The 41668-nt window shown below is 74.4% G+C and carries 33 protein-coding genes and 3 pseudogenes; 18 read left to right on the top strand and 18 right to left on the bottom strand.

The features are described 5' to 3' along the window. Positions 1–163: 163 nt before the first annotated feature. Positions 164–565, bottom strand: a complete 402-nt coding sequence (locus tag B1205_RS29040) for a hypothetical protein (RefSeq protein ID WP_140158018.1) — start codon at positions 563–565, stop codon at positions 164–166. Between the two features lie 1151 nt (positions 566–1716). Between B1205_RS29040 and B1205_RS11400 the strand changes: the two genes are divergently transcribed. Beyond that, the gene (locus tag B1205_RS11400; protein WP_089155584.1) at positions 1717–2694 is read left to right on the top strand and encodes a glycoside hydrolase family 88 protein; all 978 of its coding nucleotides are present in this window, start codon (positions 1717–1719) and stop codon (positions 2692–2694) included. Here the strand turns inward: B1205_RS11400 and B1205_RS11395 are convergent. Next, positions 2681–3187, bottom strand: coding sequence for a mycothiol transferase (locus B1205_RS11395; RefSeq protein ID WP_089155583.1), 507 nt, complete (start codon positions 3185–3187; stop codon positions 2681–2683). The genes B1205_RS11400 and B1205_RS11395 overlap by 14 nt on opposite strands. 86 nt (positions 3188–3273) lie before the next feature. Between B1205_RS11395 and B1205_RS11390 the strand changes: the two genes are divergently transcribed. The 11 genes and pseudogenes from B1205_RS11390 to B1205_RS11340 all read left to right on the top strand — a co-directional run bounded on the left by B1205_RS11390 (position 3274) and on the right by B1205_RS11340 (position 15855). Beyond that, positions 3274–3789, top strand: a complete 516-nt coding sequence (locus B1205_RS11390; RefSeq protein WP_089155582.1) for a 2'-5' RNA ligase family protein — start codon at positions 3274–3276, stop codon at positions 3787–3789. 88 nt (positions 3790–3877) lie between these two features. Beyond that, positions 3878–4705: an MEDS domain-containing protein gene (locus B1205_RS11385; RefSeq protein ID WP_089155581.1), complete on the top strand. Its 828-nt coding sequence runs from the start codon at positions 3878–3880 to the stop codon at positions 4703–4705. Next, positions 4702–5664 (top strand): sensor histidine kinase, encoded by a 963-nt coding sequence (locus tag B1205_RS11380; protein WP_089155580.1) that lies wholly within the window; start codon positions 4702–4704, stop codon positions 5662–5664. Before B1205_RS11385 ends, B1205_RS11380 begins: the two co-directional genes overlap by 4 nt. A gap of 137 nt (positions 5665–5801) precedes the next feature. Then, positions 5802–7304: a hypothetical protein gene (locus B1205_RS11375; protein ID WP_089155579.1), complete on the top strand. Its 1503-nt coding sequence runs from the start codon at positions 5802–5804 to the stop codon at positions 7302–7304. 79 nt (positions 7305–7383) lie between these two features. Continuing rightward, positions 7384–7758: a hypothetical protein gene (locus B1205_RS11370; RefSeq protein WP_089155578.1), complete on the top strand. Its 375-nt coding sequence runs from the start codon at positions 7384–7386 to the stop codon at positions 7756–7758. Between the two features lie 42 nt (positions 7759–7800). Then, on the top strand, positions 7801–8757 hold the full coding sequence (pip, locus tag B1205_RS11365) for a prolyl aminopeptidase (RefSeq protein ID WP_089155577.1): 957 nt from the start codon (positions 7801–7803) through the stop codon (positions 8755–8757). A gap of 67 nt (positions 8758–8824) precedes the next feature. Beyond that, positions 8825–9603: pseudogene (locus B1205_RS11360) on the top strand (metallophosphoesterase family protein). Continuing rightward, positions 9600–10253 (top strand): 4'-phosphopantetheinyl transferase family protein, encoded by a 654-nt coding sequence (locus B1205_RS11355; protein ID WP_089155841.1) that lies wholly within the window; start codon positions 9600–9602, stop codon positions 10251–10253. The pseudogene B1205_RS11360 and the gene B1205_RS11355 overlap by 4 nt, the downstream one beginning before the upstream one ends. An 80-nt stretch (positions 10254–10333) precedes the next feature. Beyond that, positions 10334–12592 carry a catalase gene (locus B1205_RS11350; RefSeq protein ID WP_089155576.1) on the top strand — a complete coding sequence of 753 codons (2259 nt, stop codon included), beginning with the start codon at positions 10334–10336 and terminating at the stop codon, positions 12590–12592. A 159-nt stretch (positions 12593–12751) separates the two neighbouring features. Then, positions 12752–14431, top strand: a complete 1680-nt coding sequence (locus B1205_RS11345; RefSeq protein WP_089155575.1) for a discoidin domain-containing protein — start codon at positions 12752–12754, stop codon at positions 14429–14431. Between the two features lie 102 nt (positions 14432–14533). After that, positions 14534–15855 (top strand): annotated as a pseudogene (locus B1205_RS11340) (glycosyl hydrolase family 18 protein). A 39-nt stretch (positions 15856–15894) separates the two neighbouring features. Here B1205_RS11340 and B1205_RS11335 read toward each other — a convergent pair. From B1205_RS11335 to B1205_RS11330, 3 genes and pseudogenes are all read right to left on the bottom strand, one after another. After that, positions 15895–17139, bottom strand: a complete 1245-nt coding sequence (locus tag B1205_RS11335; RefSeq protein WP_441338482.1) for a P-loop ATPase, Sll1717 family — start codon at positions 17137–17139, stop codon at positions 15895–15897. A 77-nt stretch (positions 17140–17216) separates the two neighbouring features. After that, a pseudogene (locus B1205_RS33345) lies at positions 17217–17735 on the bottom strand (P-loop ATPase, Sll1717 family); the annotation flags it as partial. A gap of 139 nt (positions 17736–17874) precedes the next feature. Continuing rightward, the gene (locus tag B1205_RS11330) at positions 17875–18633 is read right to left on the bottom strand and encodes a peptidylprolyl isomerase (RefSeq protein ID WP_089155574.1); all 759 of its coding nucleotides are present in this window, start codon (positions 18631–18633) and stop codon (positions 17875–17877) included. Positions 18634–18810: 177 nt separating this feature from the next. Between B1205_RS11330 and B1205_RS11325 the strand changes: the two genes are divergently transcribed. The 4 genes from B1205_RS11325 (at position 18811) to B1205_RS11310 (ending at position 22451) form a co-directional block, all read left to right on the top strand. After that, positions 18811–19929: an RNA ligase RtcB family protein gene (locus tag B1205_RS11325; RefSeq protein ID WP_089155573.1), complete on the top strand. Its 1119-nt coding sequence runs from the start codon at positions 18811–18813 to the stop codon at positions 19927–19929. After that, positions 19926–20531: a peptide chain release factor H gene (gene prfH / locus B1205_RS11320; protein WP_089155572.1), complete on the top strand. Its 606-nt coding sequence runs from the start codon at positions 19926–19928 to the stop codon at positions 20529–20531. Before B1205_RS11325 ends, prfH begins: the two co-directional genes overlap by 4 nt. Beyond that, positions 20528–21502 (top strand): phosphotransferase family protein, encoded by a 975-nt coding sequence (locus B1205_RS11315; RefSeq protein WP_089155571.1) that lies wholly within the window; start codon positions 20528–20530, stop codon positions 21500–21502. The genes prfH and B1205_RS11315 overlap by 4 nt, the downstream gene beginning before the upstream one ends. A gap of 133 nt (positions 21503–21635) precedes the next feature. Continuing rightward, positions 21636–22451, top strand: coding sequence for a DUF72 domain-containing protein (locus tag B1205_RS11310; protein ID WP_217809783.1), 816 nt, complete (start codon positions 21636–21638; stop codon positions 22449–22451). Positions 22452–22532: 81 nt separating this feature from the next. Here the strand turns inward: B1205_RS11310 and B1205_RS32735 are convergent, their stop codons facing one another. Further along, complete coding sequence (locus B1205_RS32735) at positions 22533–23951, bottom strand: ATP-binding protein (RefSeq protein ID WP_089155569.1); 1419 nt, start codon at positions 23949–23951, stop codon at positions 22533–22535. A 114-nt stretch (positions 23952–24065) separates the two neighbouring features. Beyond that, on the bottom strand, positions 24066–25724 hold the full coding sequence (locus tag B1205_RS11300) for an FAD-dependent oxidoreductase (protein ID WP_089155568.1): 1659 nt from the start codon (positions 25722–25724) through the stop codon (positions 24066–24068). A gap of 120 nt (positions 25725–25844) precedes the next feature. Here B1205_RS11300 and B1205_RS11295 point away from each other — a divergent pair, with 120 nt between their 5' ends. After that, entirely contained in the window at positions 25845–26297 is a 453-nt protein-coding gene (locus B1205_RS11295; protein WP_089155567.1) for a DUF5709 domain-containing protein, read from the top strand. Here the strand turns inward: B1205_RS11295 and B1205_RS11290 are convergent, their stop codons facing one another. The 10 genes from B1205_RS11290 to B1205_RS11245 form a co-directional block, all read right to left on the bottom strand. Continuing rightward, a complete protein-coding gene (locus B1205_RS11290) occupies positions 26298–27101 on the bottom strand; it encodes a methyltransferase domain-containing protein (protein WP_089155566.1) in 804 nt (267 codons plus the stop codon). It abuts the gene before it with no gap. Positions 27102–27107: 6 nt separating this feature from the next. Further along, positions 27108–27905, bottom strand: a complete 798-nt coding sequence (locus tag B1205_RS11285; RefSeq protein ID WP_089155565.1) for an ABC transporter ATP-binding protein — start codon at positions 27903–27905, stop codon at positions 27108–27110. Further along, complete coding sequence (locus tag B1205_RS11280; protein WP_089155564.1) at positions 27905–28648, bottom strand: ABC transporter ATP-binding protein; 744 nt, start codon at positions 28646–28648, stop codon at positions 27905–27907. Before B1205_RS11280 ends, B1205_RS11285 begins: the two co-directional genes overlap by 1 nt. Next, complete coding sequence (locus B1205_RS11275) at positions 28645–29664, bottom strand: branched-chain amino acid ABC transporter permease (protein WP_089155563.1); 1020 nt, start codon at positions 29662–29664, stop codon at positions 28645–28647. Before B1205_RS11275 ends, B1205_RS11280 begins: the two co-directional genes overlap by 4 nt. Continuing rightward, positions 29661–30542 (bottom strand): branched-chain amino acid ABC transporter permease, encoded by an 882-nt coding sequence (locus tag B1205_RS11270; RefSeq protein WP_089155562.1) that lies wholly within the window; start codon positions 30540–30542, stop codon positions 29661–29663. The genes B1205_RS11275 and B1205_RS11270 overlap by 4 nt, the downstream gene beginning before the upstream one ends. After that, entirely contained in the window at positions 30539–31732 is a 1194-nt protein-coding gene (locus B1205_RS11265; RefSeq protein WP_089155561.1) for an ABC transporter substrate-binding protein, read from the bottom strand. Before B1205_RS11265 ends, B1205_RS11270 begins: the two co-directional genes overlap by 4 nt. A 52-nt stretch (positions 31733–31784) precedes the next feature. Next, the gene (locus B1205_RS11260; protein ID WP_089155560.1) at positions 31785–32189 is read right to left on the bottom strand and encodes a roadblock/LC7 domain-containing protein; all 405 of its coding nucleotides are present in this window, start codon (positions 32187–32189) and stop codon (positions 31785–31787) included. Positions 32190–32207: 18 nt separating this feature from the next. Further along, entirely contained in the window at positions 32208–34547 is a 2340-nt protein-coding gene (locus B1205_RS11255) for a sensor histidine kinase (RefSeq protein ID WP_176308548.1), read from the bottom strand. A 270-nt stretch (positions 34548–34817) separates the two neighbouring features. Further along, positions 34818–35273: a helix-turn-helix transcriptional regulator gene (locus B1205_RS30255; RefSeq protein WP_089155558.1), complete on the bottom strand. Its 456-nt coding sequence runs from the start codon at positions 35271–35273 to the stop codon at positions 34818–34820. 167 nt (positions 35274–35440) lie between these two features. Further along, positions 35441–36709 carry a cytochrome P450 gene (locus B1205_RS11245; protein ID WP_089155557.1) on the bottom strand — a complete coding sequence of 423 codons (1269 nt, stop codon included), beginning with the start codon at positions 36707–36709 and terminating at the stop codon, positions 35441–35443. A 183-nt stretch (positions 36710–36892) separates the two neighbouring features. On the opposite strand from B1205_RS11245, the gene B1205_RS11240 reads away from it, so the two are divergent. Beyond that, entirely contained in the window at positions 36893–38002 is a 1110-nt protein-coding gene (locus B1205_RS11240) for a zinc-dependent alcohol dehydrogenase family protein (RefSeq protein WP_089155556.1), read from the top strand. Here the strand turns inward: B1205_RS11240 and B1205_RS11235 are convergent. Continuing rightward, on the bottom strand, positions 37992–41141 hold the full coding sequence (locus B1205_RS11235) for an Ig-like domain-containing protein (protein ID WP_089155555.1): 3150 nt from the start codon (positions 41139–41141) through the stop codon (positions 37992–37994). The genes B1205_RS11240 and B1205_RS11235 overlap by 11 nt on opposite strands. Positions 41142–41668: the final 527 nt, after the last annotated feature.

Here is a 41668-nt window from a genome sequence, read left to right as displayed (position 1 = left end):
GTTCACCCCGCGCGGATACCAACCGGAGCGGATCAGCATCTGGTCGGCCCACGAGGACGTACCCACCTTGATGACACCCATGTAATTCAGTCCACCCCGAACCGGACGGATCGGCAACCGGAGGCTCCGGTGTGGAGCCCCGGCACCCGCGCCGTGACCGAGCTCACCCGCGCGAGCGGGCCCGGCGTGTGACGTTGTCGCAGGTGCCCGCGCTGAGGGTCACGAGATGGACGCACCCGGCCTGGACCAGGAAACCGTCGAGCGACTGCTCGCCGGCGCTTCCGGCGGCGCCCCGCGTACCCTCGTGCGGTTCCTCGACGCCGTCCGGGTCACACCCGGCACGGGCGAACTCGACGGCGAAACCGCGGCGGTCGCCGCCTTCCGGGCGGCACGGGCGACGCCCCGACGCGACCCCGGCCGCCGGCCCGTACGGCGACTCGCCGCCGGACTGCTCGGCGCCAAGCTGGCCGTCGCCGCCCTGGTCGCGTCGTTGACCGGTGGCGTCGCGCTCGCCGCCGTCACCGGGAACCTGCCCGACGTCACCGGCGGTGGCCCGCCACCGCACCGGCCCGCCACCACCGGGCCCACCACCCGCCCCACACCGACCCCGCACCCGGGCGGCACGGCCACCGGCCCCGCCGAGGGTGTGTCGGTCCCGGCCGCGCCGGTCGGGCTCTGCGCCGCCTACCGGAACCTCCCCGAGGCCGGGCGGGGCCCCGCGCTGGCCACCCCGGCCTTCGCCGGCCTGGTCACCGCCGCCGGCGGCCGGGACCGGGTACCCGCCTACTGCGCCGCCCTGCTCGACGGCTCCACCTCACCCGGCCCGACCGCATCGGCCCCACCCGCATCCCATCTGTCCGCCTCCGGCGGTCCGTCCGCATCCGGCGGTCCGTCCGCATCCGGCGATCCGGTCGGCTCCGGCGGTCCGCCCTCCTCTGGCGGTCCGGTCGGCTCCGGCGATCCGGTCGGCTCCGGTCCGGCCGGCGCGGGTCCGTTCGGCTCGGGTCCGTTTGGCGCGGGTCCGGCCGGCTCGGGTCCGGCCGGCGCGGGTCCGGCCGGCTCGGGTCCGGCCGGCTCGGNTCGGGTCCGGCCGGCTCGGGTCCGGCCGGCTCGGGTCCGGCCGGCTCCGGCCTACCCGGGCCAGCCACCTCCGGCCTACCCGGCCCGTCCGCCGCCGGGCCGCCCGGGTCACCCGGCTCCGGCCATCCGGTCCGTCCACCGGCCGGTCCCGTACCGTCGGACCTGCAAACGGGCGGCTAGCTTGACCTGGCCTGGATTCGATTTGGGCTGGCCTGGATCGCCCGCCCTGGACTGGCCTGGCCGTGACCGGACTGGCCTGGCCGTGACCGGACTGGCCGTGACCGGACTGGCCGTGACCACCGGACTGGCCCCGCACCGGACTGGCCCCGCACCGGACTGGCCCCGGACCGTCGGGACCGGGGCCGGGACCAGACCGGGGACCGGGGACCGGGGACCGGGGATCGGGGATCGGGGATCGGGGATCGGGCTGATGATCCATACCAGTGCGCCGAAGTGGTGGCATCAGATGGGTCGGATACCGCCACTTCACCGAACTGGTGTCGCGTCCCTCCGGGCGTCCCGGGAAGCGGAAGATCGATCCCATTTGGCGAGAGTCGGCTCTGCGGGGGCGGTGGGACGCGGCGAACTCGCCCGATCGGGGGTGAACCGGGCCGGCGCGCTGGGTACCGGACGAGCATGTCGACGACCGGGGACACCACCACCGAGCGGGTGCTGCTCGCGCTGCTGACCATGCAGCGGGAGTCCTGGGAGCAGGGGATCACCGGGCAGGCGCTGCTCGACCTGGGCCGGCCCGAGGCGGCGTTGCTGATCGCCGACGCCGCGGTGACCCGGCAGCAACCGGACGGCCGGCTCGGCGAGCTGGGCGGGTCGGTCGGTGCGGTGAACGGCGCGGCCTGCGGCGAGGTGGTCCGGCACGCGGCGACGACCACCGGGGATCCGAGGTACGCCGCCGCGCTGGCGGCACAGCTCGACTGGCTGGTGCGCCGGGCGCCCCGGGCCGCCGACGGCACCCTCTTCCACCTGCTCGGCAGTCGTCAGGTGTGGGCGGACACGGTCTACATGGTGGTGCCGCTGCTGGCGCTGACCGGCCGGACGGATCTGGCCGCCGCGCAGGTCGCGGGGCATCGACGACGGTTGCATGACCCCCGCACCGGCCTGTACGCGGCCCGCTGGGACGAGGGCCGACGCGAGCTGGACCGGCCGCAGCCGTGGGGCACCGGCAACGGCTGGGTGGTCGCCGGGATCGCCCGGGCGTTGCGCCTGGCGCCGCGGTGGCCGGCGGATCTCCGCGGCGAGCTGGCCGGGCACGCCGAGGAGGTGCTGACCGCCTGCCTGGCGTACCGCACGGACGACGGGCTCTTCCCCGACGTGCTCGACGACCCCGGCACGTTCCGCGAGGCCAACACCGCCCAACTGCTCGGGTACGCGGCGCTGACCGGGGTCGCCGACGGCTGGCTGCCGGCGTCGTGGCTGGCCACCGGGGCGGAGCTGCTGGCCGCCGCCGCCCGCCGGGTGGACCGGTACGGGCGGGTGACCGAGGTCAGCGGGGCACCGGACTTCGCCGGCCCGGGCACGTCCCCGGAGGCGCAGGCGGCTCACCTGCTCGGGCAGGCGGCGCTGCGCCGGGCCCGGGCGGCGGTCAGCCCAGGATGAGCCCGCGCACGTACGCGGCCTGCCCGACGTGCTGGAGGTCGTCGTCGAGCACGCTGACCAGCCGCACGCCGAGCGTGACCGGCGGGTCCCAGCTCTCGTCGACGATCCGGTCCAGGTCGGCCGGGCGCAACCCGCGCAGGTACGCCAGGCTCCGCTCCACCACCGCCCGGTGGTAGCCGAGCAGCACGTCGCCGTCCTCCGGCCGCACCGCGGCGATCTGCTCGGGTCCGTGGCCGTAGCCGGTGTCGTCGGGGTCGGGGCGCAGGCCGCACCGCGTGGCCCAGTCGCCGGTGACCCAGAGCTGCTCCTCCCCCAGCAGGTCGGCGACGTGGTGGTCCTGGATCCGGGTCAGGTGCCAGACCAGCCAGCCCACCGGGTTCGCCCCGTCGGCCGGGGCCTGCCGCAGCCGCTGCGGGTCGAGCCCGTCCAGCGCCCCGGCGACCAGGTCCGGCAGCCGCCCGTACGCCTCGGTCAGCAGATCGTTCACGTCCACGCGCTCACTCCCCCACCTCTCGTGTCGTCGTCTCCAGGCAGTACCGCCCATCGTGCGCGGCAAACCTCGCCGCCTAGGGTGATCGCGTGGTCGCGGCGCTGGAGCTGTATCTCGACACCGACGCCACCCGGCGCATCCGGGTGCTGTGGGACCTGCTGGAGTCCGAGGGGGTGCAGAGCATGCGATCACTGCTGGCACAGCGGCACCGCCCGCACGTCTCGCTGGCGGTCGCGCCCCGCCTCGACCCGCATCGGGTGGCCGAGGCGCTCGCCGCGACGGTCGTGGCCGCGCCGCTGCGCCTGGAGTTCCAGCACGCCGGCCAGTTCGTCGGGCGGGTGCTCTGGCTCGGCGTGGCGCCCACGGCGGAGTTGCTGGCGCACCACGCCGGGGTGCACGAGCGGCTGGCCCGGGCCGGCGTGGACGTGGTGGAGCACTACCGGCCGGGTCGTTGGGTGCCGCACTGCACGCTCTCCATGCGGGTGCCGAACCCGCTGGTGGGCACCGCGGTACGCCGCTGCCTGGAGGTGCTGCCGTTGACCGCCACCGTGATCGGCGCCGCCGTCACCGACCACGCGCGCGACATCTCCCACCCGCTCCCCTGACTGTCCGTCGTTCCCGCGCGACGCGGGGGCACCGCTTGGCGCGGGCGCCGCTCGGCTGCGCATAGACTGAGCCGGTGAGGCGGAGCCGGTGACCTGCGGGGGCGCGACGGACCCGGGCTACGGCCATGCCTGCTTCGCCTACGACGACCCGGCCGCGCTGCACGCCCGGGCGGTCGAGCAGGTGACGCTCGGGCTCGCGGCCGGCGAGCAGGTCTGGCTGGTCGGCCCGGAGGAGCCCGACGTCGTGGCCACACGCCTCGGGTCGGTCCCCGGGTTCGACACCGCGCTGCGCCGGGGTGACGTGCGGCTGCTCGCCGTCGGCCAGGCCTACCGGCACGATGCGGTCGTCGACCCGGCGCGGCAGGTCCAGGCGTACGTGCGGGCCACCGCCGAGTCGTTGGCCGCCGGGCACACCGGCCTGCGGGTGCTGGCCGAGGCGACCGACATGGTCCGCACCGCCGGGCAACGGGACGCCTTCGCCCGCTACGAGCATCGTATGGACCACTGGATGCGGCACCACCCGATGGCGGCGACCTGCGCCTACGACCGCCGGGTCCTCGGTGACGCGGCGATCAGCGAGCTGGCCTGCCTGCACCCGGAGGGCAACGGCGACGTGCCCTTCCGGCTGCACGCCGGCAGCGGCGACGCGGTGGTGGCGATCCGGGGCGAGCTGGACGCGTCCGACGATCGGCTCTTCGCCGCCGCGCTGGAGCGGGCGGACCCGCAGCCGGCGGCCGGGCGGCTCGTGGTCGACGCCTGTCACCTGCGTTTCATCGACCATCGCGGCCTGTTCCACCTGCGCGACCTCGCCCGTCGCCACGGCGCGGTGGTGGTGCTGCGCACCCGACGCCCGGCCCTGGCCCGGCTGGTCGCGCTGCTGGACCTGGCCGAGCTCCGGGTGGTGGTGGTCCGATGAGGACCGGTGCGGCTGCCGGTCACGTCGGCTATCTCCACGAGGCGATCCTCTACGACTCCGACGACCACCTGCTGGCCGTCGTGCTGCCGTTCCTGCGTGACGGCGTCGAGGCGGGCGAGCCCACCATGGTCGGCCTCGACACCCGCACCGCCGACCTGGTGCGCCGGGCGCTGCCGGCCGGCCACGGGGTCACGTTCCTGCCCGGTGGCGACCTCTACGCCCGCCCGACGGCCGCGATCCGCGCGTACCGCGAGTTGCTCGCGTCGCATGTGGCCGCGGGGGCCACGCAGATCCGGATCGTCGGCGAGTTGCCGGCGGTCGTGTTCGGCGCCACCTGGGACTGGTGGGCCCGGTACGAGTCGGCGATAAACCACGCGTACGACGACTTTCCGCTCTGGAGCATGTGCGCCTACGACCGCCGGACCGCGCCGCCGCACGTGCTGGCCGACGTGGCGCGCACCCATCCTCGGGTCGCCGGACCGGGCGGCAGCCACGAGCCGACCGGTGTCTACACCGAGCCGGCGAGCTACCTGGCGGAGTGCCGGCCGGCGCCGCTGGATCCGGTGCAGCGCACCGCGCCGCTGGTCGAGCTGACCGACCCGACGCCGGCGCGGGCCCGGGAGGCGGTACGCGCGGCGGACGGCGGGCTGCTGCCCCCCGACGGCGTCGACGACCTGGTGATGGCCGTCAGCGAGGTGGTGTGCAACGCGCTGCGGCACGGCACGCCACCGGTGCGCCTACGTCTGTGGTGCGCTCCGGACCGGCTCGTGGTGACCGTCCACGACCGGGGCGCCGGCCCGAAGGACCCGTATTCCGGGTTGCTGCCGGCGGGCGACGGGTCCGACGGCGGGCTGGGGTTGTGGATCAGCCACCAGAGCTGCGACCACGTGACCTACCAGCGCGACACCGACGGTTTCACCATCCGACTGACGGCGGGGAATCCACACTTCCCGGTCTGACCGCCGGGCCTGACCGGTGGGCCCGGGGGCGGGGCGGGGCGAGACCCGCGCGCGGACGCGGTACCGTAGCGCCTCATCGTGCCCTGCGGGGCGGTCACTCGCCGGCCTGACCCCGGCGAACCGACGGAGGATGGCGCATGTCCAACGGTGAGCAACCGTTCGCACCCCACGACGACGTGTCCGCGCGGCCGCGGTTCGACCCGGCGCTGCGTGGCTACGACAAACGTCAGGTGGACCGGTACGTCGAGCAGATGGACGGCGAGGTGGGCGCGTTGACCGCAGCCCGGGACCGGGCGTACGCGCAGGTGCGGGAGCTGACCGCGCAGATGCAGCGAGTCCAGGCCGAGGCGGTCGAGCTGCGCGACCGGCCGACGGCGGTGGACCGGGCCTCCTTCCGTGACCTCGGCCCGATGGTCGACCAGATCCTCGACTTGGCCGAGAAGCAGGCCGGGCAGATCACCGAGGTGGCCACCAAGCGGGCGGACGAGTTCCAGGCCCAGGCGGAGAAGATGCTCACCGCGGCCCAGGAGCAGGCCGCCCGGGAGCGACGCGAGCTGGAGGAGGAGCTGTCCGCCCGGCGGGCCGAGCAGGACCGGGCGGACGAGGAGCGGCGTGCCGTCGCGCAGGCGGAGCTGACCGCCGTGCGGGAGCTGGCGGAGAAGCTGCGCGCCGAGGGTCAGGCCGTGCACGAGCGGGCCCAGCAGGAGGCGAAGCGGATCACCGAGCAGAGCACCCAGCAGGTCGAGCAGGCCCGGTCCGCGTCCGAGGCACTGGTGAAGGCCGCGCGCACCCAGATCCAGCAGGAGGTGCAGGCCAACCGCAGCAAGGCCCAGCAGGAGCTGGCCCAGTGGCAGGCCACCATGGCGCGTGAGCTGGACGAGCGGCGGGCCGCGGCCGAGCAGGAGCTGGCCGACCGGGCCAGCGCCGCCGAGCGGGACATCGCCGCGCTGGTCGCCGAGGCCCAGCAGTACGCCACCGAGGTCCGCCAGCGGGCCGACGAGGAGACCACGGCGCACCAGGAGCAGTTGGCCGCCGTGCAGCGCGAGGTCCAGCAGCGGCAGGAGGCGCTGACCCAGCTCAAGGCGGAGCTGGAGACCGTGGGCCAGCGGTTGGAGGAGACCCGCCGGGAGATCACCACGATCGAGCGGTCCGGCGCCGAGTTGGAGGAGCGGCTGGTCGGCGTACGCCGGGAACTGGCCGCCGAGACCAAGCGGCTGGACGAGGCGCGGCGTGCGGCGGACCTGGCCGAGCAGCAGGCCAAGGAGACCCGGGCCCGGGTGCAGCGCGAGGCCAAGCGGGTGGCCGACCTGGCTGCGGCGGCGGTGATGGCGGCCGCCGCGGGCGGCGGGGAGACCGCCGAGTACCCGCAGGTGGCCGCGCGGCTGGCGGCGTCCGTCGCGACGGTGGCCGAGCAGTCCGGCATCGAGCGGACCGGCATCGAGCGGACCGAGGCCGACCGGGACGAGAGCGAACGGGCCGCAGGCGAGCGGGGCGAGGGCGACCGGCCGACCGCCGAGCCCTTCATCGAACGGCTCGACGGGCCGAGCTTCGACGCGTTCGCGGTGCGCGCCGCGGCGCCCCGTGGCGTGCCCGAGGAGGAGACCACCGGACCGGGCACGGGCGTCCGCGCGCCAGCCTGAGAGCCGGCGGGCCTTGCCACCCGCATTTGCGCCATGCAAATATGTGCATCTATTTGGCGAGCTCCGGGGGTTGATGGGCATGCGCAAGGCTTCCTCGATCGGCGCGGCGGTCGCCCTGACCGTCGCCGCGGCGGGTGTCGCGGTGATGGGCCCGGCCGCACCGGCCAGCGCGGGTTGCAGCCACTCGCACTCCAACATCGACACGAAGTTCGGCCAGCTCTTCAACGCCACCAACGTCAACATCCGCAGCGGCCCGCACACCACCTGCGGGTCGCTGGGCTACGGCCAGCTCAGCCACAACGTCGACTTCCACTGCTTCGCCAGCGGCGACCGGGTCAGCGCCAACGGGCACACCACCTACACCTGGACCTACCTGCGGGACACCACCACCGGGGTCTCCGGCTGGGTCGCCGACGCCCTGCTCGACAACCTCGGCGGCAACGTCGCCTGTTGACGGGTCGGCGCGGCGCGGGCCGACCCGGCAGAATGGCCGGGCATGACCGGCATCGCCCTGCACCCGCCCGTGGAGCCGTACGCCACCCACCGGGTTCCGGTCGGTGACGGCCACGTCCTGCACGTGGAGGAGGTGGGTCGGCCGGACGGCGTACCGTTGGTCTTCCTGCACGGCGGGCCGGGCGGCGGCCTGGTGCCGGCGGCGCGGCGGTTCTTCGACCCCGGGCGCTACCGGGCGGTCCTGTTCGACCAGCGGGGCTCGGGCCGCAGCACCCCGTTCGGCGGGCTGCGCGCCAACACCACCTGGCACCTGGTGGCCGACCTGGAGATCATCCGCCATCGGCTGGGCATCGGCTCCTGGCTGGTGTTCGGCGGCTCCTGGGGCGCGACGCTCGGCCTGGCGTACGCGCAGACCCACCCGGCGCGGGTGACCGGCCTGGTCCTGCGCGGCGTCCTGCTGCTGCGGCGCAGCGAGCGGGACTGGTTCTATCAGGGCGGCCTGCGCCAGCTCCAGCCCGAGGAGTGGGAGCGGTTCGTCGCCCCGATCCCGCCCGCCGAGCGCGACGACGTGCTCGCCGCCTATCACCGGCGGCTGCACGGCCCGGACGCCGACGTGGCCCGCGCGTGCGCCCGCGCCTGGGGGCGGTGGGAGGCGGTGAACGCGTCGCTGCGGCCCGACCCGGCGATGCTCGCCCACTTCACCGCCGACGGGCAGGCGCTGCCGATGGCACGAATCCTGTCCCACTACGCGGTGCACGGCGGCTTCCTCACCGACGGCCAACTGCTCGACGGGGTGGACCGCATCCGACACCTGCCCGCGGTGATCGTCAACGGCCGCTACGACCTGTGCTGCCCGCCGGTGTCCGCGTACGACCTGGCCCGACGCTGGCCGGAGGCGGAGTTGCGGATCGTGCCGGACGCGGGCCACTCGGCGGCCGAGCCGGGCATCGCGCGGGAGTTGCTGGCCGCCACCGACCGGGTCGCCGACCTGATCGGCTGACCCGCCTCCGGCGCCGCCCGACCCCGCGCTCTGGTCATCCGGCGGCACCGCTGGCAAGATCGGCGGAGTGACGGGTGCACTGTACGCGGTCAGTGACCTCCATGTGTCGTACGCGGAGAACCGCGCGGTGGTGGACGGCCTGCGGCCGGAGACGGCGGACGACTGGCTGATCGTGGCCGGTGACGTGGGCGAACTGTTCGCCGACATCGAACGCACGCTGCGCCAGCTGCGCGACCGGTTCGCCCGGGTGGTGTGGGCGCCCGGCAACCACGAGTTGTGGACCCATCCCACCGATCCGGTGACGCTGCGCGGGGTGGCCCGCTACGAGGCGCTGGTCGCGATGTGCCGTGACCTGGGCGTGCTCACCCCGGAGGACGACTATCCGGTGTGGCGGGGCGAGGGCGGGCCGGTCACCGTGGCACCGCTGTTCCTGCTCTACGACTACTCGTTCCGCGCCCCCGGCACCACCACGAAGGAGGAGTCGCTGCGGGTGGCGTACGAGTCCGGGGTGGTGTGCACCGACGAGATGCTGTTGCATCCCGACCCGTACCCGGATCGGGAGTCCTGGTGCCGGGCGCGGCTGGCCGCGACCGAGCGGCGGCTCGCCGCCACCGACCCGGCGTTGCCGACCGTGCTGATCAACCACTGGCCGCTGGTCCGCCAGCCCACCGAGGTGCTCTGGTACCCGGAGTTCGCCCAGTGGTGCGGCANCACCTGCACATCCCGCGCACCACGCACTACGACGGGGTGCGGTTCGAGGAGGTGTCGCTGGGCTACCCGCGCGAGTGGGGTCGCCGCGGCGGCCGGCCCCGGCCGATGCGACGGATCCTCGGCGGCGCCGGGTGATCGAGGCGCTGCTGCCGGCGCACGCCGTGGCCGTCGAGGCGTTCGCCGACGTGGCCGGCGAGACGCCGTACCCCGGGGAGGAGGACCTGGTCGCCCGCGCGGTGGAGGGTCGCCGCCGGGAGTTCGTCACGGCGCGGCGCTGCGCGCGGGAGGCGCTGGCCCGCCTCGGGTACGCTCCGGCGCCGATCCGCTCCGGGCCCCGGCGGGAGCCGCTCTGGCCGGCGGGCGTGGTGGGCAGCATCACCCACTGCGCCGGTTACCGGGCCGCCGCGGTGGCGCCGGCCGACGCGGTGGCCGGCCTGGGCATCGACGCCGAGCCGCACGCGCCGCTGCCGGACGGGGTGGCCGACGCGGTCACCACCGCCGCGGAGCCGGCCCGGCTGGCCGGGCTGCGTGCCGCCGACCCGACCGTGCACTGGGACCGCCTGCTGTTCAGCGCCAAGGAGTCCGTCTACAAGGCGTGGTTCCCGCTGACCGGACGGTGGCTCGGGTTCGAGGACGCGGAGCTGACGATCGAGCCGGCCGGGCGGTTCGCCGCGCGGGTGCTGGTCGACGGCGCGCGGACCGACGGCGGCCCGCCGCTGCGCGTGCTGGACGGCCGCTGGCTGGTCGCGGACGGGCTGGTGGTGACCGCGGTGACGGTGCTTTAGCGATTCGTCCTTGTTTGCCCGGCGCGACCCAGGGTAGGGGCTGAGGACCTGGTCATATCGCGCAGGGAGGACAGGTCCTGATGGATTCCAGCAAGCCCGCCCAGGTCGTCAAGGGCGTCGTCGAAGCCGCCGTCGAGAAGGTCGGCGACGCGCTGACCCCGGACGTGCCGGGCGCGCCGGGCAGCGCGCCGCCCTCGCTCGAGGAGCCGACCGCGCCGCACGGCCCGCTGCCGCCCAAGGACGAACAGGGCGCACCGGACACGCGTAGCCCGACCGGTGCCGAGACCGGCGTGCCGAAGATCGCCAAGGGGCAGCAGGGGGCGTACCTCACCACCTCCACCGGCACCCGACTGCGCGACACCGACCACTCGCTGAAGGCCGGCCCGCGGGGTCCGGTGCTGTTGCAGGACCACCACCTGCGCGAGAAGATCACCCACTTCGACCACGAGCGCATCCCGGAGCGGGTGGTGCACGCGCGGGGCGCGGGCGCGCACGGCGTGTTCGTCGCCAACGGCAGCGCGGAGGAGGTCACCCGGGCCGGTTTCCTGAAGAAGGGCCGCGAGACCCCGGTCTTCGTCCGCTTCTCCACCGTGCTGGGCTCGCGCGGGTCGGCGGACACCGTCCGCGACACCCGGGGCTTCGCCACCAAGTTCTACACCGACGAGGGCACCTTCGACCTGGTCGGCAACAACATGCCGGTGTTCTTCATCCAGGACGCGATCAAGTTCCCGGACATCATCCACGCCGGCAAGCCGCACCCGGACCGGGAGATCCCGCAGGCGCAGAGCGCCCACGACACGTTCTGGGACTTCGTCTCCCTGCACACCGAGGCCCAGCACCACACCATCTGGAACATGTCCGACCGGGGCATCCCGCGGTCCTACCGGACCATGGAGGGCTTCGGCGTGCACACCTTCCGCCTGGTGAACGAGGCGGGGGCCACGGTGCTGGTCAAGTTCCACTGGAAGCCGAAGCTCGGGGTGCACTCGCTGGAGTGGGAGGAGGCCCAGCTGATCAACGGCATCGACCCGGACTTCCACCGCCGCGACCTCTACGACGCCATCGAGTCCGGCGCGTTCCCGGAGTGGGAGCTGGGCATCCAGGTCTTCCCGGACACCCCGGAGGAGACGTTCGCCGGCATCGATCTGCTCGACCCGACGAAGATCGTGCCGGAGGAGCTGGCGCCGGTGCAGCCGATCGGCCGGCTCACCCTGAACCAGACGCCGCGCAACTTCTTCGCCGAGACCGAGCAGGTGGCGTTCCACGTCGGGCACCTGCCGCCGGGCATCGACGTCACCAACGACCCGCTGATGCAGGGGCGGCTCTTCTCGTACGTGGACACGCAGCTCACCCGGCTGGGCGGGCCGAACTTCAACCAGATCCCGATCAACCGGCCGCACGCCGACGTCAACGACATGCTGCGCGACGGCTTCCATCAGCACGCGGTGCACGCCGGGGTGGCGCCGTACCGGCCGAACTCCCTCGACGGCGGCAACCCCTTCCCGGCCGGCGACCGGGAGCACGCGTTCGTCGACACGCCGGTCGTGGTGGCGGAGGCACCGAAGGTCCGGGCGGCGCCCGCCTCCTTCGACGACCACTACAGCCAGGTCCGGCTCTTCTGGGCGAGCATGTCGCCGGTGGAGAAGGAGCACATCATCCGGGCGTACACGTTCGAGCTGGGCAAGTGCTACCACCAGGCGATCAAGGAGCGACAGCTCCAGTGCCTGGCCAACATCGACCCGGTGCTCTGCGCGCAGGTGGCGACCGGTCTGGGCCTGCCCGCGCCGCAGCCCATCGTGGCGCTGGCCGAGGTGCAGCCCAGCCCGGCGCTGTCGCAGGTCGGGCGGGAGTGGCCGGCCGACGGCCGGATGGTCGGCATCGTGGTCGACGCGGACGGCGACCTGGACGACGTCGGTGAGGTCCGGCGCGCGGTGTTCGCCGCCGGCATGGTGCCGCTGCTGATCGCCCCGCACGGCGGCCTGGTCGGCGATCTGCCGGTGCAGCGCACGTTCGCCACCGGCCGCTCGGTCGAGTTCGACGCGGTGCTGCTGGCCGGCGCCCCGGCGCCGGCGCCGGACGCGCTGCCGGCCCGCGACGCCAAGGCCGGCGCGGCGGGCTCCGCCACCGTCGACCCCCGGGTGCTGCTGCTGGTCGAGGAGGCGTGGCGGCACGCCAAGGCGATCGGCGCGTGGGGCGCCGGCGCGGAGCTGCGGCAGGCCGGGGTGGCCGGCTCGCCGGGCGTGGTCACCGGTGACTCCGGCGTCGAGGTGCTCACCGCCGTGCAGGGCCTGATGGCCGCGCACCGGGTCTGGGAGCGGTTCCCCGCCTCGGTCGGCTGAGTCTCCTCCGCGTTACGCGGGGCGGTCCCGGACGGGGCCGCCCCGCGTCGTCGTCTGCCGTGGCGCAATGTTTCATCGACTTGTCTAAGTATTGCGATGTGATGTCGTGCACTGCCATGATGACCGTCAATTTCTTCCTCGTTCGAAGGAGCGGTCCTCATGGCGCCCACCCGCCGTACCCTGATCCGGTCCCTGGTGGCCGGGTCCGCGCTCGCCGCGCTGCCCGGCCTGCCACCCCTCGCCGCCCGGGCCGCCGCCGCGGCCAGTCCCCCCGGCGACGTGGTCGGCAAGATCACGGTCGGCTACCAGGGCTGGTTCAGCTGCCCGGGTGACGGCGCCCCGATCGGCGGCTGGTGGCACTGGAGCCGCGACCGCTTCCAGTCCCCCTCCCCGGCCAACACCACGATCGTGTCCTGGCCGGACATGCGGGAGTACGCCCGCGGCTACCCCACCGCGTACCCGAACCTCGGCGACGGCCGGCCGGCCACGCTCTTCTCCTCCTACGACCAGCAGACCGTGGACACCCACTTCCGCTGGATGCAGGAGTACGGCTGCGACACCGCGGCGTTGCAGCGGTTCAACCCGTTCGGCGACGAGGGACCGACCCGCGACGCGATGGCGGTGAAGGTCCGCTCGGCGGCGGAGCGCTACGGCCGCAAGTTCTACGTCATGTACGACGTCACCGGCTGGACGGCGATGCAGTCGCAACTCAAGGAGGACTGGACGACCAGGATGTCGGCGCACACCGCCTCACCGGCGTACGCCCGGCAGAACGGCCGGCCGGTGGTCTGCGTCTGGGGGTTCGGCTTCGCCGACGACGGCCGCCCCTTCGCGCCCGCCGCCTGCCTGGACGTGGTGCGGTGGCTCAAGGCGCAGGGCTGCTACGTCATCGGCGGGGTGCCGACCTACTGGCGGCAGGGCATCAACGACTCCCGGCCCGGCTTCGCCGAGGTCTACCACGCGTTCGACATGCTGTCGCCGTGGATGGTCGGCCGCACCGGCACGCTCGACGGACTGGACTGGTTCCACACCAACGTCAACGTCCCCGACCTGGCCGACTGCGCCGCCCACGGCATCGACTACCAACCCTGCGTGATGCCCGGCGACCTCTCCGCCGGGCACCGCCGGCACGGCGACTTCTACTGGCGGCACCTCTACAACATGGTCCGGCTCGGGTCCCAGGGCCTCTACGTGTCGATGTTCGACGAGTTCAACGAGGGCAACCAGATCGCCAAGACCAGCGAGACCGCGGCGGCCACCCCGGCCGGCGCCGGCATCCGGGCGCTCGACGAGGACGGCACGTTCTGTTCGGCCGACTACTACCTGCGGATCACCGCCGACGGCGGCCGGATGCTCAAGGGACAACTGGCGCTCACCCCGGTGCGCCCCACCCCGCCGGTGACCGGCGGCGGGCAGCCGCCCGGCGGCGACCTGGCGGCCGGCCGGCCCGCGTCGTCGAGCAGCCAGCAGAACGGGCCGTTCGGCGCCGGCAACGCTGTCGACGCCGACCCGGGCAGCTACTGGGAGTCGGCCAACGGAGCGTTCCCGCAGTGGTGGCAGGTCGACCTGGGCACCGCCCGGTCGGTGGCCCGCGTGGTGCTCGCGCTGCCGCCGGGCTGGGAGGCGCGCACCCAGACGCTGTCCGTGCAGGGCAGCACCGACGGGACGAACTTCGGCACGCTGGCCGCGTCGGCCGGGGTGCGGTTCGACCCGGCCGGCGGCAACCAGGCGACGCTGACCTTCGCCGGCACCTCGGTCCGGTACCTCCGCGTGCGCGTCACGGCGAACACCGGCTGGCCCGCGGGTCAGCTCGCGCGACTGTCCGCGTACGCGGCGTGACCCATCGAAGTCTCTCATTGACGGCTTAGTTAATAGTCTTTAATATCTGGTCCACCTCGAGGAACACCCCCTGTCCGCCCCCGTCCCCCGGGAAGGCCCTCGATGCCCACACCTCGCCTCCGGCGTCGCCTCGCCGCCGGAGCGCTCGCGCTGGCCACCGCCGCCGCGACGCTCACCCTCACCCCGTCCGCCGCCGAAGCGGTCGTGCTGCCCAACAACTTCAAGAGCGTCGGCTACATGCCGTCCTGGAGCGGCAGCGTCAACAGCATCCAGTACGGCAAGCTCACCCACATCAACTACGCCTTCGTGCTGCCCAACGGCGACGGCAGCCTGCGCGCGGTGGAGAACCCGAGCAAGCTCTCCTCGCTGGTGTCGCTCGGGCACGCCAACAACGTCAAGGTCTCCATCGCCATCGGCGGCTGGAACGACGGCGACGACTCCGCGTTCGAGGCGCTGGCCGCCAACTCCGGCGCCCGCGGCGCGTTCGTCAACAACGTGGTCAACTTCGTCAACCAGTACAACCTCGACGGCGTCGACATCGACTGGGAGTACCCCGACCCGGGCGCGTCGGCCAACAACTACACGCTGCTGATGCAGCAGCTCGCCAGCGCCCTGCACAGCCGGGGCAAGCTGCTCACCGCCGCCGTGGTCGCCGAGGGCTACTACGTCAGCGGGGTGCCCACCGCGGTCTTCGGCTCGGTCGACTGGCTCAACATCATGGCGTACGACGGCGGCAGCCCGCACGCCAACTACGACTGGTCGATCGCCGCCGTCAACGGGTGGAAGGCGCGCGGCCTGCCCGCCGCCAAGGCGGTGCTCGGCGTGCCCTTCTACAGCCGGCCCGGCTACTACACCTACGCCGCGCTGGTCGGCCTGGACCCGGCCAACGCCAACCGGGACTGCACCACCGCCGGCGGCGCCCAGCAGTGCTACAACGGCGTGCCGACGGTCAAGCGCAAGACGCAGTGGGCCAAGGCTAACGCCGGCGGGATGATGAACTGGGAGCTGTCCCAGGACACCACNCCCCGCCGCCGTCCGGGCGCACCGGGCCGATCACCGGCATCGGCGGCAAGTGCGTCGACATCGCGGCCGCCAGCAGCGCCAACGGCACCGCGGTCCAGCTCTACGCCTGCAACGGCACCGCCGCGCAGAGCTGGACCGTCGGCGGCGACGGCACGCTGCGGGCGCTGGGCAAGTGCCTGGACGTGACCAGCGCCGGCACCGCCAACGGCACCAAGATCCAGATTTGGGACTGCAACGGCACCAGCGCCCAGGTGTGGCAGGCCCAGAGCAACGGCACCCTGCGCAACCCGGTGTCGAACCGGTGCCTGGACGCCACCGACAACAGCTCCGCCGACGGCACCCGGTTGCAGATCTGGGACTGCTTCGCCGGCGCCAACCAGGTCTGGCGGCTGCCGGCCTGACCGATTGTTCCCGCCGCGCCGGTCGGCGCGGCGGGAACGTCAGCCGGAGTATCCGCCGGAGCCCCCCGACACCGCCCGGCGCACCCGGCTCGCCTCGTCCCGCAGCGTGTGCACGAGCGCCGCGCCGCTGCGGGTGTCGGCCAGACCGTTGCGGGCAAGGGTACGGGCGATCTGCTCGAAGAAGTCGGCGACCTCGTTGGCGGTGCCGAGCGCCGGCCCCACCTCGGTCGACACATCCGCGCCCTCGACGACGGCAAGCCGCTCGGCGATCTCCCGGCGGACACTGTCGGGCAGCTCGGTCGCGCCCAGGGCCGCGCGAACCCGATCGTAGGCGTGGCGGACCTCGCCGTGCAGGACGATCGCGCGACCGGGGCGGGCACGCACCAGGTTGCCGATGACGCCGACGTTGTAGGCGAGGTCACCGCCGACCGACCGGGAGGTCTGCGTGACCGCCAGGTGGCCGACCTCCACCGCCGACATCGCGTTCAGCCCGGCCCGGAAGCAGGGGTGGATGTGGAACTCGTTCTCATTCGGCTCCAACACCTCCCGCCGGACGCCGCCGTAGACGGTGTCGACGCCCCGTCGCACCCCGAGGAAGCCGAGGCCGAACAGGATGTCGATCACGGTGTCGGCGTCCAGCACATGCGCGTACTCGGGGAACTGCTCCACCAGGCCGTCACGCACCTCGGCGAACCGGGACCGCAGCGCCTTGCGGGTCACCAGATAGCCGGCGTTCTGGAACAACGCGTAGAGCCGGGTGAGGAACGGATAGCTCACCAGGTACTCGTTGCCGAGATCCTGGAGCTTCCAGCGGGAGAAGTCGCGGGCCGCCATCCGCACGTCCGACTCCCACACGGTCCGGTGCCAGTGCCGCAGGGCGGTGTCGCGGCACAGGGTGACGAACTGGATGACGTCGCGTGGGCGCAGCAGCGTACGGGAGGTGAGGTAGTCCAGGATCGGCTCGCCGTCGACCTCCGCCGGCAGAGCGCGCCCCCACAGTTCCGCCGCCGGGACCGGCCGGCCCAACGCCGCCGAGGCCCGGCGCAGCAACACCTCACCGAGCAGTTCCGGGCTCCAGTCGATGCGCTCCTCCTCGACCCGGAACTTGTCGCTCTCGGCGAACTGGAGCGAGTCGTAGATGTCACTGCGCAGGAACAGCACGCACCGCACCGCGCCACCGAACCGGCTGCGGACATGCTTGCTCGCCAGCAGCAGCCCGACCACCATGGCGTCCGAGGCGGGGTCGTTGGACCAGATCTGCTCGACCTGGTCCACCGCGAGCAGGAGCGCCGGGTGGCCCGGCGGGCAGTCNCCCGGGCACCCTCCGACGCCTTGATCTCGACCTGGCCGTTGAGGCCCAGTGCGCCGACACCGAGCGACGAGGCCCGCAGCCGGCCCACCCCGGAGAGCACCCGGTCGTACAACCGCTGGTCGCCGCTCTCGTGATGCCGGCGCAGGAACCGGCGTAGCCGGCGGATGTCGGCCGGGGCCCGGCGCAGCCGCCGCCGGTGCGCCCGCCGGGCGTGCGCGACGACGTGACGGCTCACCTGCACGGCGAAGACGTACCGCCAGACGAGCGACTTGGCCGTCTCCGGGTTGAGCCCCTGCAACTCGAACCGCCGCAGTTCCTCCCCCGTCGCGTCGTCCGGCGTGATCAGGCTGGTCTCCACCGCGCCGTCGGCACCGTCGTCGAGCAACCGGCAGATCGCGCTCTTGCCGGCGCCCTTGCGACCGATGATCAGACTCTTCCGTCCCCGCACCGCGGCCTCGTACGCGGTGGTCGGCAGGAAGCCCTGCCGCAGCAGGCCGCTCGTGAGATCGGTCTCGGCGTCGTCGTGCCCGAACGTCAACCGGGTCAGGTCGATCGACGGCTCGTCCATTGCGGTCCTCCACCCACCGGTCACGCCTAGTGTGGCACCGAACACGGTAGGCATCGAGGCGGTGCGGCACCAGCGGACGACGTACCGGTGTTCCTNCCGGCGCGGCGGCCTCGACAGCCGTCGCGCCGGGCCGCCGGCGTCACCGGCCCCGCGTGGCCCGGCGGATCTGCACCGGCTGGGCCGGCGCGCCGTCGACCGGTGCCGGGTCCTCCGGGGTGGCGGCGATGCCGCCGGCCGCGATCCGGTCCAGCGTGGCCAGCCCGGCCGCGTCGACGTGGCCGAAGACGGTGTAGTTGGGGCGCAGCGCCGAGTCGGCCTGGACCAGGAAGAACTGGCTGCCGTTGGTGTCCGGGCCGGCGTTCGCCATGGCCAGCGTGCCGCGGGCGTAGAGGCGACGCACGCCGGTCGGGTCGGTCGGCGCGGGCGGCAGGTCCGTGGGCAGCTCGTCGCGGTAGCGGTAGCCCGGGCCGCCCTCGCCGGTGCCGGACGGGTCGCCGCACTGGAGCACCGTCAGCGTCGGGTACGCGGTGAGCCGGTGGCAGGGCGTCCGGTCGTAGAACCGGTGCCGGGCCAGGTGCAGGAAGCTCTGCACGGTGCACGGCGCCTGCTCGCGGTCGAGGGTCAGCCCGATCGGCCCCTGGTTGGTGCGCAGCGTGACCCGTACCGTGCCCCGGTCCGGCGTGCGACGCGGGTCCGGCGGCAGCGGCACCGGCCGGGCCGCCGGCTCGTCCGGCGTCGGCGTGTACGCGCACGGCCCCCTGGTGGGCGCGGGCTCGGCGGCCGGCGCGGCGCTCGCGGCGACGCCCGCGGCGGCGACCAGCGCGGCGGCGGCCACCGCCACCCCGGCGAGACGGGCCAGCAGCGGCGCGGCGGCGTACGGTCGGGTTTCGCTCGACACGGGGGTCCTCCCTGGACTCGTGGCACCGGAAAGACCGGAGTCTATGGATCCGGTGGCCGGATGTCGACGGAAAGTCGGTTGCCGGGCGCAGTCCCGGTCCGGGAGGGTGTCGGTCATGACGTTCTGACGGACCGCACCCCGCCCTCCTCCCGCCCGCGCTGAAAGAAACGAGCGTCCGTGCCTGCCTCCGTCTCCGTCTTCTCCTCCCCCGGCAGTTGGATCGAGTCCGCCGCGCTCGACCAGTGCCGCCAGGTCGCCGCCCTCGACGGGATGGCGCACGTCGCCGCCATGCCCGACCTGCATCCCGGCAAGGGCGCCCCGATCGGCGCGGCCATGGCGTCGACCGTGCTCTACCCGTTCCTGGTCGGCTCCGACATCGGATGCGGCATCGCGGTGTTCCCGATCACGCTGCGGCGGGCCGTACCCGAACGACTCGCGACCCGTTTCCCCGACCTGGACCGCGCGCTGCACCCGGAGCGCGACGCCGACGACCCGGCCTGGTCGGTGCTCACCGGCGACGTGCCCGCCGGCCACCTCGACGGCCTCGGCACGGTCGGGCGCGGCAACCACTTCGTCGAGCTGGCCCGCGTCGGTCCGATCGAAGCGCCGGAGCACGCCACCCGGCTCGGGCTGACCACCGGCGACCTGGTCCTGGTGGTGCACTCCGGGTCGCGCGGGCTGGGCGAACGGATCCTGCGCGACCACACCGAGACGCACGGCGCCGGCCCCGCCCCCGACCCGGACGCCTACCTCGCCCGGCACGACGCCGCCGTGCGGTGGGGCGCGCTCAACCGGCGGCTGCTGGCCGCGCGGGTCGCGTACGCGCTGGGCGCCGAGCCCACCGAGCCGGTCGTCGACCAGTGTCACAACCTGGTGGAGATCCGCGACGGGCACTACCTGCACCGCAAGGGCGCGGCCCCGGGCGACGGCCGGGACGTGCTCGTCGCCGGCACCCGGGGCACGCCGTCCTACCTGGTGGCCGCGCACGCCGGTGCGGCGGCCAACCATTCGGTGGCGCACGGCGCCGGCCGGAAGATGTCCCGCGCCGACGCGCTGCGCCGGGGCAAGGCGAAGCACACCGTCGAGGAACTGCGCCGTACCCCGGTGGGGTCGCTCGTGGTGTGCGGCGACCGGCAGTTGCTGTTCGAGGAGGCGCCCACCGCGTACAAGCGGATCGAGCAGGTGATCGGCGACCTGGTGGCGCACGACCTCGCCACCCCGGTCACCACCACGGTCCCCCTGGTCACCTACAAGACGCCGGACGTCGCACCCGCGCGCCGCCGGGGGCGGCGGTGACCGACCTGTTCCTGTCCGCCGGGCGGGGCCCGCAGGAGTGCGCGTGGGCGCTGGCCCGGCTGCTGTCCCGGTTGGAGGCCGACGCCGGCCGGCACCGCCTCGCCACCACCCGGGTCGAGACCGTGCCGGGCGACCGGCCGGGCACCTGGCGGTCGGTGCTGCTGCGGATCACCGGCGTCGGGGCGGAGGCGTTCGCCGCCGGCTGGACCGGCACGCTCTGCTGGCAGGCGGCCAGCCCCTACCGGCCGGGCCACGGGCGCAAGAACTGGTACGTCACCGCCCGGCCGCACCGGGTCGACGTGGCGGCCACGCCGTTCCGCGAGGCCGACGTCGAGTTCGTGCCCTGCCGCACCGGCGGGCCCGGGGGCCAGCACCGGAACAAGGCCAGCACCGCCGTCCGGGCGACCCACCGCCCGTCCGGTCACGTCGTGGTGGTGGACACCGAACGGCACCTGCACCTCAACCGCCGGATCGCGGCGGAGCTGCTGCGGCGGCGGGTGGTTGAGGACGGCGAGGCGGCCCGACGTGCCGGCGCGACGGCCCGGTGGCGGATCCACGACGAGCTGGTCCGCGGCGACCCGACCCGGGTGGAACGGCCGTGACACGCGTGTTCCTGCGCCCCGACGACGTCCGCGACCTGGTACGCGACCGCCTCGGCACCGACCGGCGGGTCACCGCGCTGGACCGGCTGACCGGCGGCACCAGGAAGGGTGTCTACCGGATCGAGCTGGACGACGGGACGACAGTCGTCCTCTACGTCTGGTCGCCACGGGAGAACTACTGGCCCGAGGCGGAGACCGTCCCGGACGACCCGTTCATCGAGGCGTCCGGACCCGAACTGTTCGCCACCAACCACGCCGCGCTCACCGCCGCCGGGGTGCGCGTGCCGCACCTGATCGCCCGCGACCCCGCCGGGCACCATCTGGACGCCGACGTCGCGCTGGTGGAGGACGCCGGCGGATTGACGCTGGAGGCGTTGCTGACACGCGACCCCGGCCGGGCGGCCGAGCCGCTGACCCGGCTCGGGGACGCGCTGCGGCGGATGCACACCACGGTCGGCCCGCGTTACGGCCGGCTCATCGACACCAGCCGGGGCACGTCACCGGCCCGGCCCGCCGAGGACGTGGTCCTGGACCGCGCGCTCGCGCACCTCGCCGGCGCGGCGGCCCGTGACCCCCGACCGGCCGCCGCGCGGGACCGCATCGTCGCCCACCTGCGCCTGCTGCGCGACCGGGTGCCGCCCCGGCGGGAGTACGCGCTGGTGCACGGCGAACTCGGCCCGAACCATGTCCTGGTCACGCCGGCCGGTGAGCCGGTGATGATCGACTTCGAGGGACTGACCCGGTTCGACGTCGAGTGGGAGCACGCCTGGCTGCGGATGCGCTTCGGCGCGGCATATCCGGCGCTGCGGCCGGTCGCGCTCGACGCCGAGCGGCTGGAGTTCTACCGGTACGCGCAGGTGCTGTCGTTGATCGAGGGTCCGCTGCGGATCGCCGAGGGCGACTTCCCGGACCGGCGGTGGATGCTCGACCTGGCCGAGCGGAACATCACCGAGGCGCTCGCCGCGCTCTGAGCCCGCGCGCGCCTGGGCCAGCGGTCCGTGCGCGGCGGCGGGGAGGCGGGTCGGATACGGTGGGCGCGCGGCTGGGGGTCCTCGCCCGGCGCGGCGGGGAGGGAGTCGGATGCGGCTGCACGTCGGGTGTGCCATGTGGACACACCGGTCCTGGCCGGGGCGGCTCCTGCCGGCCCACGAGCGGCTGCGCGCGTACGCCGGCTGGTGCACCGCCGTCGAGGGCAACACCACGTTCTATGCGACGCCGGCCCGGGAGGCCGTGGCGTCCTGGGCCGAGCAGACCGACCCCGACTTCCGGTTCCTGCCGAAGCTGCCGAAGGTGGTCACGCACGAGCGTCGGCTCACCGGCGGCGAGGCCGAGCTGAAGGCGTTCCTGGACGCGATGGAACCGCTCGGGCCACGGGCACACATGCTCTGGGTGCAGTTGCCCGGCTCGTTCGGCCCGGGTGACGTGCCCGACCTCGACCGGTTCCTGCGCGCCGGGCCCGCCACCCACCGGTACGCGGTCGAGGTCCGCCACCCCGCCTTCTTCACCGACGCCGGCGCGGCCCGCGCGCTGGAGGAGACGCTCGACCGGGCCGGCGCGGAGTGGATCCCGTTCGACACCACCGCGTTCTTCCGCACGCCGCCGACCAGCGACGCGGAGCGCGAGGCGTGGACGCGCAAGCCTCGGCTGCCGTCGCGCACCGAGGCGTTGACCGACCGGCCGGTGGTGCGCTACCTGGGCCGGGACGACCCGACCGCGACCGTCGAGGGCTGGCAGCCGTGGCTGGACGTGGTGGTCGACTGGCTGCGCGAGGGCCGCTCGCCGACCGTGTTCGTGCACACGCCGGACAACGCGGACGCCCCCGAGCTGGCCCGACGCTTCCACGACGAGGTGCGCGCCCGGCTGCCCGAGCTGACCCCGCTGCCGGAGCCGGAGCCGGTCGGCCCGGCCACGCTGTTCTGACGCCGGCCGCGCTGCGTCGGCTCACCTTTGGGTGCGGTTGTCGTCGCCCCAGCGACCACAAGCGCACCCAAAGCCCGTCGGTCAGACGGGGGCGAGCGGCAGCAGCACCGTGAAGCGGGTGTCGCCCGGTTCGGACTGCACCCGGATGTCGCCGTGGTGCTTGTTGACCACGATCCGGTACGAGATGTCCAGGCCGAGCCCGGTCCCCTCACCGACCGGCTTGGTGGTGAAGAACGGCTCGAAGATGCGCGGCCGGACCTCCGGCGGGATGCCCGGCCCGGTGTCGCGGACCTCGACGGTCAGCCGGTCGTCGGTGCGCCCGGTCCGGACCGTCAGCGTGCCCTCGCCGGCCATCGCCGCCAGCGCGTTGTCGATCAGGTTCGTCCACACCTGGTTGAGTTCGGCCGCGTACGCCGCGATGGTGGGCAGCGTCCGGTCGTACTCCTTCACCACCCGCACGCCGGCCGGGACCTTCGCCTGGAGCATGACCAGCGTGGCGTCGAGCAGGTCGTGCACGTCCACCGTCTGGAAGGGCGTCCGGTCGAGCTGCGAATACTGCTTCGCGGCGCCGACCAGCCCGGAGACCCGGGTGACCGCGTCGTCGATCTCGCCCATCAGCAACTCGGTCTCGATGGTGTAGGTGATCCAGTGCACCGCCGACTCCAGATCGTCAGCGCCGACCGCGGCGTCGACCTGGGCCAGCCAGCCGCTGTCGATGCCGCCGGCCACCAGCGTCGACGTCAACTGCCACGACTCGCGTACACCGTGCTCGTCGAGCCAGTCGGCCAGCTCGTCCTCGGCGTCGCTGGCCGCCAGCGGGGTCAGCGCGGGCGCGGCGGCGGCCCGCTTCACCGCCTCCTCCTGCAACGCGACCAGGGCGTGCAGCCGCCGCCCGTCGAGCCGGCCGTCGGCGATCATGGCGAGCTTGTGCCGCATCTTCGCCACCCGCCCGCGCAGCGCCGAGGTGGCCCGCACGGCGGCCGCCGCCGGATTGTTGAGTTCGTGGGTGAGCCCGGCCGAGAGCGCGCCGAGGGCCAGCAGCCGCTCCCGCTCGCCGACGATGGTCTGCGAGTTGCGCATCCCGATGAACAGCCCCTCCAGCAGGTGGGTGGCCATCGGGAACCAGCCGCGCATCGCGTCCGCGATGATCGCCGCGGGCAGCGCGAACACCTCGCAGTCGGTGACCGCGCGCAGGCTGTTGCGGTAGCGCTGCTCGGCCGGATCACCGACGTACGCCTGCATGGCGCCGCCGTAGACACCGCGCTGACCGGTGCGGCTCACCTCCACCTCGTCGCCCTGGACCCGCTGGTGCATCGCCACGGTGCCGTCGAGCAGCACGTAGAAGCAGCTCGCCGGCTCTCCCTCGACGTAGACCGCCTCGCCGGCACGACGCCGCTCCACCCGGCCGTGCTCGGCCAGGTGGGCGAGCTGCTCCGGGGTGAGCGACTCGAAGAGGAAAAGCCCCCGCAGCTCGTCGGTGGTGAGCCGATCAGCGCTCACTGGGCCTCCTTCCCTCGCGACTGCGGGGCTCGCAAAACCGGCTCACTCCTCGCGCTCACAGAGCCTCCCTCCTTCGCGACTGCGGGGCTCGCAAAACCGGCTCACTCCTCGCGCTCACTGGGCCTCCAGGTATCGGTGCACCAACGAGACCGCCATCGCGCCCTCGCCCACGGCGGAGGCCACCCGCTTCACCGAGTCGGCCCGCACGTCACCGGCGGCGAACACGCCCGGCATGCTGGACTCCAGGTGGTAGGGATCGCGGGGCAGGGACCAGCCGGCCGGCCGGCGGCCACCCCGGGTCAGGTCCGGCCCGGTCAGCACGAAGCCCTTGCGGTCCCGGACGACCGCGCCGTCGAGCCAGTCGGTGTGCGGCTCCGCGCCGATGAACACGAACAGCCAGGACGTGTCGACCCGCCGGGTCTCGCCGGTGCGGGTGTCGGCCAGGGTCACCTCCTCCAGGTGTTCCTGGCCGGCGCCGCCGACCACCTCGGTGTGCGGGTGAACCTCGATGGTGTCGATCCGGGCGATCTGGTCGATCAGGTAGCTGGACATCGACCGGGTCAGGTCGTCGCCGCGGATCAGCAGGTGCACCCGGTGGGCGTACCGGGAGAAGTGCACCGCGGCCTGCCCGGCCGAGTTCGCCCCGCCGACGATGTAGACCTCCGCCCCGGAGCAGCTCGGCGCCTCGCTCGCCACCGAACCGTAGAAGCAGCCCCGGCCGGTCAGCTCGGCCAGCCCGGCCGCCGGCAACATCCGGTACGAGACGCCGGTGGCGAGCACCACCGTGTGCGCGGCGACGCTGCTGCCGTCGCTGAACCGCAGCACCCGCGCCCCGCCGGCGTCCGCCAGCGACACCACCTCGCGGGCGCTGAGCAGTTCCGCGCCGAAGCGCAGCGCCTGCCGACGGGCCCGGTCGGTGAGCTGGGCGCCGGAGACGCCGTCCGGGAACCCGAGGTAGTTCTCGATCCGGCTGCTCTGCCCGGCCTGCCCGCCGGTGGCCCGCCGCTCGATCAGCACCGTGCGCAGCCCCTCCGAGGCGCCGTAGACGGCCGCGCCGAGCCCGGCCGGACCGGCGCCGACCACCACCAGGTCGTAGAACTCGGCGGCCGGCGTCGTGGCCAGCCCGACCTGCGCGGCCAGGTCGGCCGTCGTCGGCTGCACCAGCGACTTGCCGTCCGCGGTCACCACCAGGGGTACGTCGTCGGCGGTCACGCCCGCCGCGGTCAGCAGCCCGGCGCCCTCCGGCTCGTCGGCGAGCACCCAGCGGAACGGCACCAGGTTGCGGGCCAGGAAGTCCCGGGCCGTGAACGACGGGGCGGACCAGCGGTGCCCGACCACGCGCAGCTCGGGCGTGGTGGTGGACCCGTCGGCCGTCCACGCCTCCAGCAGCTGGTCCAGCACCGGGTAGAGCTTCTCCTCCGGCGGGTGCCACGGCTTGAGCAGGTAGTGGTCGAGGTCGACCACGTTGATCGCGTTGATCGCGGCGTCGGTGTCGGCGTACGCGGTGAGCAGGACCCGGCGCGCGGCGGGGAACAGGTCCATCGCCGCTTCCAGGAACTCGATGCCGTTCATCTGCGGCATCCGGTAGTCGGCGATCAGCACCGCCACCTGCTCGCCGCGCAGCTTCAGCTCGCGCAGCGCGTCCAGCGCCGCCTCGGCGGAGTCGGCCCGCACCACCCGGTAGCGGTCGCCGTAGCGGCGCCGGATGTCGCGGGCGACCGCCCGGGAGACGGCCGGGTCGTCGTCGACGGTGAGGATCGCGGGGTTGGGCATGGCGTCCAGTGAAGCACCCTCGGCTGCCCGTCCGCACCAGTGGCCGGCCCGGGCCTTCCCCCGACCGGACTTCTGCGCTGAGATGACCGGGCAGGGACAGGGACCAGGAGAGGGATCACCATGAGCGAGACCGAGCGCGCCGACGTCGACTGGAACGTGGCCGAGGACGACGGTGTGCTGGACGCCAGCGACACCCTCGACGACTCCGGCGGCGATCCCCTCGACACCGGCATCGCCGCCGCCGACCACTGGACGGCGGCGAACCGGTTCGGCACCACGGCCGCCGAGGAGCGGGCCGGTGACTCGCTGGCGCACCTGCTCGCCCAGGAGGAGCCGGACGTCGACCCGTACGCCGAACCGGTCGACGACGAGGACGAGCTGAGCCGCCGGGGCTACGAGCGGGAGGCGCGGACGGGTCGCCTGGTCGCCGACGACGAGGGGTTCGGCGAGGACGAGCAGGCCGACTCGGTCGCCTGGGACGCCGGCATCGACGGCGGCGGCGCCAGCGCCGAGGAGGCCGCCGTGCATCTCGTCGACGACCCGTTCGGCGCCGGCGACGGCCCGTTGCGCTGACTACCCGGCCCGCCGCCCCCGGGTGGACACGAACTGGTACGACATCACCGCGAAGCCCGGGTCGCGCAGCAGCCGGCGGAACGCCTCCAACTGGCCCGACGACAGGCCGGCGTCGAGCAGTTCCGGTTCGAGTTGACGGGAGTTCGTGGCGTACAGGGACGCGCCGAGCGAGCCACCGGGCCAGCTCTGCGCGTGGGTGACGGTATCGACCTCCGTCAGCCCGGCGGCGGTCAGCGCGGCGTGCACGTCCTGCGCCCAGGCCAGGTCCGCGCCGTGGCTCTGCAGGATGCCGAGCATCGCGTCGGTCACCTGGGCGAAGAGCTTCGCCGCGTCGTCGTTCGGCGCGGTCAGCACCCGCAGCGGCGCGGTGCAGTCGAACTCCTCGACCACCAGCCACCCACCCGGGGCGAGCACGCCGGCCAGGGTGCGCAGGACCCGCCGCCGCTCCGGCAGGTGCAGCAGCACCAGCCGGGCGTGGACCAGGTCGAAGGCGTCCCCCGGCGGCGGCTCCCGGCGCACGTCGTGCCGGCGCACGTCGAGGTTGCCCGCCGGTCGCAGGTGCGTGAGGTCCAGGTCGGTGGCGACCACCCGACCGGCCGGGCCGACCGAGGCGGCCATGGCGCGGGCGATCGAGCCGCCGCCGGCGCCGACCTCCCAGCACCGGGCGCCCGCGGTGAGGATCGGCGCGGCGATCCGGCCGGTGGTGATCGGGTCAAGGAAGGACTCCAGCGCGTGCATCTGGGGCACCGCGTCGGCGGCCCCGGTGTCGAAGGCGTAGCCGGTGTCGGGGGCATCGGTGGGCATCGTTCCTCATTCCTGTCGCGGTCGGTCGGTTCGCGGGCCCGAGGCTGCCGGCAGCCCGGGCCGGGGCCGGGGAGCCGGTGGCTCCGCGACCGTGGCGACGCTGAGCAGCGCCGCCAACGCGCCCGGGTCGGCCCGGGCCTCCTCGGCCGGCCGGTCGTAGACCACCCGGCCGTACTCCAGCACCGCGACCCGGTCGGCGACCTGGACCGCGTGCCGGATCTGCTGCTCGACGAGGAGCACGGTCAGCCCGCCCCGGGCCAGGGACCCGACCAGGTCGCGCACCCGGACCGCCAGCTCCGGCGCGAGCCCCTCGCACGGCTCGTCGAGCAGCAGCACGCGGGGCTGGCCGAGCAGGGCCCGGGCGATCGCCAGCATCTGCTGTTCGCCGCCGGAGAGCTGGTCGCCGCGGTGCCGCAGCCGGGCCCCGAGCCGGGGCAGCAGGTCCAGCACCCGGGACACGGTCCAGCCCTCGCCGCCCGGGGTGGCGGCCCGCCACGGCGCCGCCGCCAGGGTCAGGTGCTCGGCCACGGTCAGCCGGGAGAAGATCCGCCGGCCCTGCGGCACCAGTCCGACCCCGGCGCGGGCGATCCGGTGCGGCTGCCGACCGGCGACCGGCTCGCCGCCGACCTCGATCCGCCCGCCCTGCGGCCGGACCAGGCCGGCGACGCAGCTCACCAGCGTGCTCTTGCCCGCGCCGTTGCGCCCCACCACCGCCTGCACGGCACCGGGCGGCACGTCGAGGCTCACCTCGTGCAGCACCGTGCCACCGGCGTAGCCGGCGCACAGCCGGTCGATGCGCAGCATCACGTCACCCCCTCCGCGTACGCCTGGCGGACCGGGCCGGACGCGCGGATCTCGGCGGGCGACCCGGTGGCGAGCGTCCGGCCGTCGCGCAGCACGGTCACCGTGTCGCAGAGCGCGTAGACCAGGTCCAACCGGTGCTCGACCAGCAGCACCGCGACCGCGCGGGGCAGCCCGCGCAGGAACTCCACCAGCCAGCCGACCTCCACCGCGGACAGCCCGGCCGCCGGTTCGTCGAGCAGCAGCAGCCGGGGCCGGCCGGCCAGCGCCACGGCGATCTCCACCTGCCGGCGCTGCCCGTGGGCGAGTTGCCCGGCGGGGGTCGCGGCGAGGTCACCGAGGCCCGTCCGGTCCAGCAGCGCGTCCGCGGTCCGGCCGGCGGATCGACGCCGCGCCGCCGGATGCCACCGACCCGCGCGCTCGGCCCGGGGCAGCGCGGCGACCAGCACGTTCTCCCGCACGGTCAGCGAGCCCCAGACCGCAGGTCGTTGGTGGATCCGCCCGACGCCGCGCCGGGCCCGGGCGGCCGGGCCGAGCCGGGTGACGTCCCGCCCGGCCAGCCGGACCCGGCCACCGGCGGCCCGGGTGACGCCGGCCACCACGTCGAGCAGCGTGGACTTGCCCGCGCCGTTCGGCCCGATCAGAGCGTGCCGCTGGCCGAGCGGGATCCGCAGGTCCACCGCGTCCAGCGCGGTCAGCGAGCCGTAGCGCACGGTGACCGCCTCGGCGGTGAGCAGCGGCGTCATGCGCGTACCCCGGTCGCGCTGGTCGGTCGGCGCGCGTCGGCGGGCCGGGGGCCGAGCGGCGCGGACGCCGGGCGAGGTCGGGCCGGTGGGCGGGCGCGGCGGGCCGTGGGCAGCAGGTGCGCGACGACGACGAAGGCCAGCCCGAGCACCAGCGGCGCCTGGCCCGGCAGCGCGCCGAACAGCCAGTCCCGGGCCGCGACGACGAGCACCGCGCCGACCAGCGCGCCGCCGACCGAGGCGGTGCCGCCGACCACCACGCCGAGCAGCAGCAGCGCCGAGGTGTCGAAGCCGAAGTCGGCCGGTGAGACGTACTGCTGGGCGGTGGCCAGCAGCGAACCGGCGGCGCCGGCGATCGCCCCGGCGGCGACGTGGACGCCCGCCACGTGCGCGGCGACCCGGTGGCCGCTGGCCCGCAGCCGCGCCTCGTCGTCCCGGCCGGCCCGCAGCAGCAGCCCGACCCGGGTCCGCAGCACCAGCAGCACCAGGCCGACCAGCACCGCGACCACCACGAGCGTGTAGAGGTAGCGGGCCCGGTCGGTGGTCAGCACCGGCAGCCCCCACAGCGGGCGGGTCGGTGCGATGCCGGCGAGCCCGTCGGTGCCGCCGGTCACCGACGTCCACCGTCCGGCGAGGACCACCGCGAGTTCGCCGACCGCCAGCGTGATCATCAGGAGCACGACACCTCGGGCGGGAAGCACCAGCGGCAGCGTCGCCGTCGCCAACGCCGCCCCCGCCGCGCCCGCGACCAGCACCTGCACCGCGCCGACGTCGCAGAGGTGGCCGCCGACCAGCGCACCGGCGTACGCGCCGGCCGCGTAGGGCGCGGTCTGGCCGAGCGTGGGCAGGCCGGCGACGCCGGTCAGCAACGCCACGCCGACCGCGACCAGGCCGAGGGCCAGCGTGCGGGCCAGCAGCGCCGAGGTGTAGTCGTCGACCACCCACGGCGCGGCCACCAGTCCGGCCAGCACCGCCACCGCGACGGTCGGGCGCAGCAGGCGCACCACGGGCTGCCTCACGTCGCCCGCCGGGCGGTGGCCAGGCCGCGCGCCCGGACCGCGAGCACGACCGCCATGGCGGCGAAGAGCAGGAACGGGGCGGCCGACGGGGCGAGCGCGACGCCGAGCGTCTGGATCTGACCGACGGCCAACGCGGCGAGCAGCGTGCCGGTCATCGAGCCGAGTCCGCCGAGAACCACCACGACCAGGGAGAGCAGCAGCACCGCGTCGGCGGTGTCCGGCCCCGGCCCGATGATCGGCGCGCCGAGCACACCCGCGGCCCCGGCCAGCGCGCCGGCCGCGGCCAGCACGCCGACCCGGACCACGGCCGGGCTCACCCCGAGCGTGGCGACCATCTCCGCGTCGTCGACCGCGGCCCGCACCAGCATGCCGGCCCGGGTCCGTCGCACCGCCAGGTGCAGCAGGCCGGCGAGCACCGCCGCCAACACGATGAAGACCAACCGGTACGCGGCATAGCGGTGCCCCGCCACCACCACGGACCCGTCCAGCGCGGCCGGCACGCGTACCGGCGGATCGTCCGGGCCGAACGCGGCGACGAGCAGGCTGCCGCCGGCCAACGCGACGCCGAAGGTGAGCAGCGCCTGGTTGAGGTGCCCGGCCGCGCCGACCCGGGTGAGCAGCAGCGCGACCAGCGCGCCCGCGGCGGTGGCGGCGCCCACGCCGACCACCAGCGCCAGCGCCAGGCTGCCCCATCCGCCGTCGAGCAGCGCGGCGGCGGTGTACCCGCCGATCGCGAAGAGCGTGCCGTGGGCGAGGTTGAGGATGCCGGCCACGCCGAAGCAGAGCACCAGACCGGCCGCGGCGACGAACACCAGCAGGCCGTAGGCGACCCCGTCCAGCGCCGGCACGACGTACGGGTCGACCGGCACGCCGCTCATCCGCCCACGGTGGCGAGGTCGCCGACCACGGTGTTGGACAGCGCCCGCCCGTCCTGGCGGACCTGACGCAGGTACCACTTCTGCACCGGCGCGTGCGTGGTCGGTGAGAACTGCCAGGTGCCGCGCGGGCTGGCGATCTGCCCGAGTTGGCCGATGGCGGCGTTGATCTTCTCAGCGGTGGCGTCGTCGCCGGCCGCCGCGATCGCCCGGTCCAGCACCGCCGCCGCGTCGTAGGAGGCCATCGCGTAGGTGGTCGGGGAGCCGTCGTGCCCGGCCTTCCAGGCGGCCACGAACGCGCGGTTCTCCGCGTTGTCGAGGTCCGGTGAGTAGTTCAACACCGAGTAGATGTCCCGGGCGGCGTCACCCTGCGCGTCGAGCACCCCGCCCTCGGTGAGGAACCCGGCGGCGTAGAGCGGCACGTCCTTGATCTCCGACTGGGCGTACTGCTTGACGAAGTCGACCGCCGCGCCGCCGGCGTAGAACGTGTAGACCGCGTCCGCGCCGGAGGCCTTGATCCGGGCGAAGTACGGGGTGAAGTTGGTGGTCGCCGGGAACGGCGTGAACGTCGTCTTGCCGTCGGGGTTGGCCAGCTTCCCGCCGGCGGCGGCGTACGCCTCGGTGAAGCCGCGCAGCTCGTCCCAGCCGCCCTGGTAGTCCGGGCCGATCGCGTAGACGCTGCCCTTGACGTCCGCACGCACGTGCGCGGCGATCGCCTCGCCGGGTTCGTCGGAGAGGTAGGAGGTGTGCCAGACCCGGGACACGTCCTTGAGTTCCGGCCGCCCGTTCGAGCCGACGAAAGGCACCTTCGTCTCGGTCAGCAGCGGTTGGACCGCGGCCACCGAACCGCCACCGACGATGCCGGTGAGCGCCACCACGCGGTCCTGTTTGAGCAGCTTGGTGGCGGCGGGCACGGCGGTCGCCGCGCCGTTGCCCTCGTCCGCGACGACCAACTCCACCGTCCGGCCGCCGAGCTTGCCGTCGTGCGCGGACAGGTAGAGCTGGAAGCCGTCACGGATGTCCTTGCCGACCGACTGGTAGGTGCCGGACAGCGACGCGAGCAGGCCGATCTTGACGGTGCCGCCGGAGCCGGCGGTCGACGTGTCGTCGGCGCAGGCGGACGCCGCGAGCAGGACGAGGGCGAGCAGCGCCGCGGTGCGGGCACGGCTGCGCCGGGGCAGGGTCACGAACATGGTGTCTCTCCCGGGTGTCGTCAGGGATGTGGATCCGGCGGAACGCCGGTTCTCAACGGCCGCGGCTCAGGGCCGCCCGGGCCGCGGGGGTGAGCGCGTCACCGATGCGGTTCGCCAGCTCGGTCATCTCGTAGGAGACCTTGCCGACGTCGCACCGAGGGTCGGCGAGCACGAGCAGTGAGGCGCCGTCGTTGAAGGCCATGGAGAACATGAAGCCGCCCTCCAACTGGGTGACGTTGGAGATCACCGCGCCGGCGTCGAAGAACGCCGCCGCCCCGCGCAGCAGGCTGACCAGACCGCTGCCGGTGGCCGCCAACTGGTCGGCCCGGTCCGGCGGGAGGCCGCGGGTCGCGGCCACCATCAGGCCGTCGCTGGAGATGGCGATCGCGTGGGTGACCTCGCTGGCGCGCTCGGCGAAGGCGTCCAGCAGCCAGCCGAGATCCTGGTGGTCCGTCACGGGCACTCCCTTGTCGGGTCAGTTGGTGATCAGGTTCGCCCGGCGGCCGGCCACGCCGCGGGCATAGGCGGCCATGGCGGTGGCGACCCGGGCCGGGTCACGGTGTTCGGTGGCCGGCCGGGCAGCCGGCAGGCCGCCGGGCACCAGGTGTTGCTGCGGCTGCCGGCGGGGCAGCCCGGTGGTGGTGGTGCCGGCGACCCGGGGCTCGTCGGCGCGTGCCGCGCTACGCCAGGCGTCGTCGGCGGGACCGGCCCAGGACGTGCCGTCGCCGTCCGGCCGGTCCGCCTGGAACCAGTGGTTGACCTGGTGGAAGATGACCAGCTCCTCGGTCGGCGCGTCCCCTCGGTCGGTGGCCGCCCGGAACACCGGGGAGACCGGGAGCGCCCGGTCGGCGGAGGGCCCGCCGGCCCACGGCTCCGGAGCCGGCCGCGCCTCGGNCCGTCCGACCGGCGGGGCGATCGTGGTGCGTGCCGCCCGCCGGGACGGCCGCTCGGGGGTGAGCAGGAACTCCTCGGGCGGCAACGACCGGATCAGCGCGGCCGGGAGCGCCACCTCGGCGATGGTGCCGCGACGCGGCCCGGAACGGAGCTGGACGGCGGCGCCCAGCCGGGTGGCGAGCTGCCCCACCACGACCAGACCCATCGCCCGGACCGTGGCGACGTCGATGGCCGGTGGCTGGGCGAGCAGGTCGTTGAGCTGCTGCCGCCGGTGCGGGGGCAGCCCGACGCCCTCGTCGCTGATCTGGACGATCACCCGGTCGCCCAGGCTCCGGCCGGTCACCCAGGACTCGGTGGTCGGCGGCGAGTAACCGGTGGCGTTCTCCATCAGCTCGGCGAGCAGGTGCACCACCTCGTCGACCGACTCGGCGGCCACCGCGACGTCACCGTCGACCAGGCCCAGGCGGATGCGGGCGTAGTGCTCGATCTGGCTCTGCGCGGCCTGGAGCACCTGCGGCAGCGGCACGTCGTGGTGGCGGACCCGCCCGACACCCACCCCGCCCAGCACGAGCAGGCTGGCGTTGATCCGCCCCATCCGGGTGGCGAGATTGTCCAGCGCGTAGAGCTGGTGCAGCCGGTCGGGATCGGTCTCGTCCCGCTCGACCCTGTCCACCTGGGCCAGGACGGCGTCGACCAGGCGCTGCTCCCGCCGGCTGAGGTGGATGAAGATCTGCGCGGTGTTGGCCCGCATCACGGCCTGTTCCGCCGCGGTCCGCACGGCGGCCCGGTGCACCGCGTCGAACGCCTGCCCGACCTCGCCGATCTCGTCGTCGCCGGAGACCGCCAGCGCGTCGGCGGCCTGCCGACGGGCCAGCTCGTCCGGGTCCACGGAGGCGCTGTCCGGGTGCTGCAACCGGGCCACCACCTGGGGCAGCCGCTCGAACGCGACCGCGTTCGCCGCGTCCCGCAACCGGCGCAGCCGGCGGGTGATCTGGCGGGCCACCGCCCAGGTGACCAGCGCGGTCAGCAACAGCGCCAGCACGGTCGCCGCCGCCTCGACGACGGTGCGCCGGCGTTGCTCGGCGTGGGCGGCGCGGATGTCGTCGAGCACCGCGCCGTCGATGCGCAGGCGCAGCTCGGCCAGGCGGACCGCCCACTGCCCGGTGGCGGTGAGCCAGGTGCCCACGTCCAGGTCGAGGCGGTCACCCGCCGCCGTGCGGGCCACCTGGTCGAGCAGGCGTTGCAGGCGCAGGGCGCTCTCGCCGCTGCCGGCCTGCTCCCACCAGCCCTGCCAGGCCGGCCGGGCCAGCGCCAGGAACGCGAGGCTCGCCTCGGTGACGCCGGTGCGGGCGGCGGTGACGTCCTGCTGCAACGCGGGCGTCACCTGGCCCGCCGTGACCGCGCGCAACACGGCCACCTGCTGCTGGCCGACCGACTCGGCCACCTTGGACAGCGCGGCGGTGGCCCGGAGCCCGTCCGCGATACGCGGGTCGACCACGCCCAGGGTGACGCTCTCCCGCAGGTCGAGCAGGTCGGCGATGACGATGCGGTAGCTGAAGGTCATCGCCGACACCGACGCCCGCTCGGCGGTGCGCACCTGTGCCCGCAACGGGGCGAGGCTGGCCAGCGCGGCGTCGATCCGCGGCAGGACGGCCCGCTCGGCGGCGCCGCCGGCCGGCACCCGGGCGCGTTGCCGGCGGTATCCGGCGACGGCGGTGTCGGTGGCCGTGGTGGCGTCGGCGAACGCGTCCTGCTGTTCGGGGGTGCCCCGGGTCAGCAGGTCGGCGGCGACGATCCGCTCGTGCTGGAGGCGGTGCGCCAGGCCGCCCGCCTCGGCGCCGAGCTGGGCGAGTTGGCCGAGGTCGCTGGCGCGGGCGGTCTGCCGGGTGCTCTCGGTCAACGCCAGACCGGCGAAACCCATCACGGCGACGAGCNCCCCCCCCCCGCCGATGCGCCACCGGCGGCGGCGGGTCGGGTAGGGTCGGGCCGCGTGCGACCTCGTGCTCGACGCCACTGCTGACTCCCCGCGCTGATCGGCAACCTTCGTTCTGCACTTGCGGATTGCACGTCTCATTGCGCCGGAAGCGGTGCGTCGAGGCCAGACCCGCCCGTGGTACAAACAGGCCGTACCAGCATCTGTACCCAGAGTCGGCGACGCCGACGGCACCCCGCACCCGGGCGCCGCGCCCGGTCAGTGCCGGCCGGCCGCCGACGGGGGCGGACCCTCCGGCTCGGGTTGCGCGAGCACCTGACCGATCAGCTCACGCAGCTCGTCGATCGCCGCCACCATCGCCCGAGGATCGCGCGGGTCGTGCCGTGCGTCCGGCGGGCCGGCCGGCCCCGGCCGCGCCGCCTCGGCGAACCGGGGCCCCCGCCGACCGTCCGCGGCCAACTGCTCCGCCGCGACCTGGGGCCACATCTCCGCGAGCCGGCCGTCGGTGGCGAGCACCTCGTCGCAGCGTACGGCGAACTCGTGGCTGCCGAACCGTCGGCCGGACTCGACCGCCGCGACCGTCTCCCGGCTGAACCGCACCCGTTCCGCCAGTGCCCGCTGGGTCAGGCCACGCCGGGTCCGCCAGCGGCGTAGTTCCACACGGAACCGGTGGCTGGCGGCGGGAGCAGCGCTCGACGCGGGCGTGCGATCCATGTGCTCACCTCGGCGACGCCGGACCGGCATCGGCAGCAGATCGAGGGCGGGTGATGGCTGAGCCTTCGCAGGGGGTCATTCTTAACCCACCGGCACGCGGGTGTGAAGACGTGAGTGCGTTGCGTGTCCGCCGGTGGGGGCCGGTCGACGCCCGCATCGGTCGGTGGTCACGCCGCCGGACGCGCGGCCGGACGGTGCCCGGCCGGCACCGCCGGGTCGACGATCACCGGCAGGTCGCGGTGCGCGCGGAAGGCCAGGTTGGGCCGGAAGACCCGATGCTGACCGGGGGCCGGCCGCAGGCCCGGCAGGGCCGCGGCGAGGCGGGTGAGCGCGGTGACCGCCTCCAGCCGGGCCAGCGCCGCCCCGATGCAGAAGTGCGGGCCGTGCCCGAAGGAGAGATGGTCGTGCGCGTCCGGCCGGTCCGGATCGAACCGGTCCGGGTGGCCGAACACCGCCGGGTCCCGGTTGGCGGCGCCGATCAGCAGCAGGCAGCGCGCTCCGGCGGGGATCGTGACGCCGCCCAGCGTGACCGGCGCGGTGGTCACCCGCAGCCAGCCGTCGATCGCGGGCGCGAAACGCAGCGTCTCGGTGACGAACGCCGGCACCCGCTCCGGCCGCTGCGCGAACCCCCGCCACCGGTCCGGCTCGGACAGCGCCCGGTCGAGCGCGTGGGCCAGCAGCCCGGCGGTGGTCTCGTGGCCGGCGACCAGCAGGTTGAACACGATGCTGGCCACCTCGGCCACGGTGAGCACCTCGTCGTCGCCACCCCGGTACGCCAGCAGCTCGGTGACGTAGTCGTCGCCACCGCCGTGGCGGCGGCGTCGCACCAGGTCCTGGCAGTAGTGCCAGAACTCCAGCAGCCCGGCGGCCAGCCGGACCTGCTCGGCCGGCTCCGGGCACCCCCAGATCAGGGCGATCTGCCCGTCCGCCCAGGACCGGATCCGGGGCACGTCACGCGCCGGCACACCGAGGATGTCGAGCACGACCAGCAGCGGCAGCTCGGCGGTGAACCCGGCGATCAGGTCGACCCGGTCACCGGCGCGGGCGGCCAGCCGCGAAACCAGCTCGTCCACCCGGCGTCGGACGATCCCGCCGTACCGCTGCTCGACCCGTTCCGGGGTGTTGGCGAACGTCGCCCGCAGCGCCCGGCGGGTCCGTGGATGCGTCGGCGGGTCGGCGGCGGCGGTGGTGGGCGGCGCGTCGATGCGGGCGACGAGCGCCAGCGCCTCCGGACAGATCTCGTACACCGGGGCGAGGGTGAGGGCGTTGCCGAACGTCCGCGCGTCGGCCAGCGCCCGCCGGACGTCGGCGTGCCGGGTGATCAGCCACAGCCCCAGCTCGTCGTCGTGGTGCACCCCGCCGTCGCGCTCCAGCAGTCGGGCCCACACGCCGGCCGGGTCGGTGAGATACGCCCCCGCGAACGGATTCAACCGCATGACCGCCTCCCGTACACCACGTGACCCTCACCGTGCGCCACCGGGCGAACACGCGTCAAGATATGCCGGCATGAATCTGTTTCTGCCGCTTTTCCGCAACGTGCGCCCTGCTCCTTGCCACCCGCAACGCCGGTCACCCGCCCGGCCCGGACCGGGTTCGGCCGGGCGTGTGAGGATGCCGGGATGCGTGCGGTGGTGTTCGACGAGTTCGGTGCGCGGCCCGAGGTCCGGGAGGTGGCCGACCCGACGCCGACACCGGACGGGGTGGTCGTCCGCGTCGCCGCGACCGGGCTGTGCCGCAGCGACTGGCACGGCTGGCAGGGCCACGACCCGGACATCCGGCTGCCGCACGTCCCCGGGCACGAGTACGCCGGCACGGTCGCCTCGGTCGGCGCCGACGTACGCGGCTGGCGGCCCGGCGACCGGGTGACCGCACCCTTCGTCTGCTCCTGCGGGCGCTGCCCCGCCTGCCTCGCCGGTGACCAGCAGGTGTGCGAGCGGCAGACCCAACCGGGCTTCACCGGCTGGGGCTCGTTCGCCGAGTACGTCGCGGTGCGCCACGCCGACGTGAACCTGGTCCGGTTGCCCGACGAGGTGGACGACGCGACCGCCGCCGCGCTCGGCTGCCGGTTCGCCACCGCGTTCCGGGCGGTCGTCGGCCAGGGCCGGGTGGCGGCCGGCGAGTGGGTGGCCGTACACGGCTGCGGCGGGGTGGGCCTGTCCGCCGTGATGATCGCGGCGGCGAGCGGCGCCCGGGTGGTGGCGGTGGACGTCGCACCGGGCGCGCTGGAACTGGCCCGGCGCTTCGGGGCCGCGGTCGGCCTGGACGGCGGCGCGTTCCGCGACCCGGGCGAGGTGGCCGCCGCGGTGCGGGACGCGACCGGCGGTGGCGCCCACCTCTCCCTCGACGCGCTCGGCAGTCACGCCACCTGCGTCGCCTCGATCGAGAGCCTGCGTCGACGCGGCCGGCACGTGCAGGTCGGGCTGCTGCCCGCCGCGCTGGGCCGACCGGCCCTGCCGATGGACCTGGTGATCGCCCACGAGCTGGAGCTGAGGGGCAGCCACGGGATGCCGGCCCACGCCTACCCCGAGCTGCTGCGGCTGGTCACCGCCGGGGTGCTGCGCCCCGGCGAGCTGGTCACCCGCACCGTCGGGCTGGCCGACGCGCCCGCCGCGCTGGCCACGATGGACCGGCCGGCCGCCGCCGGGATGTGCCTCGTGCGCCCCNGGCCGGCCCGGCGCCGGGGGAACCCCGACGTGGACCGGCCCGCGGCCGACCGGCTCAGTCCGTGACGGTCACCGAGACGGTGAGGGGCGGCTGCTGGTACTGCCCGTAGTTGTCCATCCCCCGGATCGTCACCCGGTACGTGCCGGCCGGGACGACCGGCGACGTGTACGCGAAGTTCGACCCCGGCGAACCCGGACTGGTGAGGAACGTCGCGATCCACGTGCCGGCCCGGCCGAACACGCCGGTGGCGTTCATCCCCTGTCCGGCGCTGTTGACGATCTGCAGGTCCACCCGCTGCATGCCGACGTCGTCGACCGCCCGGCCGCTCACCACGATCCGGCCGCCGGTGTAGACCTGCCCCTCGGCCGGCGTGACGTTCGGTTCCAACGTCGGGTCGAGGTCACCCGGGTAGACGAGGTAACGGGCGGTGGCCCCGGCGGTCGAGCCGTCCTGCTGGCCGGCCGTGTCCACGGCCCACGCCTCCACGGCGTAGGTGCCCTTCGTCGGCAGGTCGATCGAGAGCGTGAACGCCGTGCTGGTCGCGCCGGGCGCGGCGAGCGTCGCGTTGACGGTGGCGAACGCGGCGGCCATCGTGCCGTTGGGCTGCACGTACCGGCCGGTGTCCAGGTCGCGCAGCGCCACCCGGACCGCCTGCACGCCCTTGTCGTCGGTCGCCGTGCCGGCCAGGTCCAGGTGCAGCCGGTCGACGTTCTGGTCCACCCCGGTGAAGCTGAGCAGCCCGTTCGGGAACGCGTCACCGGGCGTCTGGGCGGTGACGGTGAGCCGGCCCAGCTCGCTGGTCAGGCCGAGCCGGTCGAGCGAACGGACCCGGAAGTCGTAGACCCCGGGGGTGAGCGACACGCTGGTGAACGACCAGTTGTACGTCGGTGCGTCGAGGTTGGCCGGTGAGATCCGGTGGTACGCGGCGACCGAGTCGGCGCCCCAGGTGCCGTCCGCGGCCAGCGCCTCCCGGGTGGTGTTGTTGCGCAGGTAGATCTCGACCGAGCGGACGCCCTCGTCGTCGCGGGCGGTGCCGGCGAACGTGATCGCGGTGCCCGGTGCGACGACGACCGGCGCGGCGTTGGTGGGCGGCGTCATCACCACCGGGGTGCTGATCGCCACCGTCGGCGGCACGCCGTTGACCGCGATGGTCCAGTCCCGGGCGTCGCCACGCAGGTCGCTCTGCCCGACCGTGTCGATGGCGGTGGCGGTCATCTGCCACTGCCCCTCGCTCGGCAGCGTCACCTCGTACTGCCAGGTGGTCGACAACGCGCCGATCACGTCGGGCTCGCCGCGGAAGGTGTTGTAGACGGCGGCGATGGTCCCGTCGTCCTGGAGGTACCGGTTGTCCGCCGTGCGGAACGCGTACGACATCGCGCTGACGCCCTTGTCGTCGCTGGCGGTGCCGGTGGCGACGAACGTCTTGCTGGCCACCAGGCCGGCGGCCGGCGAGCTGATCCGGGTCGACGGCGGCAGGTCGTCGAAGCGGAACGTCTCGATCTTCTTGATCGCCTTGGTGGCGTCGCCGACCCCGTCGCGGCCGAACGTCTTCGCCTGGAACTGGTACAGCCCGGCGGGCAGCGACAGCGACTGCGTCCACGCGGTGGACGTGGCGTTCACCGTGGCGACCGTCGAGTTGATCGTGTTCGCCGCGCCCCAGGTGGTCAGGTCGTCCTGGAGGTAGCGGTTGGTCTGCCGGTCGATGATCTCCAGGCTGACCCGGGCCACGCCGGCCGGCGCGGACGCCTGGCCGCTGAGCTCGAACGACTCGCCGGCCTGCTTCACCGCGCCCTCGATCGGCGTGGTGATCGTGGTGTCCAGCGCCGACGGCGCGGGCTCCTTCGACAGGTCGAAGAACGCCACCCGGCCGGTCGTCTTGCCGCCCTTGACGTTGCCGTCACCGCCGACGAGCAGGCCGCGCGAGGTGGCCAGCATCGCCTTCTCGCCCTCGTACGAGTCGGAGCCCGGGTTCCACTCCAGCGCCGTGCCGGTGACCGGGTCCAACGCGCCGAGGTGGTCGCGGCGCACCACCTGGTCGCCGAGGCCGTACCCGCTGAGCCCCTGGCCGGTGCCGTAGCCGACGTTGTCCAGGCCGGGCCACGGCACGGCCGAGGTGGGCGACTCCTGCCAGCTGAAGTGACCGCCGACGTAGACCGCGTTGTCGGTGATCGCGACCGAGTAGATGCTGTCGAAGTGCCGGGAGATCCAGAGTGGCTGGACGTTGTCGTTCCCGGCCAGCGGGTAGGCGATGGCGGTGTCGTTGATCGGCGGGCGGTCGCCACCCGATCCGCTGGTCACCACGAAGTACGAGTCGTCCGGCGCGATGTCGCCGGCGAAGACCCGCTGGATGCCGCCGACGAAGGAGAGGTTGTCCTCCCACAGCCGGGTACGCCACGGCAGCAGGGCCTTGCTGGCCGTGCCGATCAGTGCCACCCCGTAGCGGTCCTGCCCGGCGACCTGGCGGCCGGTGTGCACGACCAGCAGCTTGCTGCCGTCGTGGGTGAGCTTGAGCTGCTGCACGGTGAGCATTCCGCCGACGCCGATGCCGCCGGTGAGTGGCAGGTTGAACGCGGTGTCGACCGCGCCGGTGGTCGGGTTGAGCGCGACCAGGCCGCTGCGGGCGACCCCGTTGACGGTGGCGAACTGACCGCCGACGTAGACCGCGGTGGCGCTCACCGCCAGGGCCGTCGCCCGCGAGCTGGCGTTCGCGGTGAACGCGGCGACCGTCGCGCCGGTCGCCGGGTCGAGCCGCGCGATCTTGCGCTTGGTGACGCCGTTGACCGTGTTGAACGTGCCCGCGATGTAGAGCGACGACCCGTCCGGCGACGCCTCGACCGCCGCGACCGCGCCCTCGATGTCGGGCCGGAAGGCGGTGTCCACCTTGCCGGTGTCCAGGTTGTACGAGGCCAGCGACGGCTGGGCGACCGCCGTGCCGCCGACGTTCGCGATCGACGTGAAGGTGCCGGCGATGAAGACACGGTTGCCGATCACCTCGATGTCGGTGATCTCACCACCGGTGATCCGCGGCGTGTCGGTGCGGGGCGTGGTGGGCATCAGCCGGGTGTCCCCGGCCGCCGCCTGCGCCCCGGCGGCGACCGTCCGGGTGATGCCGGCCTCGCGGGCGGCGCCGGCGAACGCCGGTACGCCCGCGACCACGACCGCGCCGGCGGCGAACACCGCGGCGGCGCGACTCCAAACTCGCATCGAGAGAACTCCCCCTGTCCACCGGACGGCGCCCTCGGGTGGCTCCCGACTCCCTCCGTCCGCGTGCGGAGGTCACCGTAGGAGGCAAGAACTTCTCGCGACACGACGCCGCTCCGGATATCGGCCGCTCGACATCGATTCCGGCCACACCGGCGTTCCGGCCCCGCCGATCGGGTGGCGCGGGCGGCCGGATGGCGAGCACCCTGTTCCTCCGGCGAGACGGTCCGGTCCGCCTCCACCGTGCGACGTCCCGTCAAACGAGGAGGTGACGGGGCGCAGTCGACTTCCTTACCGGCGCCGGGGAAATGGCCGAACGTGTCACGCCGGGCACCGAACGCGTCGACTGCCGGCACGATCCGGGGATCGGCGAGCGAAGATCGCCGGTGTCATGATGGGCGTGGTTTCCAATCGAGAAACCCTGATCTTTTCCTTGACCCGGTCGACCGGCCGCTCCCGGCGCGGCGGCTGCCCGTGCCCGGACGCGGCCTCACCCGACGGCCGGGCGGCGACGAAGGCGGAGACGATGA

Source organism: Micromonospora sp. NBS 11-29, assembly GCF_002140155.1.
Lineage (GTDB): Bacteria > Actinomycetota > Actinomycetes > Mycobacteriales > Micromonosporaceae > Micromonospora.
This window is presented reverse-complemented; position numbering and strand designations above follow the sequence as displayed.

Excerpts from the sequence above, each read along its gene's own strand:
- B1205_RS11370 (WP_089155578.1), top strand. The coding sequence starts at position 7,384 with ATGCGCAAGGCTTCCTCGATCGGCGCGGCGGTCGCCCTGACCGTCGCC.
- B1205_RS11300 (WP_089155568.1), bottom strand. The coding sequence starts at position 25,724 with ATGCCCAACCCCGCGATCCTCACCGTCGACGACGACCCGGCCGTCTCC.
- B1205_RS11375 (WP_089155579.1), top strand. The coding sequence starts at position 5,802 with ATGTCCAACGGTGAGCAACCGTTCGCACCCCACGACGACGTGTCCGCG.
- pip (WP_089155577.1), top strand. The coding sequence starts at position 7,801 with ATGACCGGCATCGCCCTGCACCCGCCCGTGGAGCCGTACGCCACCCAC.
- B1205_RS11350 (WP_089155576.1), top strand. The coding sequence starts at position 10,334 with ATGGATTCCAGCAAGCCCGCCCAGGTCGTCAAGGGCGTCGTCGAAGCC.
- B1205_RS30255 (WP_089155558.1), bottom strand. The coding sequence starts at position 35,273 with ATGGATCGCACGCCCGCGTCGAGCGCTGCTCCCGCCGCCAGCCACCGG.
- B1205_RS11270 (WP_089155562.1), bottom strand. The coding sequence starts at position 30,542 with ATGAGCGGCGTGCCGGTCGACCCGTACGTCGTGCCGGCGCTGGACGGG.
- B1205_RS11280 (WP_089155564.1), bottom strand. The coding sequence starts at position 28,648 with ATGACGCCGCTGCTCACCGCCGAGGCGGTCACCGTGCGCTACGGCTCG.
- B1205_RS11290 (WP_089155566.1), bottom strand. The coding sequence starts at position 27,101 with ATGCCCACCGATGCCCCCGACACCGGCTACGCCTTCGACACCGGGGCC.
- B1205_RS11295 (WP_089155567.1), top strand. The coding sequence starts at position 25,845 with ATGAGCGAGACCGAGCGCGCCGACGTCGACTGGAACGTGGCCGAGGAC.
- B1205_RS11235 (WP_089155555.1), bottom strand. The coding sequence starts at position 41,141 with ATGCGAGTTTGGAGTCGCGCCGCCGCGGTGTTCGCCGCCGGCGCGGTC.
- B1205_RS11380 (WP_089155580.1), top strand. The coding sequence starts at position 4,702 with ATGAGGACCGGTGCGGCTGCCGGTCACGTCGGCTATCTCCACGAGGCG.
- B1205_RS11265 (WP_089155561.1), bottom strand. The coding sequence starts at position 31,732 with ATGTTCGTGACCCTGCCCCGGCGCAGCCGTGCCCGCACCGCGGCGCTG.
- B1205_RS11345 (WP_089155575.1), top strand. The coding sequence starts at position 12,752 with ATGGCGCCCACCCGCCGTACCCTGATCCGGTCCCTGGTGGCCGGGTCC.
- B1205_RS11400 (WP_089155584.1), top strand. The coding sequence starts at position 1,717 with ATGTCGACGACCGGGGACACCACCACCGAGCGGGTGCTGCTCGCGCTG.
- B1205_RS11285 (WP_089155565.1), bottom strand. The coding sequence starts at position 27,905 with ATGCTGCGCATCGACCGGCTGTGCGCCGGCTACGCCGGTGGCACGGTG.
- B1205_RS11245 (WP_089155557.1), bottom strand. The coding sequence starts at position 36,709 with ATGCGGTTGAATCCGTTCGCGGGGGCGTATCTCACCGACCCGGCCGGC.
- B1205_RS11310 (WP_217809783.1), top strand. The coding sequence starts at position 21,636 with ATGTGGACACACCGGTCCTGGCCGGGGCGGCTCCTGCCGGCCCACGAG.